Consider the following 45472-nt stretch of genomic DNA (forward strand, 5'->3'; position numbering starts at 1 on the left):
CCTCTACGTTCGACATATCCACCTATCTACACGTGTATCATTCCCGTGCTTGTATTTATCTATCTATGTCCAAGTCACGTATTCACATCTACTATATTATTTTATTACCGATTTTTTTTTTTGTTTTTTTTAGATGTGTATAAGAGACAGGTGCCGCCCCCATGTCCGAACAACATCTGACTGAAGTCGACGAGACGCTTGACGAATCCAAATTCGTCGCGTTCGAAGGCTCGCCGTTCCAGCTTTACCAGCCGTATCCGCCCGCGGGCGACCAGCCCACGGCGATCGACACGCTCGTCGAAGGCATCGAGGACGGGTTGTCGTTCCAGACGCTGCTCGGCGTGACCGGCTCCGGCAAAACCTTCACGATGGCCAACACCATCGCGCGGCTCGGCCGGCCGGCGATCGTGTTCGCGCCGAACAAGACACTCGCCGCGCAGCTCTATTCGGAGTTTCGCGAGTTCTTTCCGCGCAATGCGGTCGAGTACTTCGTCTCGTACTACGACTACTACCAGCCGGAAGCGTATGTGCCGCAGCGCGACCTGTTCATCGAGAAAGATTCGTCGATCAACGAGCACATCGAGCAGATGCGGCTGTCGGCCACCAAGAGCCTGATGGAGCGGCGCGACGTGATCATCGTCGGCACGGTGTCGGCGATTTACGGTATCGGCAACCCGTCGGAATATCACAAGATGATTCTGACGCTACGCACCGGCGACAAGCTCGGCCAGCGCGACATCATCGCCCGGCTGATCGCGATGCAGTACAACCGCAATGAAGCCGACTTCCAGCGCGGTTCGTTCCGCGTGCGCGGCGACACGATCGATATTTTCCCGGCCGAGCACGCCGAAATGGCGGTGCGCATCGAGTTATTCGACGACGAGGTTGAGACGCTGCAACTGTTCGATCCGCTCACCGGCCGCGTGCGGCAGAAGATTTCCCGCTTCACCGTGTACCCGTCGTCGCACTATGTGACGCCGCGCGATACCGTGGTGCGCGCGGTCGAAACGATCAAGACCGAACTGCGCGACCGGCTCGAGTTCTTCTATAGCAACGGAAAGCTCGTCGAAGCGCAGCGGCTCGAGCAGCGCACCCGCTTCGATCTGGAAATGCTGCAGGAGTTGGGCTTCTGCAAGGGCATCGAGAACTACTCGCGGCACTTCTCGGGCGCAGCACCCGGCGAGCCGCCGCCGACGCTGGTTGACTATTTGCCGCCCGACGCGCTGATGCTGCTCGACGAGTCGCATGTGCTGATCGGCCAGTTGAACGGCATGTATAACGGCGACCGGGCGCGTAAAGAGAATCTGGTCGACTACGGTTTTCGCTTGCCGTCGGCGCTCGACAATCGCCCGCTCAAGTTCAACGAGTTCGAGCGCAAGATGCGCCAGGTCGTGTTCGTGTCGGCCACGCCGGCCGATTACGAAAAGAAAACGGCGGGGCAAGTGGCCGAGCAGCTGGTGCGTCCGACTGGCCTCGTCGATCCGGAAATCGAGGTGCGTCCGGCGCGTACCCAGGTCGACGATGTGCTGGCCGAAATCAACGAGCGTGTCAAAGTGGGCGACCGTGTGCTGGTCACGGTGCTGACCAAGCGGATGGCCGAGCAGTTGACCGAATTTCTGGCCGACCACGGCGTCAAGGTGCGCTACCTGCACAGCGACATCGATACGGTGGAGCGGGTCGAAATCATCCGCGATCTGCGGCTGGGCACGTTCGACGTGCTGGTCGGGATCAACCTGCTGCGCGAGGGGCTGGATATTCCGGAAGTTTCGCTGGTTGCGATTCTCGACGCGGACAAGGAAGGTTTCCTGCGCGCCGAGCGCTCGCTGATCCAGACCATCGGCCGGGCGGCGCGTAACGTGAACGGTAAAGCGATTCTCTACGCGGACCGGGTGACCGATTCGATGCGCCGCGCCATCGACGAAACCGAGCGGCGGCGCGCCAAGCAGATCGCCTACAACCTGGAGCACGGCATTACGCCGCGCGGCGTGGTCAAACGGATTCGTGACATCATCGACGGGGTGTACAACGTCGACGACGCTCGCGCCGAGCTGAAGGAACAGCAGACTCGGGCGAAATTCGAGGACATGTCCGAGAAGCAGCTCGCCAAGGAACTCAAGCGCCTCGAAAAGCAGATGATGGAGCACGCCAAGAATCTCGAGTTCGAAAAGGCCGCACAGACCCGCGACCAATTGGCGCTGCTGCGGCAGCGCGTATTTGGCGCGAACGTCGGCGACCACGTGCCCGGCGTCGAATAAATTCTTCCTGCTTATCAAGGAAGGCGCGAAGAAAGGCGCGGCAATGTGCCGCGCCTTGCCTTTCCAGCGCATTGCACCCCGCCAACACCGTCCCTGCGCTTCCCTTAACACCGCCTTAAGACCCTGCTCCGATAAGGCTTTGGGTGTCTCCTCGTTTGTTCTCCCTGCCGATCAATGATAAACTCGACCAATATTGAGAATGGTTCGCATTAACGTTCGTAATGCGATTGTCTGCGGTCTGTCGCCCCTGTCAGTGGACGTGGGGACCGCGGCTTAAAAAGCATGCGCACCGCACTGTTCCAATGAGTTCGATTCCAGTCTGATAAAAACAAGGAGTTTCAATGCGGATTTCTTCATTTGTGCGTGGTGGCGCAGCAGCGGTGGCCGCGGTAGCGGCGCTCTCCGCAACGGCAGCGGAATACCCGATCGGCAAGCACCAGATTCAGGGCGGCATGGAAATCGGTGCGGTCTATCTGCAGCCGATCACGATGGAACCCGAAGGCATGATGCGCAAGGCGTCGGATTCGGACGTCCACCTGGAAGCCGACATCCACGCAGTCAAGAACAATCCGACCGGTTTCGCCGAAGGCGACTGGATGCCGTATCTGCAAGTTCGCTATGAATTGACCAAAGCCGGTTCGAATCAGACTCAGAAGGGCGACATGATGGCGATGGTCGCCAACGACGGTCCGCATTACGGCGACAACGTCAAGCTGCAGGGCCCCGGCAAATACCACCTGAAGCTCGTGGTCGACGCGCCGATGCAAACCGGCCACATGGCTTTCGGCCGTCACGTCGACAAGGAAACCGGCGTGGGTCCGTGGTTCAAGCCGATCACGCTCGAATACGACTTCACGTACGCGGGCATCGGCAAGAAGGGCGGGTACTGATCAACGCGGATCAACGCGAATCATCACGGTTTGCCGCGCCAAACGCGGAGCGAACCGCATGAATGAATGCAGCAGACGGCGCCAGGCATGAACCTCGGCGCCGCGTTTTCCGGAAAGGCTAATGAGAATTAACCGAAAAATCGCGATCCTCGCCATGACCGCTTTGACGGTGGGGGCCGCGCACGCAGCGGATCTGCCGACCTTCAACCTGGAAATGAACGACGGCAAGCTCAATCCGGCGCGCATCGAAGTGCCGGCAGGGCAGCGCATCAAGATCGCGATACGCAACACCGGCAAGGGCGCGGCCGAATTCGAAAGCGTGCAGTTGCGTAAAGAGAAAGTGCTGGCGCCGGGCGGGGATTCGTTCGTCGTCATCGCTCCGCTCTCGCCGGGCGAGTACAAGTTCTTCGACGATTTCCATCAGCAGGCGCAGGGCGTGATCGTCGCGAAGTAATAGTCATGGCTTGGGGTGCGAGCGCATGCCTTGAGCAACCGGGTTACGCGTTCGCCAAAGCAGTAGCAGGGTAGAAGGGAGAGCTTGGATGGGTCAGATTTTGTTCATCGTGTGGCGGGAAAGCGTTGAGGCCTTGCTGGTCGTCGGCATCCTGTACGCGTGGTTGAAAAATGGCGACGACGATGCGCGCCGCGGTTTGCCGTACCTGTGGGGCGGCGTCGCGGCCGGTGTGGTCGCGGCGGTCGCGCTCGGCGCGGCGCTGGTTGGTTTCACCGAAGTGCTCTCCGGTGACGCGCAGGACTATTTCCAGACCGCAATGGTGCTGGTTGCGTGTGTGCTGATCGTGCAGATGGTGCTGTGGATGAAGCAGCACGGCCGGTCCCTCAAGCGCGACATGGAACAGTCGCTGCAAAAGAGCAAGCGCGATTCGAACTGGTGGGGTGTCGCCTTGCTGGTCGCCTTGGCAATCGCGCGCGAAGGCAGTGAAACAGTGATCTTCCTGTACGGTCTCGGCTTTGGCCAATCGGGTCACGTGGATGGTAGCCAGATGCTCGCTGTGATCATCGGCCTCGGTCTCGCATTGCTGACCTTCTACGTGCTGCAGTTGGGCGGCAAGTATTTCTCGTGGCGGCTCTTCTTCCGTGTCACTGAAATCATGCTGCTGTTCCTCGGCGCGGGTCTGTTCCAGACCGGTGTCGACAAGCTGATCGACAAGGAATTTCTGCCGACGATCATCGACCAGATGTGGAACTCGTCGGCCATCCTCGACGACTCGAGTACCTTCGGTTCGCTGGTCGCGACGCTTACCGGTTATCGCGCCCACCCTGCGCTGATGAATCTGGTCGCCTATGCCGTGTACTGGTTGGTTGTCTATCTGTTGGTGCGCCGCGCGAATCGCAAACCGGCGCAGCAGGCCGCGGGGCGCGCGGCATGAGTACCGTTATGACCCGCCCGGGCCGCCTTGCCGCGGCCGGGCAGTGGATGCAGCGTCACGGCGGTTTGATCCGCGGCATTCAGTGGGTTGTGGTGGCGGTGTACGCGTTCCTGATTCTCGTGCCGGCGGTGATGCCGCTGCCGGACGACACCGCGCATCTGTGGACCAACCTGACGCTTGCCGCGCAGTTCGTGTTCTGGGGCATCTGGTGGCCGTTCGTGCTGCTGTCGATGGTGATGCTCGGTCGTGTCTGGTGCGGCGTGCTGTGTCCGGAAGGCGCGCTCGCCGAATTTGCCAGCAAATATGGCCGCGGTTGGGCGATTCCGCGCTGGATGCGCTGGGGCGGCTGGCCGTTCGTCGCGTTCGGCATCACCACCATCTATGGGCAGATGGTCAGCGTCTACCAGTATCCGAAAGCGGTGCTGCTGGTGCTCGGCGGCTCGACCTTCGCGGCGATGATCATCGGCCTGCTGTACGGACGCGAGAAGCGCGTCTGGTGCAAGTACCTGTGCCCCGTCAATGGGGTTTTTTCGCTACTGGCGCGTCTCGCGCCGTTCCATTACAAAGTCGATGAAGACGCGTGGCGCCGTTCGTACAAGAACGGCGAACATGGGCATCGCGTGATTCCAATCAACTGCGCGCCGCTGGTGCCGCTGCGCAATATGAAGGGCGCGTCGGACTGTCATATGTGCGGCCGTTGCAGCGGACATCGCGACGCGATCGCGCTGACGTGGCGTGCGCCGTCGTCGGAAGTCGTGCAGCTCGGCGACAAACAGGCGAACCCGTGGGACACCGCATTGATCCTGTACGGCCTGCTCGGCATCGCGATCGGCGCATTCCACTGGACCGCTTCGCGCTGGTTCGTCGACCTGAAGATGTTCTTCGCCACCTGGCTGGTCGATCATGACATCTCGTGGCCGCTCGACACCAACGCGCCGTGGTTCCTGTTCACGCATTACCCCGAGCAGAACGACGTGTTCTCGTGGCTCGACGGCACGATGGTGATCGGCTACATCCTCGCCACGGCGCTGGTGTACGGCACGGTGCTGCTGGTGCTGTTGATGGGCGCGTCGCGCATGCTGGGGCGCTTCAGCTTCGTGCGTCTGCATCATTTGACGCAAGGCCTGATTCCGATTGCCGGCGCAGGTGTGTTCCTCGGCTTGTCGGCGACTACGCTGTCGCTGCTGCGCGCGGAGCATCTGTCGTTGTGGTGGGCGTCGGATATGCGTATCGCGATACTGGCGATTGCCAACCTGTGGAGCGCGTGGCTCGCCTGGCTCGTCACACGTCGCTATAGCGAGCGCTTCGGTCAACGCGGCCTCGCGATGGTATGGTTCGCAGCGGCGCTGGCGGTGGTCGATAGCGCATGGTGGCTCATGTTCTGGGGCTGGGCTTCGAAGTAAGTCTTAACGCTTCAACGCGCTGCCGGGAGCCGATCGGCGCCGTGCAAAACAAAAGCCGTGGAGATGACAGCATCCCACGGCTTTTTCATTTTCTGCATGTGCGACACACGTCGTGTCGTGTATCCGCATTGGGTGAGAACCAAAAAAGCGGCCTGGCTGGCTGCGACGACTGGCTTGGTGTCTGCACGAAGGGGTCTAGTTCTCACGTGCAAGCCGTCGTGGCTGGCTAATGCCTAACACCTCTCGAGGAGGTGGTCCCCACAATACCCGGTTCGGTGTTGCCTGTTACTTCGTCAGGATCAGCTTGCCTAACCGCGTTGCACGCAGTTGGTAGGTCTCGCCGTTATGCAGGATGCTGACGTGGCTATGTCCTTGCAGCAGCGCGTCGCTGCGCACGACCCGATCCGACTTCTCGCTCGTCTCGTTGGCGTGATCCGCTGCCGGCTTCGCGGCGGTTGCCGTCGCCGTCGATGCTTTCGGACGGCTGGTCAGCGCGGCCGCCGGGCGGCGCAGGCTGAGTGTGGAAGAGCGGTTGAGATCGGTCATTCGTTTTTGCTGTTGGTCGATTCGATGGATTAATTCTAAATGATAACTATTCCCATTTACAAGAAAGAGAAATTCATCGGATTCAACTTTCGATAGTTGAATGATACGGGCGGAACGCCCGCACACGCATCAATGCAATGAACCGGGTTCTTGCCTCGCCTGCACGTACTGGCGGATCAGTCGCACGGTATCGATATCGTTCTCGCGATACGCTGACTTCACGATCTCTTGCGTCGTCACAGCGTCCTGGTCGTCGGAGACCGGCAAGGTGGTCGTGTATTCGAAGCGCAGGAACAATTGCAATTCGTCAGGCTGCTCGATCGTCATGGTCAGCGAGCCGCCGACATAGTCCGCGGTCGGCAGAATGTCGTAACGCACGCTCTGGCGATCCTGCAGCGTGACACGGTCGCGCACGGTGGCCTTGCCGTAGTGCAGCTCCCGTTCGAGCGTGTCGCCTTCGCGCGAAAGGATGGTGCAACTATCGAGTCCGATCACGAACAGTTGCGGCTGTTCGGCGCGCAGCACGAGGCCTTCCCATAACTGCTCGCGGGTCATCGAGTCGACAAACGGATTCAACGGATCGTTGATCTGGATAAGGTGTTCGAAATTCAAAACGACGGCTTCCTATGAAAGCGTTGCATAACGTTCAGCCCGGCTGAGCCAACCACACCATTGTCGCGCTCGGCGAGCTATCGCGCCAATGTGTCGACGCGTGCGGCTCGCATGGCTTCAGGCGACGGCAAGACCCGAACGGATCGTGATCGAATGTGTGAGGATCTTGTGAACCGGGCACGCATTGGCAATCTGCAAGAGCCGTTCCCGCTGCTCGTCGGACAGATCGCCTTCCAGCATGATCTTGCGGTCGATGGTCGAACCCGCGTCGCCGGTTTCAAGCGACAGCGCCACGCGCACGTCGGCGAGCGGCCAGCCCTTACGCTGAGCGTACATCTTCAGCGTGATCGACGTACAGGCGCCGAGGCTCGACAGCAACAGCGCGACGGGCGTCGGCCCGCGATCACCGCCGCCAAGCGACTCGGGTTCGTCGGCGAGCCACGTGTGCTTGCCGTCATCGAAAAGGACCTGGAAATTCGTCGAACCGATGTGGGCGGTGACGGTGGACTCTGCCATGCGCGCTCCTGAACAGGGACGGAAATCGCCGCGCACCACGATCCATCACGGTTGGACAGCGTGGTGCGCGGCATGAATTGCTATTGTGAACGAATTCACCGGCCTTCGTGCCCATGCGCAGCGGCGGCGCGGGAGGGTGATGAGCGCCGCGTCACCGCAATCATGAGCGGCGGCGCGTGCCGATGTGGCACATCAGTGGGTGATCGCGCCCATGCGCCCGGCCTGGTAATCGGTCACGGCCTGACGGATTTCGTCTTCCGTGTTCATCACGAACGGACCGTAGCGCACCACCGGCTCTTTCAGCGGCACGCCGCCCAGCAGCAGCACTTCGAGCGGCTCGGCGCCAGCTGTGAGCGTGATCGAGTCGCCGTCGTTCCGAAACACCACCATCTTCTGTGCGTCGATTTCCTGGCGTGCTTCCCCTTCGCCGTAGAAGCCCTTGCCGGACAGGCTGTAAGCAAACACGCGATAGTCGGCCGGCACCGGTTGCTGGATCGTCGCGCCCGGTTGCAGCGAGAAATGCTGATACAGGATCGGCGTGCGCGTTTCGATCGCCGCCTTCACGCCGAGCGCTTCGCCCGCGATCACCTTGACGCGGACCTTGCCGTCCGCGGACGTTGCGACCGGAATGCTGGCCGACGGTATCTCCTGATAGCGCGGCGCGATCATCTTGTCGCGGCGCGGCAGGTTCACCCACAGTTGCACGCCATGCACCCGCCCACCCGTACGCATGAACGACGGGTCCGGCATTTCACTGTGCACGACGCCTGCGCCCGCCGTCATCCATTGCACGTCGCCGGCATGCAGCGTGCCCGAATGGCCCGCCGAATCCTTGTGGCCGAACTGGCCCTCGAGCGCGTACGTGACCGTTTCGAAGCCGCGATGCGGATGATCCGGCGCGCCTTTTGCCTCGCCCGGCGCGTAGTCGATCGGCCCCATTTCGTCGAGCAGCAGGAACGGATCAAAATCCATCAGCAAACGGGTGGGAAACGGACGGTGGACGATAAAGCCGCCGCCTTCGGTCGTGCGAACGGCGGGAAACGTGCGTTCGATCGTGCGTGTCGTGCTCATCAAAAGTCACCTTGAAAAATGGGGAATAGCGTTATTTTTGAAACATAGAGCTATTATAGGGACCGTTTTCCTAGGCGCCAGCCACCCTCACGCAATGGATTGTTCTATTACTGGAACGATGAGATGAAGATCGATTCACACAATCTGAATGACCTGATGTATTTTTCGCAGGTCGTCGAACATGGTGGTTTTTCTGCCGCCGAGCGCGTGCTGGGCATTTCCAAGTCGCGCCTGTCGCGCCGGCTCACCGAGCTGGAAGCGTCGTTAGGCGTACGTTTGCTGCAGCGTTCCACCCGTAAGCTGGCGCTCACTGAAGCCGGCCAGCTCTTCTACCAGCACTGTCAGGCGATGCTGAGCGAAGCACAGGCGGCCGTCAACGTCGTGCAGCAATTGCGGTCGTCGCCACGTGGCACGGTGCGCGTGAGCGTGCCGGTGACGATTTCGCAGACCATCCTGTCGCAGATCCTGCCGGAATTCATGCATCGCTACCCGGAAGTGCGTGTGGTAATGCGCGTCACGAACCGTGTGGTCGATCTGTTTGAAGATTCGATCGATATCGCGTTGCGCGTGCGCTCTGCTCCACCGGAGAACGCCAACATCGTCGTGCGGCCGTTGTGGCGCACGCAGCAGATGCTGGTCGGCGCACCGAGCCTGTTGCAGCAGAATGCGCCGCCGCTGTTGCCTGCCGATCTGAGCCGGTTCGAAACGCTCGACGTGCCAACCGGCGACGGACGCCATGTCTTCGAGCTGATCGCCCCCGACGGCACGCGCCACGCGCACGAACACGAGCCGCGCCTCGTCACCGCCGATCTGATGACGATCCGTGAAGCGGTGCTGTCCGGCGTGGGTATCGCCGCATTGCCGGAGATGATGTACGGCAGCGCGCTGCGCGCGGGGCAATTGTCGCCGGTGATGCCGGGCTGGACCTTTCCGACGCCGCAGTTGTACGCGGTATTCGTGTCGCGGCAGGGAATGGTGCCGGCTGTGCGCGCGTTCGTCGATTATCTGGTCGAAATGCTCGATCCGGACGAAGGCAAGCACATCATGGGCGAGTGTCCGACGCGCACCGAGCAAGACGCCGCGCAGCCCGCTTTTGCGGTTGCCTCATAGCACTTATTACGCACGGCAACATCGCTTTTAGCATTTAAGCGCCGCCTGTCATGAGTACTTTCAATGGCGGTTTGCTTGAATGCGCGCGCTCACAGGCCTATAGTGAAATCCCTTCGCTAAGGAGTCTCTTATGCGAAAACTCATGGCCTCTATGATAGTGGGCCTGATAGGGCTGACCGCGCTGTCCGTGTCGATCACGGCTGTCGCATGCGGTGACTCGAGCTATCAGTCATCTTCTGATGGTAAATGATCCCGCCGCCCGAAGGCGCCGAGTGCGCAAAAAAAAGGCCTTCATCTGACGATGAAGGCCTTTTACTTTTAGCCCTTGTTTCAAGGGCTTTTCTGTTTTTTCGGCAGACGCTGCTTAACAAGGGCGCATTGCTGCGCTCAGATCACTTGCGATTATTTGCCTTTGGGCTGCGTGACGAAGCCGATCTTCGTGAGACCGCCGGCCTGCGCCGCCGACATCACTTCCGCCACTTTCTCGTACGCGACCTTGCGGTCCGCATCCAGATGCAGCTCCGGCTGCGGATTCGCTTGCGCAGCCTCTGCAATTTTCGCGCGCAGCGCTGCGTCGTCGACTTTCTTGTCGTCCCACAAGACGTTGCCGTCCGCATCGACGGAGACCGTGACTTGCGCGGGCTTGGTGTCTTCCTTCTGACTGCTCGCATGCGGCAGATCGATTTTGACCGCGTGACGAATCACCGGAATCGTCACCATGAAGACGATCAGGAGAACCAACATCACGTCGACGAGCGGCGTCATGTTGATTTCGTTCATCAGGCCGTCGTCATCGTCGCCGGCGAAGGGGCTCATTGCCATCGGAATGCCTCGTCGATCAGTTGGCGCGCGCGAGGCGCAAACCGTCGCCGCGTTTGGATGACGACAGACGGGCGCCCGTCACGAAGAACGCATGCAGGCCGTGTGCAAAGCGGCTCAGCTTGGCGACGATCGCCTTGTTGGCGCGCGTCAGTGCGTTGTAGCCGAGCACAGCCGGAATCGCGACGAACAGGCCGAACGCGGTCATGATCAGTGCTTCACCCACCGGGCCCGCGACCTGATCGATCGACGACTGGCCGCTTGCGCCGATTGCCAGCAGTGCGTGATAGATGCCCCACACCGTGCCGAACAGGCCGACGAACGGCGCCGTGCTGCCGATTGAGGCGAGAATCGCCAGACCGCTTTGCATGCGCGCGACGCTTTCGTCCATCGTGTCCTTCAGGCAGCGCGTCACCCAATCCGACACGTCCATGCGATCGTGCAGATGCGGCTGCGTCTGATGATGGTGATCGGCTGCTTCCTGGCCCGACAGCGCGAGCGCGAGAAACGGATTGTCCTGCGGCGTCGACGATTCGGCGCCGAGCTTCTTCACGCCGTCGGCGAGATCGTCCGAATGCCAGAACTGCTGCTCGGCATTCTTCGTGAGACGCTTCAGGCGCATCACATTCCAGCCTTTGATGACGATCACGCTCCACGACATGACCGACATGATCAGCAGCGCGAGCGCGATACCGCGCGTCACGAAATCCCCTTGCGCCCACACGTGCGCCAATCCGTAGTTTTGCATTGCAATTCCTTGTTTTTAAAATCTGCCTCAATCGTTCAGATTGAAGTTGTAAGGCTGGGTGGCCGTGGCCCGAATAGCCTGACCGTTCTCGACATAGGGCTTGCACGAGCTCGCATGCGCGGCGGCGATGGCGGCGTCGTCCAGACGGCTGAAGCCGCTGCTCTTTTTGAGCGAGATGCTTTCGACCTTCCCCGTCGGTCCGATGACGAACGTCACGTAGGCCGTACCGGTTTCGCCGCGGCGCTTCGACAGCGCGGGGTAGTCCGGCACGATCATGCTGCACTCGATGTGCGAGACATTCTTCGGCGCCGTGATGTCCATGGTCGGACGGCCGATTGCCGGCGCGGCCTGAGCGGCAGGCGCAGCCGGTGCGGCAGCCGCGGGCGTCGGCTCGGGCGCGGCGACAGGCGTCGGCGACGGAGCCGCGGCGACCGGCAACGGCGTGGGTGTCGGCTTAGGCGTTGGTGTCGGTTTGGGCTGGACCTTCGGCTTGGTGTGAACCGGCGGGATTGGCTTGGGCGGCGGGGCGATCGATTGCAGCGCCACGGGCGCGGCGACCGGTGCCGGCGCCAGCAACTGCGCGGTCATCACCTTCGATTCGATCACGGGTTGCAGCGGTTCATGACGCAGCGTCAGGATTACTGCAAGCAAAGCGATGTGAATTGCCGCGACCGCGGCAGTCGCGGCCAACGCACGGGCATTCATTCGGGGGGACGAAGCCGACGTGGCGCCGGCTGAAACGGGATGCGAGGCCTGCATGTTAGCGTGGCGGCGTGCCGTCGATGCGGCACGTCAGACAAGACATCGTCATGTTCGGAAGATCAACAGCGAAATGAACAAAGTAGTCACGAAACCAATCAGCAATTCCATCTCGAACTCCTTTTGACGGGTGAGCGGGTAGCTGGCTGGTACGGATACTGGCTTGCTGACGGCAGTGGGATAACGCGTGAAGCAGCGCGTGAAACAGAGCATGAAGCAGGGAGGCAGTGAACACTCTGGGCGCGCCGCGTGGGCCGCGCCCTCAAGCCGCGACTCAGGCGGCCTTGCGTTCGTAAAACGTCAGCGGCATGGCCTGCGAGTGATGATCGAAGCCGCAGCGGCTCGCGCACACGCCGCTTTCCATCATGACGCCGCGCACGGAATCCGCGCACTTGCCACAGCAGGAAGCGACGCCGAGTTCGAACTGGAGTTCGTCGAACGAATCGACGCCATCCGCGATCGAGGCACGGATCTTTCGGTCAGAAACAGACTTGCAGACACAGACAATCATGGCAGGGCGTCATAGCTAACGTTAATGCGAACTATTATCATTTTGATTGGCTCGTTTGGCAAGCGTCCTGCATGATTTTTTGTAACAAAACCAGACTCTTAGAAGGGTTTCGCCTAAAGAGCGGAATCCCGGGCAAGCGCCGGAGAAGGTGCGAAAACGCCTAAAAAGCGTGCAAAAAGGCCGCGCGGCGGCCCAAAAACGCGGTGGCGAGGGGTTTTATGCGGCTTGGGAATCCGGCGCTGCCGTGCGGCGCGACGGAATCACGACCTGGTCGACTGCGGCATCGATTTGCAGCAGGGTCGCGGCGAGCTGTTGCTGATGGGTGCCGTCGCTGGTCGAATAAAAGCGGGGCAGAACAGCGCCGGCGCTTTCCGGGACGGCGCGCAACCCGTGCTGGTCGAGTACCCGTTCGAGCTGGCGCGCAATGGCCACGCTCGTATCGATCAGCATTAGCCGGTCGCCGACGATGTCGCGGATCGCTGCATCGAGAAACGGGTAGTGGGTGCAGCCGAGCACCAGGGTGTCGGCGCCGGCATCGAGCATGGGCTGCAGGTAGCTGCGCAGCAGCGCGCGCAGTTCGGCGGAGCCTACGTCGCAGCGTTCCACCGCCTGTACGAGCCCGTGGCCCGGCTGGCAAAGAAAACGGCAATCGGCGGCGTAGCGCTCCAGCAGCCCCTGAAAGCGGGCACTGCGCAAGGTCACTTGTGTGGCGAGCACGCCGGCGACGCGTGTTTTCGACTGCAGCGCGGCCGGTTTGATGCCGGGTTCGACCCCCACCAGCGGAATCGCCAGCTTTTCGCGGACCAGCGCGATTGACTGTGCGGTCGCCGTGTTGCATGCGACCACCAGCGCCTTCGCGCCCTGGCTGGCGAGCCATTGTCCGATTGCGAGGGTACGGTCGGCGATGAAGTCGTCGTCGCGTTCGCCGTAGGGGGCGTAGAGCGAGTCGGCGACATAGATGAGCGCCTCGCCGGGCAGTTGCGCCCGAACCGCCCGCAGCACCGACAAACCGCCCAGACCCGAATCGAATATGCCGACCGGCGCTCGCGAACCGCCGCCTGAGGTGGCAATCCTGGCACTTGAGGACGGCGATTCTGCGGTCATAGGCGATGAGGACACGCGCGGCACAGCGGTCACGGAAAACTCACGAAAACGGGGAAGTGCGCAAGTATACCGCCCGCGCGGCGCCGGTCCTGACAAATGAGCTGCCAACCGGGACGGCGTACGAGCAGGCCCATGAACCGGCGCGCGGGCCGTTCCAACGTGGTCCGATCAGGACTCGACCGAACCCATCGCACTTTGCTGGTAGTTCTGGATGCCGACCTTGTCGATCAGATCCAGTTGCGTTTCGAGCCAGTCAATGTGTTCTTCAGTGTCGTCGAGAATCTTCACGAAGATTTCGCGCGAGATGAAATCACGTACGGATTCGCAATACGCGATTGCTTCTTTGCAGGTGCTTTGCGAAATCTGTTCGAGCTTCAGATCGCATTCGAGGATTTCTTTGGTTTCTTCGCCGATCAGCAGCTTGTGCAGGTCTTGCAGGTTCGGCAGGCCGTCGAGCATGAAAATGCGTTCGATCAGCCAGTCGGCGTGCTTCATTTCGCCGATCGATTCGTCGTATTCATGCTTGCCGAGTTTTTCGAGTCCCCAGTGCTTGTACATCCGTGCGTGCAGGAAGTACTGGTTAATGGCGGTGAGCTCGTTCTTGAGCTGGGAGTTCAGATACTCGATAACTTTCTTGTCGCCTTGCATGGGGTTTCCTTATTAGAGACTTGAATTTCCCAGAACAATAAACGCCGAAGGACAAAAAGCCAAGGCAAAAACACAGTTTTTTGCCTTGATTTGCAAGGTTTTGTGCGTGATGCGTACCGTTCTCATTTCATGATAAAAAAGCCGGGGTTCGAGGCCCCGGCTTCTACTTTTTCAGCTGTTACTGTCGATCAAACGCCGATCAAACCGTCGCGACCGGAATCTTGCCGATCTTGGCTTGCCACTCCTTCGGGCCGGTCTGGTGCACCGAGGTGCCGTTCGAATCGACGGCGACCGTCACGGGCATGTCCTGCACGTCGAACTCGTAGATCGCTTCCATGCCGAGGTCTTCGAACGCGAGAACCTTCGCGCTGCGAATTGCTTTCGATACGAGGTAAGCGGCGCCGCCCACGGCCATCAGATACGCGGCCTTGTGCTTCTTGATCGCCTCGATCGCAACCGGGCCACGCTCGGCTTTGCCGATCATCGAAATAAGACCGGTTTGCGACAACATCGTCTCGGTGAACTTGTCCATCCGCGTGGCGGTGGTCGGGCCTGCCGGGCCGACTGCTTCGTCACGCACCGGATCGACTGGTCCGACGTAATAGATCACGCGATTCGTGAAGTCGACCGGCAGCTTTTCGCCCTTCGCGAGCATGTCGGCGATGCGCTTATGCGCCGCGTCACGGCCCGTCAACATCTTGCCCGACAGCAGCAGCGTCTGGCCCGGCTTCCAGGCTGCGACTTCTTCCGGCGTCAGCGTGTTCAGATCGACGCGCTGGCTCTTTTCCGTGTCCGGTTCCCACTGGACTTTCGGCCATGCGTCGAGCGACGGCGCTTCGAGCTTCGCCACGCCCGAACCATCCAGCGTGAAGTGCGCGTGACGGGTCGCTGCGCAGTTCGGGATGATTGCGATCGGCTTGCTCGCAGCGTGAGTCGGTGCGGCCATGATCTTGACGTCGAGGACCGTAGCCAGACCGCCGAGACCTTGTGCACCGATGCCGAGCGCGTTGACCTTCTCGTGCAGTTCGACACGCAGTTCTTCGATCCAGTCCTGCGGGCCGCGCGCGATCACGTCCTGAATGTCGATCGGATCCATCAGCGATTCCTTCGCCATCACCATCGCTTTCTCGGCGGTGCCGCCGATGCCGATGCCGAGCATGCCCGGCGGGCACCAGCCTGCGCCCATGGTCGGCACGGTCTTGAGAATCCAGTCGACGATCGAGTCCGAAGGGTTCAGCATCGCGAACTTCGATTTGTTCTCCGAGCCGCCGCCCTTCGCCGCAACCTGCACGTCGACCTTGTCGCCCGGCACGATCTCGTAGTGGATCACGGCCGGCGTGTTGTCTTTCGTGTTCTTGCGCGCGCCTTCCGGCGGGCTGACGATCGATGCACGCAGCACGTTGTCCGGGTTCAGGTAACCGCGGCGCACGCCTTCGTTGATCATCTCGGTGACGCCCATCGTCGCACCGTCCCAACGCACGTCCATGCCGACCTTCACGAACACCGTGACGATGCCGGTGTCCTGGCAGATCGGGCGCTTGCCTTCGGCGCACATGCGGCTGTTGGTGAGGATCTGCGCGATCGCATCCTTCGCGGCCGGGCTCTCTTCGAGCTCGTAAGCGCGGCCCAAGGCCTGGATGTAATCGAGCGGGTGGTAATAGCTGATGTACTGAAGCGAATCAGCAATGCTCTGAATCAGATCTTCCTGTTTGATGACGGTCATGATGGCTAGCTCAGTGGGGACAATGGCGCTTGTTATCAGACTCGCAGGGCAGTGCGGTCAGTCGTGCGCCTTCAGGGGAGTGGAACCGGTCGAACTCACGACATGCAGCGCCGCGGGTTCCTGAAAATGTTTCGGATGTGTATGGGTGGTCAGACGGTCGACGAGAGCCATCACCAGCGCCGACACGAGGAATGCGACGTGGATGACGACCTGCCACATGATGGTGTGCGTCGAATTCTGATCGGGGCTGATGAAGGTCTTCAACAGATGGATCGACGAGATGCTGATCAGCGCCATCGACAATTTGACCTTCAGCACGCCGGCGTTCACGTGGTCGAGCCATTCCGGTTCGTCCGGATGACCCTCTACGCCCAGGCGCGACACGAAGGTTTCATACCCGCCGATAATCACCATGATCAGCAGGTTCGAGATCATCACCACGTCGATCAGGCCGAGTACCACCAGCATGATGTTGGTTTCGTCGAGCGTCATGGAGGCGCTGACCAGATGCCAGACTTCTTTCAGGAACAGGACGACGTACACGCCTTGCGCGACGATCAGGCCGAGGTAGAGCGGCACTTGCAGCCAGCGGCTCATGAAGATGAGGGCGGGGAGCGGACGCAGCGGGCGGCGCTGACGGGCTGAGTCGGGGCGCGGAGCGGACATAGGCAAGAGTCAGATGAAACGCAGGTGACGGAACACGGACTAAATGCGCTGATCCGCAGCGCATTTAGACGCGCGGATCAAGCACGCAAACGAGGCGCAGACGGCGCGGTACGCGGCCAGGGAAGGCCGGAAAAGCTCGCGTCAGGCGCGCTATTGTACAGCGTCGGTTAAATTTGCTGCGGCGCGGAGGGCAGTGCGGCGCTGACGAGGCCACCGGCGGCATCGCTTGACCTTCAGGCTCGCCAGCCAGATCCCTGCCACTGCGCAGGCGAGGTAATGAGAAGCAGGGAGTAACGATTCAAGCTGGAATCCAGACGGCTAGTTCAGTTAGCATTGTAAGAGGGCGTGCGAACCAGCGTAACGGTGCGGCGCCGGTGCGGCGTACGCGATGCTTCCCATGTACCCGATTTCGGCGTGGATCGCTTGTATCGGTATGTCGATCAGCACGCATGACCGGACCGTAGCGCGTAGCATGCCGTGCGTGGCTAGTCTGATCCAGTTAGGGTTTTCGCCCGCCACGCGATGCACCTCGCGTAAGTGGCCGGTAAGTTGCAAAGTTTATGTTTGAACGTGAGAGCGGAACGTCGGCCAGTCATTTGTGCTGCAGTGCGGCATAAATGAAAGTGAAAGGCGAACGGGCCGCGGCGCAGCGATCGGCGATCGCTGCGCGAGGGTTGGAGACAGCGCGCGGCCTATCGATCACGGATGGCGGCGCCATCATGACATGGCGAGCCATAGGCGCGCCGGTACAGGTTTTACGTTTCATCTTCACCAAGGGGTTGTCGATGTCTGCGATTGAATCGGTTCTTCAGGAACGCCGTGTTTTCCCGCCCTCCGCTGAAGCAGCGGCTGGCGCGTCGATCTCCGGCATGGATGCGTACCAGGCGCTTGTCGCCGAAGCGGAGCGCGATTACGAGGGTTTCTGGGGGCGCCTCGCTCGCGAGACGCTAAGCTGGAACACGCCCTTCAGCAAAGTGCTCGACGAATCGAAAGCGCCTTTCTACACATGGTTCGAAGACGGCCAGTTGAACGCGTCGTATAACAGCATCGACCGTCATGTCGAAGCCGGCAATGGCGAACGCGTCGCGATCATCTTCGAAGCCGACGACGGCACCGTCACCAACGTCACCTATCAGGATCTGCTGCAACGTGTGTCGCGCTTTGCGAACGCGCTGAAAAAACGCGGCGTGAAGAAGGGCGATCGCGTCGTGATCTATATGCCGATGTCGATCGAAGGCGTCGTCGCGATGCAGGCGTGCGCGCGGATCGGAGCAACGCATTCGGTGGTGTTCGGCGGCTTTTCGTCGAAGTCGCTCAATGAACGGCTGGTCGACGTGGGCGCTGTCGCGCTCGTCACGTCCGACGAACAGATGCGCGGCGGTAAAGCATTGCCGCTGAAGAACATCGCCGACGAAGCCATCGCCATGGGCGGCTGCGATGCGGTGAAGAGCGTGATTGTCTACAAGCGCACCGGCGGCAAAATCGCGTGGAACGAAAGCCGCGATCTGTGGATGCATGAACTCGCGCAGGCTGAATCGGATCAATGCGCGCCCGAGTGGGTCGGCGCCGAGCATCCGCTCTTCATCCTGTACACGTCGGGTTCGACCGGCAAGCCGAAGGGCGTGCAGCACAGCACCGGTGGCTATCTGCTGTGGGCCGCGCAGACCATGAAGTGGACGTTCGACTGGAAGCCCACGGATGTGTTCTGGTGTACCGCAGACATCGGCTGGATCACCGGCCATAGCTACATCACGTATGGCCCGTTGACGCTTGGCGGCACCCAGGTCGTGTTCGAAGGCGTGCCGACCTATCCGAACGCCGGCCGCTTCTGGGACATGATCGCCAAGCACAAGGTCACGCTGTTCTATACCGCGCCGACCGCGATCCGCTCGCTGATCAAGGCTGCCGAAGCGGACGAGAAAGTGCATCCGAAGAGCTATGACCTGTCGACGTTGCGCATCATCGGTACGGTCGGCGAGCCGATCAATCCGGAAGCATGGGTGTGGTATCACGAGAACGTCGGCGGCGGCCGCTGCCCGATCGTCGATACGTGGTGGCAAACCGAAACCGGCGGCCACATGATCACGCCGCTGCCGGGCGCGACGCCATTGGTGCCGGGGTCGTGCACGCTGCCGCTGCCGGGCATCATGGCGGCCGTGGTCGATGAAACCGGCCAGGACGTGCCGAACGGGCAGGGCGGCATTCTGGTGGTGAAGCGTCCATGGCCGTCGATGCTGCGCAACGTATGGGGCGATCCGGACCGCTACAAGAAGAGCTACTTCCCCGAAGAACTCGGCGGCACGCTGTATCTCGCCGGCGACGGCGCGGTGCGCGACAAGGAAACCGGCTACTTCACGATCATGGGCCGCATCGACGATGTGCTCAATGTGTCCGGCCACCGCCTCGGCACGATGGAGATCGAGTCGGCGCTGGTGTCGAACCCGCTCGTGGCTGAAGCTGCTGTGGTGGGTCGTCCTGATGCGACCACCGGCGAAGCCGTGTGCGCATTCGTGGTGCTCAAGCGCGCGCGTCCTGAAGGCGAAGAAGCGGTGAAGCTCGCCAACGAACTGCGCAATTGGGTCGCCAAGGAGATCGGTCCGATCGCCAAGCCGAAGGACATCCGCTTCGGAGAGAACCTGCCGAAGACGCGTTCGGGCAAGATCATGCGTCGCTTGCTGCGCTCGCTCGCGAAGGGCGAGGAAATCACCCAGGACGTGTCGACGCTGGAGAACCCGGCGATTCTCGATCAGCTCGGCGAGTCGCTCTGAGCTTAGGTTTGCCTGGGTTTGCAGCAAGGGTGTGTCGAACGATATGCCCTTGGCTGGACCCAGGTATCGACCACTCACGTCAGGCTGTTAAAGCCACCGCGCGGACAATCCCAATTGCCTGCCCGGTGGCTTTTTGATACATAGGCGCATGGCTGCGCCACACCACTCCTCTCACGCTACGCTCAATCCCGCGCCCGAACCCCCTCCGGTCTCGGCAGCGATGGCGCGCGCGCATCAGAAATACTGGCGCTTCAATCTCGCGTTGATCGCGACGTTGATGACGTTGGGCTTCGTGGTGTCGTTCGTGTTGCCGCTGGTGGCGCCGGCGTTGGATCAGATGCGCTTCAACGGCTTCAGGTTGCCGTTCTACTTCGGTGCACAAGGGGCGATTCTGATCTACGTAGCGTTGATCGTCGTTTATATCCTGCTGATGCAGCGCGCCGACCGCCGTCTGCAACGCGCTTTCGATGCGGATGCCAGTGCCGGTGCCAGTGCCAGTGCCAGTGCCGATTCCACCACGCCCGCTGCGCGCGGAAGCTGAGCCGATGAAGCTCACGAACCGGCTGATCCGCTCATACGCGCTCTATACGCTCGGCTTCCTGCTTTTCATCTATGTGATGTGGCGCATCGAGCGGACCACAGGCCCCGGCGTATGGATCGGCTATGTGTTCCTGTTCGTACCGATCGCGGTCTATGCGGTGATCGGGTTGCTGTCGCGCACGTCCGACCTCGTCGAATACTACGTAGCGGGGCGGCGCGTGCCGTCCGTCTTCAACGGCATGGCGACTGCGGCCGACTGGTTGTCCGCCGCATCGTTCATCGGCCTCGCCGGGTCGATCTATGCGACCGGATATGACGGTCTCGCGTATCTGATGGGCTGGACCGGCGGCTATTGCCTCGTCGCGTTCCTGCTCGCGCCATATGTGCGCAAACTCGCGCGCTACACGATTCCCGACTTTCTCGGCACGCGCTTTTCGAGCAACGCGGTGCGTGGACTCGCTGCGTTAGCGGCGATCCTCTGTTCGTTCGTTTATCTGGTCGCGCAGATTCAGGGCGTCGGCTTGATCGCGACGCGGTTTATCGGCGTGGATTTCGCGGTTGGTATTTTCTGCGGACTCGCGGGCATTCTCGTGTGTTCGTTTCTGGGCGGCATGCGTGCGGTGACGTGGACCCAGGTCGCGCAATACATCATCCTGATCGCGGCGATTCTGATTCCCGTGTCGATGATCGCGCATAAGGATGGTCTCGGCTGGGTGCCTCAGTTCAACTACGGGCGCTTGATGGAGCGCGTCGAAGGCCTGGAGAAGCAGGTGCGCGACGCGCCGCTCGAGCAGACCGTACGTGACGATTATCGGCGGCGCGCCGAGCTGATGCAGATGCGGCTCGACACGTTGCCGCAATCGTTCGTCGACGAGAAGCTGCGCCTCACGCAGGAAGTCGCGGACTTGCGACGCCACAATGGTCCGCTGCGCGAGATCAAGGAACGCGAGCGGGCGCTCGAACAATTTCCACACGATGCCGCGGCCGCACAGATCGTCTGGACCCAACGCCGCGATGAGATGCTGATGCGCGCGGCCGCGCCGGTGCCGATGCACGAGCCGTTTCCCGTTACGAGCGAAGAAGACAGGCGTACCCACGAGCGCAATTTTCTGTCGCTGCTGCTGTGTCTTTCGCTTGGCACCGCGAGCCTGCCGCATATCCTGACGCGCTACAACACGACGACCTCGGTGGCGTCCGCGCGACGCTCGGTCGGCTGGACGCTGTTCTTCGTCGCGCTGTTCTATCTGACGGTGCCTGTGCTGGCAGTGCTGATCAAGTACGAGATGCTGACCAACCTGGTGGGTCATCACTTTTCCGATTTACCGCAGTGGCTCACGCAGTGGCGCAAGGTCGAGCCGAGTCTGATCAGTCTTGCTGACACGAACGGCGACGGTATCGTGCGCTGGAGCGAGATCCAGATGCAGCCGGATATGGTGGTGCTCGCCGCGCCCGAGATCGCGGGGCTGCCGTATGTGATGTCCGGGTTGATCGCGGCCGGTGCGTTGGCCGCGGCGCTCTCGACTGCGGATGGTTTACTGCTGACTATCGCCAACGCGTTATCGCACGACGTCTACTACCACATGGTCGATCCGACAGCATCGAGCCAGCGGCGCGTGACGATCTCGAAGATTTTGTTGCTTGGGGTGGCGTTGTTCGCCTCGTATGTGGCTTCGTTGAATACGGGGAATATTCTGTTTCTGGTGGGCGCGGCGTTTTCGCTGGCGGCTTCGAGTCTGTTTCCTGTGCTGGTGTTAGGCGTGTTCTGGAAGCGGACCACGCGACTCGGGGCTGTCGCGGGCATGGTGGCGGGGCTGGTGGTGTGCATCTACTACATCGTGTCGACGTATCCGTTCTTCACGCAGATGACGGGCTTCGCTGGAGCTCGGTGGTTTGGCATCGAGCCGATCAGTTCGGGCGTGTTCGGCGTGCCGGCGGGGTTTCTGGTGGCGATCGGGGTGAGCCTGGTGGCCCGGAAACCGGACGCTTATACGAGGGCGCTGGTGGACTACATCCGGCATCCTTAGGCCGGTTTGCGCATGGGTCTGGCGCAGGGCCCGAAGTTTGCTATAATTCGGCTCCCCGCCGGAGAGATGGATGAGCGGTTTAAGTCGCACGCCTGGAAAGCGTGTATAGGTTAATAACCTATCCGGGGTTCGAATCCCCGTCTCTCCGCCACGAATTGAATGAGAAGCCGTTGAATTTAAAAGAATTCAACGGCTTTTGGCTTTTTAGGCCCATCGCCAGGCATTGGGTATGCAAACGCCCCTGTTCCCAGATCGAGCCAATCCGAAATATCCCGAGGTCCGTTTAGCGCGATGTCGACGCGCATCCAGCCACGAGGAATGCCGTCGTCATCCCCTTTCTCGTCGATTAGCGGGCGTGACTGCCTGCAAGAAATCGTACCACCTCAATTATGTTCAACACGGAAGCCATAAAGGCACCCGATGCTGTGCTGAAAACTCGCTGGCATTGTCTCTCGCGTTAGGAGTCACCTATTCAGTCCTGATTCGCGAACGCAAAGCCTCTTTGCTCAGCACAACCAGATAATTATCGAGGATTGTGAATTCTTGTTAAGACGTCGCGCACCTGACACGTCTTGACAATACTCACGGTGCGTTTCCGATATCCTCGACTACGGTATTAATACGGTGTTCGAAGAGGAATGAATAACCAGACGTACCGGTTTGCGTACAACAAGCTTTGAGGGATGTTAGTCGCGGTCGAAGAAACTACGGCTGAAACGGGCAAGGCCAATCATGGGGAATCTACTGCCGGACGGCGCCGTTCAGCTGGAGGCCAGACCATTTCAGCGTTCGCACTATGTCCATGCGGCGTTTGCCGCGGCCATGCCCGATGGTGTTGCGAGTGACTGAAATTAACGTCAGTTAATCCGGAATATAACATGCATTTAACCAGCGACTTTGACCTCACGAAACGCTGGTTTCAGTGATTTGGCCGCAGCGTCCTTGTCACTACTCGCCTAGACGAGTGATTGCTGCCGGCAGATCATGCTTGCCAGTTTTTGCCTCGCAATGCCACATCAGTAAATCTTCTGGTCGATAGGCTGAAGATGCTTTCTGCATCAGTGTTGCCCATTCACGTCACGTTACAAAATCAAACTATTGGTTACCAATTGTTTCTGATAAATTGCGTGCGCGTTCGAGTACATCAGACAAATACAAATGAATAATCGTGCATACCGGCTTGTATATAGCAAGCCGCGGGGGATGCTGGTGGCCGTTGCGGAAACGGCTACTCGAGCACGCCGATCGACTATGGGTCACAAATTGGCCCGCATGGAGCAGGATATTTCTCCTGTGCGAGCACTGACTGTCTGGTCTATAACGCCAACGTTGATCCGAATAACCCGGGCACGCAGGCGATGTATCGGAGTGAGAATACTGCGCTGCTCGTCGGTGGGACGGTCTTGACCGGCGTAGCAGGTCTAGTTGCGCCGGAAGCTGCTATTGTGATCGCCGCGGCAAACAATGGCATGCGTACATATTCGGGCGCCGCTGGTGCAGCGGTCAATGCGGCCTCTCAGGGCATCCAGATCTTCAAAGACCCCACTAAGGAGTTTGATTTTGTTGATACGGGCAGCGCGTTCGCGACCAACTATGCCACGTACGGTACCAGTGTCGCAGTCACTGTCGGCGCTACTGTAGCGACGTCTGTCGCAGCCGACCTGTTGGTTAAGCCTGTGACGAACAGCAATCCACCTAGTAAGGGAGACGCAATTGCAAATGCCGGCACGAACGCGGTGTCGAGTGCTGCTGGCTATGCGATCGGCGATGCTGTAGGGGAGACGGCTGGCCCGTTTGTGGGAGCGGGCGTATCAGAACTCCTTAACTGGGGAAGTGGTGCTATGCAGAATTATGTTTCCCCGTCGAAGACAGAGAGGAAATAGATCTATGCGAAAATGTTTGACCATCTGGTGTCTTCTAACAAGCGCGATTTCTATCGCGGTCCTTTTGTTACTGCCGCTAAAAATCGCCGCGGGCCACTATTTGGGCGGCCACCCGTGGCCTAACTTGGCTGCTCTTTCGTTCCGCGATGTGTTGTCTTTGCTCGGCGAACTTGTGCTACTGGCTGGCCTAGTTTCCTTTTTTATCGTGCTTGGTAACTGGTTTTGGCCGGACAAATTCCCGCTCCGCGCGAGATTCGGGCGCAAGGATGACTAACATGTACAACCGCCAGCTTCCTGGCAAGAAGGAGGCCCTTGCTAGGAAGCTGGCAGGCTCGAGCAATGGCCAGTGCACCGTACAACAGATGGCCGATATGTTGTGGCTGGCGGGTGTCAAAGGCAACTCGATAACACCGGATTCGATTGCGACCGTGAATGTCGCTAATGCGGGTACCGTGTACGACAACCCGTCCGCGGGCGAGCCAGAACGAGTCAGAGCGATTCCGTTTGTCAGCAAGATACCAGGAGTAAAGCCATGATCGATCTTCAATCCGGGAAAGTAAGGTTCGATGACGGATTTGAAGTCTCGTGTGCGACGACAATCGCGCAGCTTGAACGCTCTGTCTCAACGAAGCGGTCGCCGGCGACACCAGACCATACCCAGCTAAGCATCGGTGCCCACATTTCCGGGCAGAGAACTTGGGGGGTGGGCGCGATTTTTTTTCGTGAACGGTTAAAGCAAATTTGGCTTCAGTGTCTTAACGCCGATGGCGTTGATCCTGACGCTTGGGACATAGGAAACGAAAAAGCAAGAAAGAAGTTTCATGATGAATTTCTGATGGTCGCATGTTTCGGGAAGAGTGTCCTTGAAACATCTCCGGCTTCTTTGGGGTGGGCGTTTTCGTGGGGGAAGATCTCCTCGGTCATCGACATGCGTGGGGTGCAGGCATTGATCGTTGTCGACTATTGACAGTGCTGAGCGAATATATTTGGTCGTTTTATGTATTCACTTGCGCCTAATCGCTGTTCTGCTGTTGGCGTGGCTTTTTCAAATGGTTTAATCCAATCGCTGCAGATGGCGTCCAGGAAATGCTGAGCGGTGGCTATAACGGTGCGACGAGTGCGCTATCTCCACCCACTGCTAAGACAAAGAAATGACAAAGACAGTCATAAGAGTCTTCTTGCTTGGATGGTTATGGCTAACAATCAAGCTGATCTTTGCTGGCGTCGTCGGAACGGCAATTATGATTTTGGTTACCGAGCGGACCCTTGATTTTCACCATCGATCATTCGGAATGGTCTTTTTGCTATATTTTGTTCCAGGCTCCCTTGCGGCGTTCTTCGTACGACTAGGCATCTTGCTCGAAGGAAAATAATTCGGATCTGTATAGCCGTCAATTGCACCCGACGGAAGCGCAAAGGTCGCGCAGCTATGGCATCAGTCTCTGAGTGGAAGAGACTTTGGCATGGAAAACGGACCCAAAAACTCAGTGGCGAGAGGGCGTTTCATGTGAGTGAGCGGCATCAATGACGAGGCAATGACCGTCGTTTTCGCGCAGTACGAGGGGTTGGATTTCAACGGTACTTTATCTGTCGCATCGGGGGAGCTATTGAAAATTGTGGAAGCACGATGACACGTAACTTGTCACTCTTCATCCGTGTTCTGACGGCAGGCGGCATCTTCGCCCTCACTGCCGGTTGCACACCCTCACATTACGTCACAACTGCGGCTCCAGACTATCAGCCGCAAGTTTCGGCTCGTGTGCGTATCCAGTCGGGCAATGACCTGCAAGCTGCTTCGTTCAGAGTGGGTGCGTGCTATTCGAATGGTTGGCAGGGCGACCCGCAGCGGGTCAGCGTCGACGACGGTTTCTGGGCGCGCTACAAATACTCGTCACGCAGCGTTGTGATTGGCATGCCACAGAGTCCCCGACCATGGATGCGGATCGAGGGTCTGCGTTTCAAGGACATGATCCGGGAATACGTCGTTCCGGCTGGGCAGCCGATCACGTTATCGCTGAGTACAGCCGGTGACGTAGGCAGCAGCAAGTACGGTGGCTATTCGTGGGCCTGCAAGCCGCACGAGATGACCTTCACGCCGATCGCTGGGCAGGATTACGACGTGTACTTGGCCTTGCAGGAAGAAGGACGCAAGTCACATGGCTGTTCGATCGAGGTTCACCACATCGATGCCAGTGGACTGGACGAACCCGTGCAAACGCATTACGCACCTAAATGTCCGTCGTCCGACGCAGAGGCCGCGACAAAACGGGGGCCGTGAAAAGCGCCAAGCAGTCAGATCAATAATAACCAGTAGAGAAAAAGACCAATGCAACACTTACGCGTTGCGATAGCACTGTCGGCAGGACTGACGGTGACAGCTTTCGGCGCTTCGGCGCAAACGTCGCCGCCTTCGCCCGATTTCGCAAATGCCGCACGCAGCGCGGCACAGCAACAGCAACTTATCGAGCAGCAGCGTCAGGCGCAAGAACGCGCTCAGACCGTCAATGCGCCTGCCGTCCGATCAGGCACACCCAATGCCACGGGCTGGCCTGATCTGCCGACCGAGACGCCGTGCTTCCGCATCCAGTCATTCGTCCTGGACGTACCGGCGACGTTGCCCGATGCCGTTCGTGCGCAAGGTGACTCGGCGGTGCCGCAGGACCGTTTTGCCTTTGCCCGTGAATGGCTTGATCACTATAGCGGTCAATGCGTCGGCAAACAGGGGGTGGATCTGATCGTCAAGGGCCTCTCGCAGGTGATTCTCAGCCGAGGCTACATCACCACGCGCGTGCTTGTCCCGGAGCAGGACCTGTCGAAAGGAACGTTGCGCCTCTCGCTCGTGCCCGGTGTCATTCACCAATTACGCTTTGCCGACGCCGCGACGCGTGGCACGTGGAAGTCGGCATTTCCGGCACGCGGCGGCGACCTGCTCAACCTGCGCGATCTTGAACAGGGGCTTGAGCAGATGAAGCGCGTCGCGAGTCAGGACGTTGATATGCAGGTCGTGCCGACCGAAACGCCTGGTGAGAGTGATGTCGTGATTACCGTGAAGCGCACGAAGCCGTGGACGGCCGTCGCCTCGATCGACAACTCCGGCCAACGCGCGACGGGCAAACTGCAAGGGAATCTGTCGCTTGGCATCGACAACCCGCTCGGGCTGAACGACATATTCAACGTCGGGGCGAATCAGGATCTTGAATTCGGGGATAAGCGCCTGGGTTCGCACGGCTGGAACGGTTCGTATTCGATCCCGTGGGGTTACTGGACTGCCACGCTATCGGCTAACTCCAACACCTACTACCAGCAGATCGCGGGTGCGAACCAGACTTTCGTCTCGAGCGGCAATTCGCAGACGGCAGGACTCAGGCTCACGCGCGTGCTTCGCCGCAGCCAGGACGACGTGTTCGGCTTCGAGGCCCAACTGACCAAACGTTGGGGCGCCAGCTTCATCGAAGACACCGAAATTCCGCAGCAGCACCGCGACAACACGTTCGTCGAAGCAGGACTGACCGACCGTCACTACTTCGGGGCGGCGCAGTTCGACGGCACACTCGCGTACCGGCAGGGCATCGGCTGGCTAGGTGCGATGCCCGACACGTCGGGCGACGGTCCGACGTACCGTTTTCACATGGCGGTGCTTGACGCAAACCTCTCGGTGCCGTTTGCGATCGCGAACCAGAACCTGCGTTACGTGACGACCATTCATGGGCAGTTCACCAACGACACGCTGAACTATATTGACGACCTGACCATCGGCAGCCGCTACACCGTGCGCGGTTTCGACGGTGAGACGATGCTCGCGGCCGAACGTGGCTTCTACTGGCGCAACGAGCTGCAGGTTCCGATTGGACAGACGGGGCAGTTCGTGTACGCAGGGATTGACTACGGTCACGTGTTCGGTCCCAACACGGCATTCCTGGCAGGCACGCAGCTCGCGGGCGCCGTCGTCGGTTTGCGCGGCAGTGTGTCGAGCCATTTCGGTGCGCTCGGTTATGACGTGTTCGCAGGGACACCGTTGTACAAGCCAGCCACCTTCAATACAGCGCGCGTCACGTTGGGATTCCAGCTGACCGCCCAGTTCTGATGCGTTCCCGAGTGCCGCTGCCGCGTCTGGTTTCTCCGCTTCGCGGTGCTGGGCAAGATCCCTTTTATCAACGTCAACCTCTCACGACGACTATCAAGTGACTTTCATTACTCGTTGAGGACGTAGCAAAAAGCTTCTTACGATTGCACGCGGGCATCGTTGAGATCGGTCGGCATGAAAAAACGGTGGCCCGGCTGAAGCGCGATGTTTTTCCGTGTGGCTGTTCTTGCAGACGTTTTCTTCACCGCTACGTTTATGTCCGACGTATACCGTCCAGGCGAATACAATTCGCTTGGTACTTGGGCGGATACTGAGAGTTTTAAAACGAAGGGCGGCTTGCCTTTCCCGACGACTTTGGCGATTTTGCCTCTGACGCCGTCGGCAACAACAATGCACGGAGGACAAATGTCGAAGCGGGTGTTGTTTGCGGTTTTGCTCCTGACGCTCGGCGTGATCGGGCAGTGTGCGATCGCGCAGTCCATGATCGAACTCAGGATAGGCGGCAAGACCCAGTCGTTTAGCCAAGGGGCGTTGCTGGCGCGTCCGGATGCTGCTGAGATTCACGTTCCGGTAGATGTGGCCTACGGTACGTCGACGACCTATCGCGCAGTGCCGCTGGCCGACCTGCTCGGCGGCGCGACATTGCCGACGGACAGCGTGCTCGAGGCACGTGCGACCGACGGTTTCGCCGCGCAATTGCCGATGGACCTCGTGCGCAATCGTGATCCCGCGAAAGCCGTCGCATGGCTCGCTGTCGAGGACCCGGCGCAGCCGTGGCCGAAGCTGCCGGGCAAGCCGGTCAGCGCCGGACCGTTCTACCTGGTATGGATCGGCAGCGAAGCGGCATCCGTGCGCAGCGAACAGTGGCCTTACCAGATCGCGCAACTTGCTACGCAACCCTCGCCATCCGCGCGTTGGCCGGTGCTCGGCGTCGATCCGATGCTGCCGGCAACCGATCCGGTTCGCGCGGGCCAAAGCCTGTTCATCACCCAGTGTCTTGCCTGTCATCGGCTCAACCATGCGGGCAGTGCGGACACCGGCCCCGACCTCAACGTGCCGATGAATCCAGTCGAATACTTCCAGCCCGCTGCATTGCGCCGCTACATTCGCAATCCGGCATCGGTTCGAGACTGGCCCGGCCGGACCATGCCCGCTTTCCCGCAGGAGCAACTGAGCGATCGCGAGATCGATCTGATCATCGCTTATCTTGCGTACATGGCGCAGCGGAAGGTTGGACGGTAACTCACTATTCCACCTGATTGCGCGCCGCGAGCGGATTGACCACCTTGCCGACGTCTATTGCACTGACGACCCGCGCCACGCGCAGGCGTGAAATGCCGGGATCCCAGCGGACTTCCACAAAATGCACGCCATGAATGAAAACAAAACGTAATAAAAATATTTCCAAATATTTCTAAAGAACTCGTTAGTAATGTCGTTATTCGTCTTACGAATTCTGCGACCGCAGAAGTCGCGCGTATTGAACGAATCGACCAAGAGAACCCGCAACGAACAGTTGCGTGAAAACAGGAATGTCTAGCCGCACACGGGGAAGCAGCGCAGGCCACGGGAGTCTGCGTCTGCGTCAATTTCATATCAGGTTGATTGTCGCCGCGCTTATTGCCGTGCCGTGCGGTATATATGCATTTGGCATATCGGTCGACGGTGGAACGGCAATCAAGATTTCAACCGCTGCAAATGGCCATCAAACCGTCAATATCGCGCCGACCGTCGTTGGGGTTTCGAACAATACGTATAACGGCCCGGTTATCGCGGCGACGAACATCGATCTGCAGAACGCGCAAACGGTCACCAACAGCGGCACGATCAAGGCGGCGAACAGCTTTGCGACGCTTACTTCTACTACGCGGAAGGCACACCGCAGTCAGTTATCAATGCCGCAACAAAAGTACTCGGTTCGAATTTTGTGAAACCAATTCCTTAACTGAACGATATGGCTTCCTTTACCTACACAGCTTGGACAAATGGATCTGCAACGCAATTGCTTGAGAAGTTGAAGCATTTGTTCGATCAGCGAAATTTCTCAATGAAGAATCCTCAGTCGGGGATGTGTCATGTTTGGAATGGCGAAGGGGAGTGTCGTCAGATCGACGCCGATTCTCTGCAGACCATTCAAGAAGAAAAATTGCCGCTGGGGATTCAGTGGTGGCGTGGCGGCGAGGACATTTTCGTCACCTTAGCGGCCAACAAATCGGTCGGCGGCACAAATTGCAATGTCCGTCTTGTAGCATTAACCCGAGAAGAAGAAGCGGAAATAGCGAAGCTGATGATCCTGCACATCGTTCCAGAGAAGAACGTTTTTCCTGACGATTTTCCAGTTTTTCAACTGGACGCTCAGTAAACGCCGGTCGAACCTGTATACCCGGCAGTTGCACCCACAAGAAAAGACCAAGGCACAACAGATAGCCGCGAATGCGGCAGCTCAAGGTATCACGAACCCAGATGAATCGCCGATTACAGCGGGTCAGATTGAGAGCGCGATGCGTGCGGCCAACAACAGCCAGTACGGAGAGATTGTCGCGACGGGCGTCGTGGTGCCGTTGAACGCGAACACCCCGGCCACCGCGGTCTACGACACGACCGGCATGAAGACGGTAAGCGACAGTTTGGGTAACTATCTTGTGCAGGATCCGTCGATGCTCGCGACGCCTTCGCGGGCGCTGCAAGACCTGATTCAGCAGAACACCGGCGGTACGAACCGTCTTCGCTGGACGTACTTCACCATTTTCCTGAAAACCAAGCTTATATGAAAAACCTCTTTGCTCTCTCCCTCCTGCTTGGCGCGCTACCAGCATTCGCTGCAGCGCCCAAATGCCAGACACAAACTATTGGTCAGCACACCTCGAAGATCTGTATCACTGAGGTGCCGTTTCAGCACGACTACTACACGCTATCAGTCGACAACGCCGTGATTCTTTCCGCGCCCGACGACTACATTGAAAATGTCTCGCTCACCCACACGATTCCCGAGGACGCGGGCATCGAATTCCCGCTGTCGAACCAAGGCACCCCAATTGTGACCATTCAGGGCGGATGCGTGCCTGTCAGTGAAAAGCAGACCACGGGATCAAAAACGGTCAGGGTCGAGGTGGCTCGCGTTTGTTCGTTCAAGTGGGGTAACGAACAGATTGTCAAGGACCTCCGCTTCAGCTTCGAATGAAGTACGCACGGATGCATGGGGCCGGCGACGTCATGGAGCGATAGCCTTCGTGTCACTTGAAGCGCTTGATGCATTCGATCCCACCACACCAACCGAAACTCCATACCAAACCACAACGCTAGAAGACCTCATACTATGAAAAAACTCCTCCTCGCCGCTCTCTGCCTCTCAACGACCTCGGCCTTCGCTGCCAGTCAGGTTTTGCTGGAAACCCCAGTCACCTACGCACCGGACGCCAGCGTCGTCGACCAGATCAAAAACGAATGTCACATCGAAGACATGCTCACGAACCACGTCGGCGAGGTGCTCCGCAAGATCAACAGAACCGGCGACGGCACCATCGCATCGCAAGCCGACGCGGGCGGCGCAAAGATTCTCAGATTGCAGATCACCCACGTACTGGGCGTCGGCGGCGGCGCGTGGAGCGGCCCCAAGGCTACGACTGTGAGTGCGGATCTGATTGAAGACGGCAAGGTCATCCGTCACACCAAGATCAACCGCTGGTCGGTCGGCGGCATGTGGGGTGCGTTCAAAGGAAGTTGTTCGATTCTGGATCGCACGACCATTGTGATCAGCAAGGACCTGAGCCGTTGGGTGCGCGACCCGTCCTATGAGATCAAGGAAGAAGCTCCGCCGAAAGAGGCTTCCGCGCCGACGGCTCAAACCGATTCGGCGAGTTCCGCGAAGGCCGAGTAAGCGGTCGTCCGTCAGAGGGTGTACGCTGCGTCGAACACCGCAAGCGCTGTTGCGCGTATACGTCAGTTCGTTCGACAGACTGATTTATGCAACAACGCCCAGTTGCAGGGGAAATCCGCAACTGGCGCGGAGACCTCAGCCAACGCGACGCTTGGCGGAGGCTCGGGTACGGGCCTCCGTTCCGAGAACCTTAAGAAACAAAAGTTTATGTTCAATAGCAAGTCTCAATCGAAAAACGACGGACGTATCCGTGTCCTTTTCCACGTCACGGATTTCAACGACGGCGGTATTGAATCTTCGCTGATCCAGTGGCTGAGGATTCTTGATCGAACCCGCTTCAAAGTCTCGCTGTCTGTGATGCACACGTCGCCGGCATGGGAAAATCGCTTTCGCATGCTGATTCCGCCCGATGTGGACGTGGAGATCCTGGTGGATCGTCCGTGGCTCAGGTATTTCCAGTCGAAGCGATACGAGCGGCGTCTCGGCAAATTGGGGCGCATCGCGCGTGACGTCCACAACACATTGGCGGTTCGGCCGCATGTGGCAAAGCGGGCGGCGCAGCTTGCGCATGGCGTGGACGTTATCGTCGATTTCGACATGTCTTTGCGTCGGCTGTCCGGCCGCTTCGACGTTGCGTGGCTGGGCGTCAATCACTTCAGCTTCGACGCGCGCCTCGGCGGCAGGCCCCGCAAGATCCAGCGTCTGCTAACCCAGTACCGGCGCTATCACGGCGTTGCCGCGTTGAACCAACATATGGCTGACGAGGCGGCGCGGATTTTCGACGGGAAGCTGGAGAGAGTAATTGTCTTACCGAACGCCATTGATATCGAATCGATCCGCGAGCGCGCCTCAGCGTGCCACGACGACATTCAGTTGACGCCCAATGGCGCACCCTACATCGTTTCCGTCGCGCGCCTCGATGAAGTTCAGAAAGATCATCGAACGCTATTGCGCGCGTATGCTGAACTGGCGCGGCGTGGTGCCGTTGAGGAGCACCTTGTTATCGTCGGAAACGGCGCATATCTCGAGGAACTTCAGAGCCTCGCGCGCGAACTGGACGTACGTGAACGGGTGCATTTCGTGGGCCATCAGGACAATCCGCACCCCATCGTGGCGCGCGCCTCGTTACTGGTCCTGAGTTCTAAATACGAAGGAATGCCGATGGTGTTGCTGGAAGCCTTGGCAATCGGTAAGGCAATCGTTGCGACCGATTGCCCAACCGGACCGCGCGAGATTCTCGATGGTGGGAAAGCAGGCACTCTCGTGCCGGTGGGCGATATCCGTGCGATGGCAGATGCGATGGAACGGCTATTGACGGACATCGGGCCTCGTGAGGCATTGGCCGTCAAGGCTCGGACACGGGCGGACCATTACGGTATCGAGGAGAGCAATCGTAGGCTGCTGTCGTTTCTCGAGGCAGTGGGGGCAGCGTAGGTGACCTGGAGATTGAATGCTTATCCCGGTCCTGCTGGAAACTTCGGTGGGTTGCGTACCTGGTGTCAGCGTAGTCGACCCCGCGAATGCCCATTTTCAGGTTATATCTGCCCGCCCGTCCAGCGCACCGAGCGGCGTCTCAACCAGTAAGATCGGCAAACTGGTTGCGGCCAAAACTCAGTTTGCCGGTGTCGCGTTTATTTGTAGCGCAGGATCTTGTCCAGTTCGCCGGGATGTCTCTTCAGATATTGCGGGTACAGCAGCGTGCTGCCAGCCACGCTCAGGTGGTGATAGTCGTCGTACCGGTAGATCGGGAGTCCGTCAAAATCGAGCGTGCACTTTGTATCCGAACAAGGCACATCGTGCGTATGGACAATGTCGACCTGGGGGTACTGTGATCGCAGTTTCTCAAGCATGGCCGCAACAGGTGCATGTTCATCCGTCGCTCTCGACACGTTGAACTCACACGCCTGTTTGTGGATAGGGATAAACAGGTCGTTCTTGAAGTCGCAGTTGATCAGGTTCGTAGGGATCGTCGGTACGTCGTCCATCAGGATGACGTGCTTGCCGGCCTCGGTCAGCTTGCCGATCGTCGAAGCGAATTCGGCGTCAAATTGATATGGCGTGAATCCGTGGCCATTCGGACCGGAATCGCGATTGACTGAGAGGTTTTGATAGTTTTGCCAGGCCGCCGCCATAAACACCGTTTTGATGTCGGGCCGTGACATTACGTATGACATGACCGCCTTGTCGTGCGCGACACATTTCAGGTGATCTTCCGTCAAGGTGGGATCGCCCGGAAGCGCGGGCTCACGCTCGATCGGTGGACACAGCGTCAGCGCGACGTCGTGAATCTGGAGATCGTATTGCTTGCCCAGTTGATCGAAGAAATAGATTAGGTGATAGGCATGCGAATCGCCCCACAGGATCGCTTTGTCCGTTGAGGCAGCCGCGCCGAGGTGACAGCCCGACTCCTCGGTGACGTCCACCTTGGACCAGCACGCTTTACCGCGGGGCATGTCGAACAACGCATCGCCTGACCAATGAACGTCGCTGCGGATCTTCGCGGGATACGCAAACAGGAAGCCATTCGTGAGCTTGCCGGTCGCCGCGAGTGCGCCCGCGATCAAGAGCGGTGCGGCCAGCAGGTAAAGAATCGCCGATCGGGTCGAAAGCTTCGATTCGCGGACACGTCGCTCAAGATAGCGGTACGTCAGCCAGGAAAGGAAATAGGTCCCACCGATTGCCAGCATGTAGTTCCGCGACGTGGCGAGGTCGAGTCGACGCAGCGCAAAAAATACCGGCCAGTGCCACAGGTATAGCGGATAAGAGATTTTCCCGGTCAGCACCATCGCCCGGTTGCCTATCAACCCGTCGGCGACCCGCGAGTGCCGGCCCGCGGCGATGATGAGCATCGTGCCGCCACAGGGGACGAGGGCACCCATGCCGGGAAACTGCGAGGTCCGACTGACACCGAAAATGCCGGCGAGGACAATCGCTACGCCGACCAGCGTGAGCACGTCGAAAACAGCGGACCGCGAAACCTGCCGATTGACCTGGATCGTCGCAAGCCATGTGCCGAGCAGGAATTCGAAAGCGCGCAGGTGCGCGAAGTAATAGGTTGACGCCGCGCCATGCCGGAATGCAAGCACCGCCCAGACGAACGAAACGACCGTGACGAGCCAGAGCGACGGAACGATCCAGCTTCTGCGTTTCCGGTAGAGCAACGCGAGAAATATCGGAAGGCAAAGATAGAACTGCTCTTCGACGGATAGCGACCAGGTATGAAGCAGGGGCTGGTCCGACGCAGCCGCATCGAAATAGCCCGTTTGTTTCGATAAAAAGATATTCGATGTCATTGTCGCGACAGCGAGTATGTTTTTAGTGAGCTGAAAGCTGTCTTCGGGGAATGAAAACAGGATGCTGAAAACAAAAATCGCCGCGAGCATCACGTAAAGCGCGGGTGCGAGGCGCTTTGCGCGTCTCGCGTAAAAGTCAGCGAGCGAGAACGTGCCACGCGACAAGTCGCCGAGAATCGACGTTCCCACTACGAATCCGGAGATTGTAAAAAACACGTCGACCCCGATAAATCCACCGCTGAATCCGCTGAAGCCGGCATGACAGAAAATCACGGCAAACACGGCGATGGCCCGAAGACCGTCGATATACGGGCGGTAGCGCTGGGAGAAATGCTGTATTTGAATTGGCAGCGCTTGTCGCATAGCGGTAATTTTGCGTTGTTATACGTGCGTGCAAGAGACGCTTCTTACGAGTGGATTACGAATCACCTTAGACGATTCGCTCTAGGGTCGAGATGATAACTCGTGCACGGGATCGAACGTCCAGATCGCGCCTGAAAGCCGAACGCAGAGCCCATAAAGGCCTCGCGTATGCATAAAAATAAAATAAACAAACTTGCTCTAAACTACCTGCCGCCCCAGCCAGCCTAGTAGAGAGCAAGACACCAATGCCCATACCCCCAGCCGACCCCGCCGGCGACCCTAACTTCAGTTTGCCAAAATACCCCGCATTCCAACGTTTCTGGTGTACCCGTATCCTCTCATCGCTGTCGTTCCAGATGCTCGCCGTGGCAATGGGCTGGCACATCTACGCACTCACGCATAGCGCCTTCGCACTGGGTCTCGTCGGCCTCGCCCAATTTCTGCCGATGTTCGTGCTGACGCTCGTGGTTGGTCACGTCGCCGACCGTTACGACCGTCGCCGGATTGCGGCCATCTGTCAAAGCCTCGAAAGCGTCGCTGCATTGCTATTCGCCTTCGGCACCTTCGGTGGCTGGATCAGCGCGCCGATTATCTACGTTCTGGCCGCATGCGTGGGCGCAGCCCGCGCCTTCGAGTCGCCTGCGGTTGCATCGCTGTTGCCGGGCGTCGTGCCACGCGGGCAATTGCCCAAAGCGACGGCATGGGCCACCTCCGCGAATCAAACCGCCCAGATCGCAGGTCCGGCATTGGGCGGCCTGCTGTACGGGATCGGTCCGGGCGTGGCCTACCTCGCGTGCACGCTGTCGTTCGCGGCCGCCGCCGCCACTGTGTGGGCCATCCCATTGCAGGCTAAGCTGGCGAGCCGCGCGCCGGTGACGCTCAAGTCAGTGTTCTCGGGTATCGCTTTCATCCGCAAGGAGCCTGTCATACTCGGCGCACTGTCGCTCGACCTTTTCGCCGTGCTGTTCGGCGGCGCGACAGCGCTGCTGCCGGTTTTTGCGCGCGACATCCTGCACACGGGGCCGCTCGGTCTCGGCCTGTTGCGCTCAGGCACCGCCATCGGCGCGCTCGCGGGCACCATCTGGCTCGCGCATTTCCCGCTGCGCAACCGGCCCGGCACTGCGATGTTCGGCGGCGTGATTGCGTTTGGTGCGGCGACTGTGGTCTTCGGCCTGTCGCATCAATTCTTCCTGTCGCTCTTCGCGCTCATGGTGCTGGGCGCATCGGACACCATCAGCGTGGTGGTGCGCCTGTCGCTCGTGCAACTGCGCACGCCGGACGAAATGCTGGGTCGTGTCAGCGCAGTCAATTCGCTTTTCATCGGGACGTCGAATCAACTGGGTGAATTCGAATCCGGTGTGACGGCAGGGTGGTGGGGCACGCAACCGGCCGTACTGGTGGGCGGCATCGCAACGATTGCCGTCGCGCTGCTGTGGATGCGATTTTTTCCGGAACTAAAGCATACGCGCTCGTTGGAACGGGAAGAGGCGCTAGCGCCAAGTCATTGATCGTGGCGCTGAAGCCGAAGCCGCGCAGTTACACGCTACATCGCACGCGTAATTTGACGCGCGCTTCGACCCGCTATGATGGTGGCAACCTCACTCGGCCACCCTCATCATGCGGATCGCCCCTTTACCCCCGCTTCAATGTCTGATCGCATTCGAATCGGCCGTGCGCCATGCCAGCTTCACTAAAGCGGCCGTGGAACTGCATCTGACGCAAAGCGCGGTCAGCCGCCAGATCGCGCAACTCGAAGACTTCCTCGGCCGCTCGCTCTTCGTACGCGAGCACCGCGCCCTACGGTTGACGATCGCAGGCGAACGTTACGCCAAGCATGTGCAGTGGCTGCTCGCCAATTGCTCGGAAGCGACGCTCGATGTGATGAAGCGATACGGCGATCTGGAGTTGACGATCGCGTGTTCGTCGGGCGTGGCGGTGTTGTGGCTTACGCCGCGCCTGGGTGCGTTTCGCGCGGCCCATCCGAACGTGAAGATCCGGATGATCGTGCGCGACGGGCTCGCATCGTTGTCGCCCGCGGAATTCGACGTGGGTATGTACTACATCAGGCAGCGTGCCGAGCCGCATTTCACCGCCCGCCGCATTTTCGACGAAGACGTGTACCCGGTATGTTCACCCGGATATCTCGCCGGCCGCGTGCTGGAGCCAGCCGATCTCGTGCATGAAACATTGCTGATGCAGGAAGACGGTCAGCGGCAATGGATGTCGTGGCCCGAATGGTTCCGTCTCAACAATGTGCAGATGCCTGCGTCTCCGCAGTCGGTCGTCGTCAATCATTATCCGCAACTCGTGCAGATGGCGATTCTAGGCCAGGGCGTCGTGCTCGGCTGGCGTCACATGATCGATGCGTGTCTGAACGAGGGGCTGCTGGTGCGCGCCACGCGAGCATCAGCGAGCCACGGTGGCGGGTACTACGTCGTATCGCCGAACGACCGCGCGGAGAACCAGGCGGCGCGCCTCTTTACGCGCTGGCTTTTCGAGCAGGCAGAGGCGCAGACAAGCGGGCAAACGGCTGGGCAAACACCCGCGGAGACGAGCAACGCGCCCGCAGCCTGACTGCATTTCGCATGCGCCACGCGCATGCGTGCATGCGAATCTTTCGTTTCGAAAACAAATCAGGTCTCTCTACGATCGGCTTTATGCATGCAAAGGCGCCGCTCGATTCCGACACGCCGCCTTGCTGGCAAACGCTCGCCGAACCCGTAGCCACGCAGCGGCTTCACGACTAGCCGCACAAGCAGCCTGATAAGGAAAGAGACCATGCAAGGAACGCTTTCATCCAACGTCGCGATATCCGTGGATTCGCTCGCGCAGCAGCGGCGCCGCGCCATTATCGCCACTGTGCTCGGTAACGGGCTCGAGTGGTTCGACTTCACCGTTTATAGTTTTTTCGCGGTGATCATAGCCAAGCTGTTCTTTCCGACCGGCAGTGAACTCACTTCGTTGCTGCTTGCTGTCGCGACGTTCGGCGTGGGCTTTTTCATGCGGCCGGTGGGCGGCATGGTGCTCGGCGTGTACGCGGATAAAGTCGGACGAAAAGCGGCGCTCTCGCTGACCATTCTGCTGATGGCGGGCGGCACCGCGCTCATCGGTCTCGCGCCGACCTATGACCAGATCGGTCTGTGGGCGCCGGTGCTGATCGTGGTCGCCCGCTTGCTGCAAGGTTTTTCGGCCGGCGGTGAAATGGGCACCGCCACCGCGTTTCTTACCGAATATGCGCCGGCGGGCAAGCGCGCATTCTATTCGAGCTGGATTCAGTCGAGCATCGGCTTTGCCGTGCTGCTGGGCGCCGGGGTCGGCACCTTCGTGACGTCGAGTCTGAGTGCCGATGCGCTGCATTCGTGGGGCTGGAGAATGCCGTTCCTAATCGGCATTCTGATCGGACCGGTCGGCTATTTCATTCGTAGCCGCATGGACGAAACACCGGCGTTTAGCGCCGTAACGGAAGAGGCCAAAAGCGATTCGCCGCTGGCGGAAGTGTTCCGCCGCTTTCCGCGTGAGACGTTTGCGAGCTTTTCGATGGTGATTCTGTGGACGGTCTGCACTTACGTGCTGCTGTTCTATATGCCGACGTATTCGGTGCGCACGCTGCATCTGCCGCAATCGATGGGCTTTCGTGCCGGCATGTTCGGTGGCGTGATGATCATGTGTTTCTCGCCGGTGGTCGGCAAGCTCGCTGACCGCTTCGGCCGCCGCCGCTTCCTGTCCGGCGCAGCGGTATTGATCCTGCTGCTTGCATGGCCGATGTTCGCTTACATCAACCGTGCGCCTGGGCTCGCTTCGTTGATGGTGTTTCAGGGCGTGTTCGGCCTGCTGATCGCCACCTACACCGGTTCGATTCTCGCGGCTTTCTCCGAGCTGTTCCCGACCAAGGTGTTGTCGACGGGCCTCTCCGTTGCGTACAACTTCGCGGTGACGATTTTCGGTGGCTTCGCGCCGTTCTTCATCACGTGGCTGATTGCGTCGACGGGTAGCAATATGGCACCCGCAATCTACGTGATGATCGCCGCGACCATCAGTCTCATCGGCACGTTCTATGTGCGCGATCCACGCCGCAGCCACGCCTGAGGCGGCGCGTCCGGCGAGCGAAAGGCGGACGGATTCCTTCATCCAGTCAGGAAGATATCAATGAGCATTACGGTAATCAGCGGCGGTAACGTACTCGATCTGGCCCAGGGCGCGTTGCTTGAACATCATCACGTCGTGATCGAAAACGGCCGCATCGTCGAAGTCACCGATCGTCCTGTCGACCTGCCGAATGCACGCGTGATCGACGCACGCGGCAAGACGGTGATGCCCGGCCTGATCGATTGTCACGTGCACGTACTGGCTTCACGCGCGAACCTCGGTGTGAATGCGACGCAGCCGAATATCCTCACCGCGATTCGCGCGCTGCCGATCCTGAAGGCGATGCTCGGCCGCGGCTTTACGACGGTGCGTGACGCGGGCGGCGCAGATTGGGGTTTGACGCAAGCGCTGGAGAGCGGGTTGATCCCGGGGCCGCGTATTTTCCCGTCGGGCAAGGCGTTGTCGCAAACCGGCGGTCACGGCGATTTCCGTCCACGCGGTGACGTGCTCGAACCCTGTTCATGCGCCTTTCGTGCCGGGGCGATTGCGCGAGTGGTCGACGGTGTCGACGCGGTGCGGCTTGCAGTGCGTGAAGAGATTCAGAAGGGCGCGACGCAGATCAAGATCATGGCCTCCGGCGGCGTCGCTTCGCCGACAGATCCGATCAGCAACACGCAATACTCCGAGGACGAAATCCGCGCGATCGTCGCGGAAGCTGAAGCAGCCAACACATACGTGATGGCGCATGCTTACACCGGCCGCGCGATTTCGCGTGCGATTCGCTGTGGCGTGCGCACGATCGAGCACGGCAATCTGGTCGACGAAGCCGCGGCAAAACTGATGCGCGAGCACGGCGCATTCGTCGTGCCCACGCTGGTCACCTACGATGCGTTGGCCAAACACGGCGCCGACTACGGCTTGCCCGCCGATTCGATTGCCAAGGTCGAGACCGTGCGGCAAGCGGGGCGCGACTCGCTGCAGATCTATGCAAACGCCGGTGTGCCGATGGGGTTCGGATCGGACCTGCTCGGCGAAATGCATACGTTCCAGAGCGACGAATTGCGCATTCGTGCCGAGGTGCTCGGCAATCTGGAAGCATTGCGTTCGGCCACCACGATCGCGGCCGAGATCGTCGATCGCAGCGGCAAGCTAGGTGTCATCAAAGCAGGGGCAATTGCCGACGTACTGGTGGTCGACGGCAATCCGCTCAAGGATATCGGCGTGTTGACCGGGCAGGGCGAGCGGCTCGCGTATGTCTTGCAGCATGGCGAGGTGGTGAGCGAACGGGGCACGGTCGCGTCGCGCTAATCGGAAGGTGCGTGTGCAGCGATCGGAGCGGGCCTCGGAAAATCTCTAAGCCTCCGCCGCGCTCACACGCAACGCGGTCCATCGCACCGTCGCGAGAATCGATGCTGCAACGATCAACGCACCGCCGATCCATGCCGCCGTTGAAATCCGTTCACCTAACCAGACGCACGCAAACAGCGCGCCGAAGGCGGGCTCGCTGCCCATCAGCAACGACACGCGCGTGGGGCTACTGCGTTTGATCGCAAAGTTCTGTGCAAAGAACGCGAACAACGTACACGCGATCACCAGATAGCCGATGTAGCCCCAGAAGATGGCGTGCCCAGCAAGCGACGGCACCGGTTGCCACTGTTGCGGCACAAACAGCACCGCCACCGCTGCGCTGCCAAATGCCACCACGCCCGACTGAACTGCCGTCACCGACAAAGGCGGCAACGCGGAGTCGCGCATCACGCGTTTAGTCACACACACGTTCAGCGCGCGCAGCAGTGCGGCGAGCAGAATCAGCGCGTCGCCGGGATTGAAACTCAGCGCGCCATCCCCCGCCAGCAGCCAGGCACCGAACAGCGAAAGCGCGACCGCCACCCATTCGATGCGAGTCGGCCTGCGCTTGAGCAGCCACCATTCGACGAGCGGCGTCATCACCACGCACAGGCTGATCAGAAACGCCGCATTGGCCGCGCGCGTCAGCAGAATACCGAAGGTTTCGCAGAGAAAGATACCGAGAAGCAACGCGCCCGCGATCAGCACACCGCGCATTGTGCGGGCATCGGTGGCGCGCAAATGACGCAAGGTGGGCGACAGGATCACGAAGGTGATGCCGAAGCGGATCGCGAGCAAACCTAGAACCGGATAGAACACCAGGGCGCTTTTGACGACGCCGTAACTGGTGCCCCATACCACGGCGACCGCGAGCAGCATCAGATCGGAGAGCAGAAGCAGGCGTTCTTGTTTCGACATGGCGGACCTCAGGCAGATGAGCGCGTATTGTCGAACTTTGCTTATAAGGCGATAATCGGGTCGCTGTGCATAGCATTTATGTTTCAGATGCATCAATCGGCTCAAACTCCACGAGCGCCCGACGATGAACCCAACCGACCTTTTTGCCTTGCTGCCGGACATGGCGGTTTTCGCGCGCGTCGTCGATGCCGGCAATTTTTCGGTCGCCGCACGTCAGCTCGGCAGTACGCCGTCCACGGTCAGCCGTCAGATCAAACGGCTCGAGGACGCATTGGCGACACGCCTGCTCGAACGGTCCACGCGCACGGTGCGGGTCACGGAATCCGGTGCCCAGGTGGCGCGTTTTTGCCGCGACATGGTGAGCGCCGCCTCGGGCGCGGTGGATGCCGCCGGGCAACTGGCCGCACGGCCGCAAGGCAAAGTGTGCGTGAGCGCGCCCACCGCGTTCGCTAAGACCGTGATTCATCCGCTGATTCCCGGCTTTCTGCGCGCCTACGATGAAGTCGACCTGCAACTGCTGTTCACCGATCACGACGTCGACCCGCTCGCCGACGATGTCGATCTGGTGATCCGTCTGACCGAGCATCCGCCGCAAGGGCTCGCGGGACGCAGGCTGGGGGCCGTGCGCTGGCTGCTGGGTGCATCGCCGGCTTATTTGCGTGAGCACGGCACGCCGGCGCAACCGCGCGATCTCCTCAAGCACGATTGCATCTACCTCGGCGAAACTGCCGACGACAACCGCTGGCGCTTTCGCCGTGGCACGGAGACGCAAACCGTCGACGTGAAAGGGCGTTACATCGCCAATCATGCAGGTGCGCGGCTCGAAGCCGCGCAGCAGGATTTCGGCATCGCGAACCTGCCTGAGTTTGCCGCCACCGATGCATTGCTCAGTGGCGAACTCGTGCGGGTGCTGCCAGACTGGAATCTCGAAGCGCGCGCTTACGTGGGGTCGGTGTGGCTGTTATATCCGCCGAACCGCTTCTTGCCGCCGAAGGTGAGGGCGCTGATCGACTATCTTGTCGAGCATATTCGCGAAGCTGCTTAAGCGGTGGTCCGCCGCGTCGTGCGAATCGCTTGCATGCCGTGGCCGACCCGTGGAGATTTGGATTGAGCGAAAGACGAACGTAGAATCGCTCGCGTCACCATGATTGATAACGATCGCGACGACCGACGCGATCAGGAGGAGAACGAACATGACCTTGCGTGAAACCGGGCTGATTGCGGCGACTGTCTATCGCGGCGAAGCGATCGAGAACACACATATCGCCCATGTCGCGGTGGTTCAGGCAGACGGCCGCCTGCTGTACTCATTCGGTGATCCGTCGCGTATCACGCTGGCACGCTCCGCGGCAAAGCCGGCACAGGCTTTGGCGGTAGTCGAGACTGGCGCGCTCGAGCGATTCGGTTTCGACGAAACGGATCTCGCGCTCATGTGTGCGTCGCACAGCAGCGAGCCGCGCCACATCGAACGGACGAGGCAGATGCTGGCCAAGGCGCAGGTCAGCGAAGCCGATCTGCGTTGCGGCGGCCATCCCCCGCTGTCCGACGCCGTGTACATCGACTGGCTGAAGCGCGATTTCAAACCGGACGCGGTGTGCAGCAATTGTTCGGGCAAGCACGCCGGCATGCTGGCCGGGGCGCGTTCGATCGGCGCGGCGATACGGGGTTATGAACTGCCAGAGCATCCGCTACAGGTGCGCGTGAAGCATACCGTCGCCGAGGTATGCGACTTGCCGGACGACGCGGTGCAATGGTCGATTGACGGTTGCAATCTGCCGACGCCGGCGTTCGCCCTCGATCGACTCGCCCGACTGTTCGCGAAGCTCGCGGCTGCGGAGGACGAGGTTTCGGCTTCATCTGCGGCTTCTTCGTCCATTGCTTCTTCCATTTCGCCACGCACGGTCGCGCTCGCACGCATCTATCGTGCGATGGCCTCGCATCCGGAGTGGGTGGCAGGTGAGGGGCGCTTCTGTACCGCCTTGATGCGGGCGTTCGATGGCGCGCTGATCGGCAAGGTCGGCGCAGACGGCAGCTACGCAATCGGCGTGCGGGCGTCCCGGCAAACCGAGCAGCTTGGCGCCAACGGCGCACTCGGCATTGCGGTGAAGGTGGAGGACGGCAACATCGGCGTGCTGTATGCAATCGTTGCTGAACTGCTCGCGCGGCTTGATATCGGCAGCCCTGAGCAACGTGCGCAACTGGGCGCGTTTCATGCGCCGCCGATGATCAACACTATGGGCATCGAAATCGGCCATCTGGCATTTTCGCTTGCGCTTGAAGCGCATTCACACCGCGAGGCGTGAAGGTGTGCGGAGTGCTGTGGCCGGTTACGCGTCGTCTTTCTTGAAGCGATCTTGTATGGCCACCAGTTGATCGTCGCTGGTGGCTACGATCCACAGACGGGCGCGCTCGGCCATCAGGCGATTGTGATCTTTTAGCACGCCCATCGACACGGCCGTTTTCCACGCGACGGGTGCGGCGCGACTGGTTCTTCCGGACGGCGTGCCGACCAGCAATGCGTAGGGACCGAGGGGCAGCGAGACGAACGGCATGGCCGGCTTGACGCGCACGCGCCAGTCGATGAAGGGTGAATCGCTGAAGAGAAGCGGCGTGGGTAGACCGTGTAGCACGGTGAAGTCATAGAGCGCTAATTGTTCGCGCATGGGTGTGTAGACCCGGCGAATATCGTCGACGAGCGCCGCGCGGATTTCGTCGTCGAACATTGCTTCCTGCGTGTAGTGGTCGACTGCTTGCAGCGCGTCGTGCTGGTAGGCGCTGAAGATTGCCAGGTCGAGGCAATCGTGAACGGCGCGTTGGACTTCCGCGGCGGAGCCGGCTTCTTCAGGTTTGCCGAGTTGCGCGGCGCGGAGGAAGCGCGCGAGGGCAGCGTCCTGGGTTGCGGGGCCGGTGGCTAGCGGGTCGTCGGTGGTGTCTTTGTCGAGCGGGACGTAGAGGTATTTTTCTGCTGCGAAGCGAGATTTTTTGCCATCATCGAAGGCGATTTCGCCGGTGGCGCAGTTGATGTAGCGAGTGCCGATGTGGCCGTGTTCCCACACGAAGTTTTTCAGGAAGGGGCGCAGGGGGTGGAGTGGGTCAGGGTGTTGCATTTTTCTGTTGCACTCCGTGCGGGTTGGGGTTTGGGTATGGTCACATAGAAATTGGGGTTTATGGTTTTTTTCCCTGCGGGGCGGTTTGGTTGTTTGCCTACGGCGTTGGGATTTGCTGGGGTTGTTTGCCTGCGCGGCGCTTTTTGTCAGTGATCTTAGGGCGTTGGCCTTTCCTTGAATTGTTAGTGGTTTATTAGCGTTGCCCCTGTGCGGGGCGGCACTTACTTCTCTTTGCCGGCCGCAAAGAGAAGTAAGCAAGAGAAAGCGGCTCAAACCGCTACTGCTAAGCGGGTACCGTGGTCTGCTGCGGGTAGTGGTGCATCTGGAATCCGTGTTCTCGCACATTCCGCGTTAGTGACAAAGGACTCATCAGCTCCCACTCCGCACTACGTGCGTCGCGGACGGGTCTGCAT

General features: G+C 59.8%; 44 protein-coding genes and 1 tRNA gene. 29 read left to right on the forward strand and 16 right to left on the reverse strand.

Annotated features, from left to right (window positions below):
* Positions 1–161 precede the first annotated feature (161 nt).
* The 5 genes from uvrB to FSO04_RS31560 all read left to right on the forward strand — a co-directional run bounded on the left by uvrB (position 162) and on the right by FSO04_RS31560 (position 5936).
* Entirely contained in the window at positions 162–2255 is a 2094-nt protein-coding gene (gene uvrB, locus FSO04_RS31540; protein ID WP_154565518.1) for an excinuclease ABC subunit UvrB, read from the forward strand.
* A gap of 341 nt (positions 2256–2596) precedes the next feature.
* Positions 2597–3145, forward strand: a complete 549-nt coding sequence (locus FSO04_RS31545) for an iron transporter (protein ID WP_154565519.1) — start codon at positions 2597–2599, stop codon at positions 3143–3145.
* A 121-nt stretch (positions 3146–3266) separates the two neighbouring features.
* Positions 3267–3599: a cupredoxin domain-containing protein gene (locus FSO04_RS31550; RefSeq protein ID WP_154565520.1), complete on the forward strand. Its 333-nt coding sequence runs from the start codon at positions 3267–3269 to the stop codon at positions 3597–3599.
* 88 nt (positions 3600–3687) lie between these two features.
* On the forward strand, positions 3688–4533 hold the full coding sequence (locus FSO04_RS31555; protein WP_154565521.1) for an FTR1 family iron permease: 846 nt from the start codon (positions 3688–3690) through the stop codon (positions 4531–4533).
* Positions 4530–5936 (forward strand): 4Fe-4S binding protein, encoded by a 1407-nt coding sequence (locus tag FSO04_RS31560; RefSeq protein ID WP_154565522.1) that lies wholly within the window; start codon positions 4530–4532, stop codon positions 5934–5936. The genes FSO04_RS31555 and FSO04_RS31560 overlap by 4 nt, the downstream gene beginning before the upstream one ends.
* A 285-nt stretch (positions 5937–6221) precedes the next feature.
* Here FSO04_RS31560 and hemP read toward each other — a convergent pair whose 3' ends face one another.
* The 4 genes from hemP to FSO04_RS31580 form a co-directional block, all read right to left on the reverse strand.
* A complete protein-coding gene (gene hemP, locus FSO04_RS31565) occupies positions 6222–6482 on the reverse strand; it encodes a hemin uptake protein HemP (RefSeq protein ID WP_154565523.1) in 261 nt (86 codons plus the stop codon).
* A 129-nt stretch (positions 6483–6611) separates the two neighbouring features.
* On the reverse strand, positions 6612–7094 hold the full coding sequence (locus FSO04_RS31570) for an SRPBCC family protein (protein WP_154565524.1): 483 nt from the start codon (positions 7092–7094) through the stop codon (positions 6612–6614).
* 117 nt (positions 7095–7211) lie between these two features.
* The gene (locus FSO04_RS31575; RefSeq protein WP_154565525.1) at positions 7212–7610 is read right to left on the reverse strand and encodes an OsmC family protein; all 399 of its coding nucleotides are present in this window, start codon (positions 7608–7610) and stop codon (positions 7212–7214) included.
* Positions 7611–7802: 192 nt separating this feature from the next.
* Positions 7803–8681, reverse strand: a complete 879-nt coding sequence (locus tag FSO04_RS31580) for a pirin family protein (RefSeq protein ID WP_154565526.1) — start codon at positions 8679–8681, stop codon at positions 7803–7805.
* A 123-nt stretch (positions 8682–8804) separates the two neighbouring features.
* Here FSO04_RS31580 and FSO04_RS31585 point away from each other — a divergent pair, with 123 nt between their 5' ends.
* A complete protein-coding gene (locus FSO04_RS31585; protein ID WP_154565527.1) occupies positions 8805–9791 on the forward strand; it encodes a LysR family transcriptional regulator in 987 nt (328 codons plus the stop codon).
* Between the two features lie 402 nt (positions 9792–10193).
* Here FSO04_RS31585 and FSO04_RS31590 read toward each other — a convergent pair whose 3' ends face one another.
* The 8 genes from FSO04_RS31590 to FSO04_RS31625 form a co-directional block, all read right to left on the reverse strand.
* Positions 10194–10613, reverse strand: a complete 420-nt coding sequence (locus tag FSO04_RS31590) for an ExbD/TolR family protein (RefSeq protein ID WP_054042130.1) — start codon at positions 10611–10613, stop codon at positions 10194–10196.
* A 16-nt stretch (positions 10614–10629) separates the two neighbouring features.
* Positions 10630–11358 (reverse strand): MotA/TolQ/ExbB proton channel family protein, encoded by a 729-nt coding sequence (locus tag FSO04_RS31595; RefSeq protein ID WP_054042128.1) that lies wholly within the window; start codon positions 11356–11358, stop codon positions 10630–10632.
* A gap of 27 nt (positions 11359–11385) precedes the next feature.
* Positions 11386–12117, reverse strand: a complete 732-nt coding sequence (locus FSO04_RS31600) for an energy transducer TonB (RefSeq protein ID WP_154565528.1) — start codon at positions 12115–12117, stop codon at positions 11386–11388.
* A gap of 274 nt (positions 12118–12391) precedes the next feature.
* Positions 12392–12628: a (2Fe-2S)-binding protein gene (locus FSO04_RS31605; RefSeq protein WP_097391932.1), complete on the reverse strand. Its 237-nt coding sequence runs from the start codon at positions 12626–12628 to the stop codon at positions 12392–12394.
* A 216-nt stretch (positions 12629–12844) separates the two neighbouring features.
* Entirely contained in the window at positions 12845–13732 is an 888-nt protein-coding gene (murI, locus tag FSO04_RS31610) for a glutamate racemase (protein ID WP_154565529.1), read from the reverse strand.
* A gap of 168 nt (positions 13733–13900) precedes the next feature.
* Positions 13901–14380: a bacterioferritin gene (gene bfr / locus FSO04_RS31615; protein ID WP_154565530.1), complete on the reverse strand. Its 480-nt coding sequence runs from the start codon at positions 14378–14380 to the stop codon at positions 13901–13903.
* Between the two features lie 199 nt (positions 14381–14579).
* Positions 14580–16103: a fumarate hydratase gene (locus FSO04_RS31620; RefSeq protein ID WP_154565531.1), complete on the reverse strand. Its 1524-nt coding sequence runs from the start codon at positions 16101–16103 to the stop codon at positions 14580–14582.
* 57 nt (positions 16104–16160) lie between these two features.
* The gene (locus FSO04_RS31625; RefSeq protein ID WP_154565532.1) at positions 16161–16769 is read right to left on the reverse strand and encodes a TIGR00645 family protein; all 609 of its coding nucleotides are present in this window, start codon (positions 16767–16769) and stop codon (positions 16161–16163) included.
* Positions 16770–17554: 785 nt separating this feature from the next.
* On the opposite strand from FSO04_RS31625, the gene acs reads away from it, so the two are divergent.
* The 11 genes from acs (at position 17555) to FSO04_RS31680 (ending at position 29310) form a co-directional block, all read left to right on the forward strand.
* Positions 17555–19537, forward strand: coding sequence for an acetate--CoA ligase (acs, locus tag FSO04_RS31630; protein WP_154565533.1), 1983 nt, complete (start codon positions 17555–17557; stop codon positions 19535–19537).
* Positions 19538–19685: 148 nt separating this feature from the next.
* On the forward strand, positions 19686–20078 hold the full coding sequence (locus tag FSO04_RS31635; protein WP_154565534.1) for a DUF4212 domain-containing protein: 393 nt from the start codon (positions 19686–19688) through the stop codon (positions 20076–20078).
* Positions 20079–20082: 4 nt separating this feature from the next.
* Positions 20083–22101: a sodium:solute symporter family protein gene (locus tag FSO04_RS31640; RefSeq protein WP_154565535.1), complete on the forward strand. Its 2019-nt coding sequence runs from the start codon at positions 20083–20085 to the stop codon at positions 22099–22101.
* A 60-nt stretch (positions 22102–22161) separates the two neighbouring features.
* Positions 22162–22252, forward strand: a tRNA-Ser gene (locus tag FSO04_RS31645).
* A 1007-nt stretch (positions 22253–23259) separates the two neighbouring features.
* On the forward strand, positions 23260–23508 hold the full coding sequence (locus FSO04_RS48825; RefSeq protein WP_154565536.1) for an ESPR-type extended signal peptide-containing protein: 249 nt from the start codon (positions 23260–23262) through the stop codon (positions 23506–23508).
* Positions 23505–23984, forward strand: coding sequence for a hypothetical protein (locus FSO04_RS31655; RefSeq protein WP_154565537.1), 480 nt, complete (start codon positions 23505–23507; stop codon positions 23982–23984). The genes FSO04_RS48825 and FSO04_RS31655 overlap by 4 nt, the downstream gene beginning before the upstream one ends.
* Before the next feature lie 275 nt (positions 23985–24259).
* Positions 24260–24520, forward strand: a complete 261-nt coding sequence (locus tag FSO04_RS31660) for a hypothetical protein (protein WP_154565538.1) — start codon at positions 24260–24262, stop codon at positions 24518–24520.
* Positions 24517–24951 (forward strand): hypothetical protein, encoded by a 435-nt coding sequence (locus tag FSO04_RS31665; protein ID WP_154565539.1) that lies wholly within the window; start codon positions 24517–24519, stop codon positions 24949–24951. The genes FSO04_RS31660 and FSO04_RS31665 overlap by 4 nt, the downstream gene beginning before the upstream one ends.
* A 660-nt stretch (positions 24952–25611) precedes the next feature.
* Positions 25612–26262, forward strand: coding sequence for a hypothetical protein (locus FSO04_RS31670; protein WP_154565540.1), 651 nt, complete (start codon positions 25612–25614; stop codon positions 26260–26262).
* A 48-nt stretch (positions 26263–26310) separates the two neighbouring features.
* The gene (locus FSO04_RS31675) at positions 26311–28068 is read left to right on the forward strand and encodes a ShlB/FhaC/HecB family hemolysin secretion/activation protein (RefSeq protein WP_154565541.1); all 1758 of its coding nucleotides are present in this window, start codon (positions 26311–26313) and stop codon (positions 28066–28068) included.
* Between the two features lie 405 nt (positions 28069–28473).
* The gene (locus FSO04_RS31680; RefSeq protein ID WP_154565542.1) at positions 28474–29310 is read left to right on the forward strand and encodes a c-type cytochrome; all 837 of its coding nucleotides are present in this window, start codon (positions 28474–28476) and stop codon (positions 29308–29310) included.
* Positions 29311–29314: 4 nt separating this feature from the next.
* Here FSO04_RS31680 and FSO04_RS31685 read toward each other — a convergent pair whose 3' ends face one another.
* Positions 29315–29476: a molybdopterin cofactor-binding domain-containing protein gene (locus FSO04_RS31685; protein WP_266261334.1), complete on the reverse strand. Its 162-nt coding sequence runs from the start codon at positions 29474–29476 to the stop codon at positions 29315–29317.
* Positions 29477–29588: 112 nt separating this feature from the next.
* Here FSO04_RS31685 and FSO04_RS31690 point away from each other — a divergent pair, with 112 nt between their 5' ends.
* From FSO04_RS31690 to FSO04_RS31715, 6 genes are all read left to right on the forward strand, one after another.
* A complete protein-coding gene (locus FSO04_RS31690) occupies positions 29589–29999 on the forward strand; it encodes a hypothetical protein (RefSeq protein WP_154565543.1) in 411 nt (136 codons plus the stop codon).
* Between the two features lie 23 nt (positions 30000–30022).
* Positions 30023–30430 (forward strand): hypothetical protein, encoded by a 408-nt coding sequence (locus tag FSO04_RS31695; RefSeq protein WP_154565544.1) that lies wholly within the window; start codon positions 30023–30025, stop codon positions 30428–30430.
* A 139-nt stretch (positions 30431–30569) separates the two neighbouring features.
* On the forward strand, positions 30570–30839 hold the full coding sequence (locus FSO04_RS31700; RefSeq protein ID WP_154565545.1) for a hypothetical protein: 270 nt from the start codon (positions 30570–30572) through the stop codon (positions 30837–30839).
* Entirely contained in the window at positions 30836–31249 is a 414-nt protein-coding gene (locus tag FSO04_RS31705) for a hypothetical protein (RefSeq protein WP_154565546.1), read from the forward strand. Before FSO04_RS31700 ends, FSO04_RS31705 begins: the two co-directional genes overlap by 4 nt.
* A gap of 135 nt (positions 31250–31384) precedes the next feature.
* The gene (locus FSO04_RS31710) at positions 31385–31945 is read left to right on the forward strand and encodes a hypothetical protein (protein ID WP_154565547.1); all 561 of its coding nucleotides are present in this window, start codon (positions 31385–31387) and stop codon (positions 31943–31945) included.
* Between the two features lie 207 nt (positions 31946–32152).
* The gene (locus tag FSO04_RS31715) at positions 32153–33379 is read left to right on the forward strand and encodes a glycosyltransferase (protein ID WP_154565556.1); all 1227 of its coding nucleotides are present in this window, start codon (positions 32153–32155) and stop codon (positions 33377–33379) included.
* A 197-nt stretch (positions 33380–33576) separates the two neighbouring features.
* Here the strand turns inward: FSO04_RS31715 and FSO04_RS31720 are convergent, their stop codons facing one another.
* Positions 33577–35601, reverse strand: a complete 2025-nt coding sequence (locus tag FSO04_RS31720) for an acyltransferase family protein (protein WP_154565548.1) — start codon at positions 35599–35601, stop codon at positions 33577–33579.
* 245 nt (positions 35602–35846) lie between these two features.
* Here FSO04_RS31720 and FSO04_RS31725 point away from each other — a divergent pair, with 245 nt between their 5' ends.
* The 4 genes from FSO04_RS31725 (at position 35847) to FSO04_RS31740 (ending at position 40995) form a co-directional block, all read left to right on the forward strand.
* Entirely contained in the window at positions 35847–37109 is a 1263-nt protein-coding gene (locus FSO04_RS31725; RefSeq protein ID WP_154565549.1) for an MFS transporter, read from the forward strand.
* Between the two features lie 109 nt (positions 37110–37218).
* On the forward strand, positions 37219–38175 hold the full coding sequence (locus tag FSO04_RS31730; protein ID WP_154565550.1) for a LysR substrate-binding domain-containing protein: 957 nt from the start codon (positions 37219–37221) through the stop codon (positions 38173–38175).
* Between the two features lie 204 nt (positions 38176–38379).
* Positions 38380–39687, forward strand: a complete 1308-nt coding sequence (locus tag FSO04_RS31735; RefSeq protein ID WP_154565551.1) for an MFS transporter — start codon at positions 38380–38382, stop codon at positions 39685–39687.
* Between the two features lie 60 nt (positions 39688–39747).
* On the forward strand, positions 39748–40995 hold the full coding sequence (locus tag FSO04_RS31740) for a metal-dependent hydrolase family protein (protein WP_154565552.1): 1248 nt from the start codon (positions 39748–39750) through the stop codon (positions 40993–40995).
* A 45-nt stretch (positions 40996–41040) separates the two neighbouring features.
* Here the strand turns inward: FSO04_RS31740 and FSO04_RS31745 are convergent, their stop codons facing one another.
* Positions 41041–41952 (reverse strand): DMT family transporter, encoded by a 912-nt coding sequence (locus FSO04_RS31745; RefSeq protein WP_154565553.1) that lies wholly within the window; start codon positions 41950–41952, stop codon positions 41041–41043.
* 124 nt (positions 41953–42076) lie between these two features.
* Between FSO04_RS31745 and FSO04_RS31750 the strand changes: the two genes are divergently transcribed.
* Complete coding sequence (locus FSO04_RS31750) at positions 42077–42997, forward strand: LysR family transcriptional regulator (protein ID WP_154565554.1); 921 nt, start codon at positions 42077–42079, stop codon at positions 42995–42997.
* A 148-nt stretch (positions 42998–43145) separates the two neighbouring features.
* Positions 43146–44255 carry an asparaginase gene (locus FSO04_RS31755; RefSeq protein ID WP_154565555.1) on the forward strand — a complete coding sequence of 370 codons (1110 nt, stop codon included), beginning with the start codon at positions 43146–43148 and terminating at the stop codon, positions 44253–44255.
* Between the two features lie 24 nt (positions 44256–44279).
* Here FSO04_RS31755 and FSO04_RS31760 read toward each other — a convergent pair whose 3' ends face one another.
* Positions 44280–45059: a hypothetical protein gene (locus FSO04_RS31760; protein ID WP_154565557.1), complete on the reverse strand. Its 780-nt coding sequence runs from the start codon at positions 45057–45059 to the stop codon at positions 44280–44282.
* Positions 45060–45472: the final 413 nt, after the last annotated feature.

It is taken from the genome of Paraburkholderia madseniana, from assembly GCF_009690905.1.
Taxonomy (GTDB): Bacteria; Pseudomonadota; Gammaproteobacteria; order Burkholderiales; family Burkholderiaceae; genus Paraburkholderia; species Paraburkholderia madseniana.

Bases quoted from the DNA above. Each gene is read 5' to 3' on its own strand.
- FSO04_RS31745 (WP_154565553.1), bottom strand. From the start codon at position 41,952: ATGTCGAAACAAGAACGCCTGCTTCTGCTCTCCGATCTGATGCTGCTC.
- FSO04_RS31550 (WP_154565520.1), top strand. From the start codon at position 3,267: ATGAGAATTAACCGAAAAATCGCGATCCTCGCCATGACCGCTTTGACG.
- FSO04_RS48825 (WP_154565536.1), top strand. From the start codon at position 23,260: ATGAATAATCGTGCATACCGGCTTGTATATAGCAAGCCGCGGGGGATG.
- FSO04_RS31595 (WP_054042128.1), bottom strand. From the start codon at position 11,358: ATGCAAAACTACGGATTGGCGCACGTGTGGGCGCAAGGGGATTTCGTG.
- FSO04_RS31640 (WP_154565535.1), top strand. From the start codon at position 20,083: ATGAAGCTCACGAACCGGCTGATCCGCTCATACGCGCTCTATACGCTC.
- FSO04_RS31670 (WP_154565540.1), top strand. From the start codon at position 25,612: ATGACACGTAACTTGTCACTCTTCATCCGTGTTCTGACGGCAGGCGGC.
- FSO04_RS31585 (WP_154565527.1), top strand. From the start codon at position 8,805: ATGAAGATCGATTCACACAATCTGAATGACCTGATGTATTTTTCGCAG.
- uvrB (WP_154565518.1), top strand. From the start codon at position 162: ATGTCCGAACAACATCTGACTGAAGTCGACGAGACGCTTGACGAATCC.
- acs (WP_154565533.1), top strand. From the start codon at position 17,555: ATGTCTGCGATTGAATCGGTTCTTCAGGAACGCCGTGTTTTCCCGCCC.
- FSO04_RS31560 (WP_154565522.1), top strand. From the start codon at position 4,530: ATGAGTACCGTTATGACCCGCCCGGGCCGCCTTGCCGCGGCCGGGCAG.
- FSO04_RS31725 (WP_154565549.1), top strand. From the start codon at position 35,847: ATGCCCATACCCCCAGCCGACCCCGCCGGCGACCCTAACTTCAGTTTG.
- FSO04_RS31635 (WP_154565534.1), top strand. From the start codon at position 19,686: ATGGCTGCGCCACACCACTCCTCTCACGCTACGCTCAATCCCGCGCCC.
- hemP (WP_154565523.1), bottom strand. From the start codon at position 6,482: ATGACCGATCTCAACCGCTCTTCCACACTCAGCCTGCGCCGCCCGGCG.
- FSO04_RS31600 (WP_154565528.1), bottom strand. From the start codon at position 12,117: ATGCAGGCCTCGCATCCCGTTTCAGCCGGCGCCACGTCGGCTTCGTCC.
- murI (WP_154565529.1), bottom strand. From the start codon at position 13,732: ATGACCGCAGAATCGCCGTCCTCAAGTGCCAGGATTGCCACCTCAGGC.
- FSO04_RS31755 (WP_154565555.1), top strand. From the start codon at position 43,146: ATGACCTTGCGTGAAACCGGGCTGATTGCGGCGACTGTCTATCGCGGC.
- FSO04_RS31695 (WP_154565544.1), top strand. From the start codon at position 30,023: ATGGCTTCCTTTACCTACACAGCTTGGACAAATGGATCTGCAACGCAA.
- FSO04_RS31750 (WP_154565554.1), top strand. From the start codon at position 42,077: ATGAACCCAACCGACCTTTTTGCCTTGCTGCCGGACATGGCGGTTTTC.
- FSO04_RS31590 (WP_054042130.1), bottom strand. From the start codon at position 10,613: ATGGCAATGAGCCCCTTCGCCGGCGACGATGACGACGGCCTGATGAAC.
- FSO04_RS31580 (WP_154565526.1), bottom strand. From the start codon at position 8,681: ATGAGCACGACACGCACGATCGAACGCACGTTTCCCGCCGTTCGCACG.
- FSO04_RS31620 (WP_154565531.1), bottom strand. From the start codon at position 16,103: ATGACCGTCATCAAACAGGAAGATCTGATTCAGAGCATTGCTGATTCG.
- FSO04_RS31715 (WP_154565556.1), top strand. From the start codon at position 32,153: ATGTTCAATAGCAAGTCTCAATCGAAAAACGACGGACGTATCCGTGTC.
- FSO04_RS31740 (WP_154565552.1), top strand. From the start codon at position 39,748: ATGAGCATTACGGTAATCAGCGGCGGTAACGTACTCGATCTGGCCCAG.
- FSO04_RS31675 (WP_154565541.1), top strand. From the start codon at position 26,311: ATGCAACACTTACGCGTTGCGATAGCACTGTCGGCAGGACTGACGGTG.
- FSO04_RS31680 (WP_154565542.1), top strand. From the start codon at position 28,474: ATGTCGAAGCGGGTGTTGTTTGCGGTTTTGCTCCTGACGCTCGGCGTG.
- FSO04_RS31605 (WP_097391932.1), bottom strand. From the start codon at position 12,628: ATGATTGTCTGTGTCTGCAAGTCTGTTTCTGACCGAAAGATCCGTGCC.
- FSO04_RS31735 (WP_154565551.1), top strand. From the start codon at position 38,380: ATGCAAGGAACGCTTTCATCCAACGTCGCGATATCCGTGGATTCGCTC.
- FSO04_RS31730 (WP_154565550.1), top strand. From the start codon at position 37,219: ATGCGGATCGCCCCTTTACCCCCGCTTCAATGTCTGATCGCATTCGAA.
- FSO04_RS31625 (WP_154565532.1), bottom strand. From the start codon at position 16,769: ATGTCCGCTCCGCGCCCCGACTCAGCCCGTCAGCGCCGCCCGCTGCGT.
- FSO04_RS31760 (WP_154565557.1), bottom strand. From the start codon at position 45,059: ATGCAACACCCTGACCCACTCCACCCCCTGCGCCCCTTCCTGAAAAAC.
- bfr (WP_154565530.1), bottom strand. From the start codon at position 14,380: ATGCAAGGCGACAAGAAAGTTATCGAGTATCTGAACTCCCAGCTCAAG.
- FSO04_RS31575 (WP_154565525.1), bottom strand. From the start codon at position 7,610: ATGGCAGAGTCCACCGTCACCGCCCACATCGGTTCGACGAATTTCCAG.
- FSO04_RS31705 (WP_154565546.1), top strand. From the start codon at position 30,836: ATGAAAAACCTCTTTGCTCTCTCCCTCCTGCTTGGCGCGCTACCAGCA.
- FSO04_RS31710 (WP_154565547.1), top strand. From the start codon at position 31,385: ATGAAAAAACTCCTCCTCGCCGCTCTCTGCCTCTCAACGACCTCGGCC.
- FSO04_RS31665 (WP_154565539.1), top strand. From the start codon at position 24,517: ATGATCGATCTTCAATCCGGGAAAGTAAGGTTCGATGACGGATTTGAA.
- FSO04_RS31720 (WP_154565548.1), bottom strand. From the start codon at position 35,601: ATGCGACAAGCGCTGCCAATTCAAATACAGCATTTCTCCCAGCGCTAC.
- FSO04_RS31545 (WP_154565519.1), top strand. From the start codon at position 2,597: ATGCGGATTTCTTCATTTGTGCGTGGTGGCGCAGCAGCGGTGGCCGCG.
- FSO04_RS31700 (WP_154565545.1), top strand. From the start codon at position 30,570: ATGCGTGCGGCCAACAACAGCCAGTACGGAGAGATTGTCGCGACGGGC.
- FSO04_RS31660 (WP_154565538.1), top strand. From the start codon at position 24,260: ATGTACAACCGCCAGCTTCCTGGCAAGAAGGAGGCCCTTGCTAGGAAG.
- FSO04_RS31555 (WP_154565521.1), top strand. From the start codon at position 3,688: ATGGGTCAGATTTTGTTCATCGTGTGGCGGGAAAGCGTTGAGGCCTTG.